43 protein-coding genes and 1 pseudogene are annotated in these 43314 nt (G+C 67.5%); 14 read left to right on the top strand and 30 right to left on the bottom strand.

Features of this window, described 5'->3' with window-relative positions; translation table 11 throughout:
- On the bottom strand, positions 1 to 485 hold a 485-nt coding region (recO, locus tag WAX14_RS18640), incomplete at its 3' end, for a DNA repair protein RecO (RefSeq protein ID WP_422629534.1).
- Positions 486 to 628: 143 nt separating this feature from the next.
- On the opposite strand from recO, the gene WAX14_RS18645 reads away from it, so the two are divergent.
- Positions 629 to 2047: an amidase gene (locus tag WAX14_RS18645; protein WP_422629535.1), complete on the top strand. Its 1419-nt coding sequence runs from the start codon at positions 629 to 631 to the stop codon at positions 2045 to 2047.
- A gap of 2 nt (positions 2048 to 2049) precedes the next feature.
- Complete coding sequence (locus WAX14_RS18650) at positions 2050 to 2628, top strand: TetR/AcrR family transcriptional regulator (RefSeq protein WP_422629536.1); 579 nt, start codon at positions 2050 to 2052, stop codon at positions 2626 to 2628.
- A gap of 44 nt (positions 2629 to 2672) precedes the next feature.
- Here the strand turns inward: WAX14_RS18650 and WAX14_RS18655 are convergent, their stop codons facing one another.
- The 9 genes from WAX14_RS18655 to WAX14_RS18695 form a co-directional block, all read right to left on the bottom strand.
- Positions 2673 to 2954: an SHOCT domain-containing protein gene (locus WAX14_RS18655; RefSeq protein ID WP_422629537.1), complete on the bottom strand. Its 282-nt coding sequence runs from the start codon at positions 2952 to 2954 to the stop codon at positions 2673 to 2675.
- A 17-nt stretch (positions 2955 to 2971) separates the two neighbouring features.
- Positions 2972 to 3409, bottom strand: coding sequence for a hypothetical protein (locus WAX14_RS18660; RefSeq protein ID WP_422629538.1), 438 nt, complete (start codon positions 3407 to 3409; stop codon positions 2972 to 2974).
- 45 nt (positions 3410 to 3454) lie between these two features.
- A complete protein-coding gene (locus tag WAX14_RS18665; protein WP_422629539.1) occupies positions 3455 to 5065 on the bottom strand; it encodes an alpha/beta hydrolase in 1611 nt (536 codons plus the stop codon).
- A gap of 80 nt (positions 5066 to 5145) precedes the next feature.
- On the bottom strand, positions 5146 to 5526 hold the full coding sequence (locus tag WAX14_RS18670) for a PLDc N-terminal domain-containing protein (protein WP_422629540.1): 381 nt from the start codon (positions 5524 to 5526) through the stop codon (positions 5146 to 5148).
- Positions 5527 to 5691: 165 nt separating this feature from the next.
- Positions 5692 to 6609, bottom strand: coding sequence for a GTPase Era (era, locus tag WAX14_RS18675; RefSeq protein ID WP_422629541.1), 918 nt, complete (start codon positions 6607 to 6609; stop codon positions 5692 to 5694).
- Positions 6610 to 6629: 20 nt separating this feature from the next.
- Positions 6630 to 7940 (bottom strand): hemolysin family protein, encoded by a 1311-nt coding sequence (locus tag WAX14_RS18680; protein ID WP_422629542.1) that lies wholly within the window; start codon positions 7938 to 7940, stop codon positions 6630 to 6632.
- Between the two features lie 24 nt (positions 7941 to 7964).
- Positions 7965 to 8507 (bottom strand): rRNA maturation RNase YbeY, encoded by a 543-nt coding sequence (ybeY, locus tag WAX14_RS18685; RefSeq protein ID WP_422629543.1) that lies wholly within the window; start codon positions 8505 to 8507, stop codon positions 7965 to 7967.
- 49 nt (positions 8508 to 8556) lie between these two features.
- Entirely contained in the window at positions 8557 to 9621 is a 1065-nt protein-coding gene (locus tag WAX14_RS18690) for a PhoH family protein (protein WP_422629544.1), read from the bottom strand.
- Positions 9622 to 9706: 85 nt separating this feature from the next.
- Positions 9707 to 10369 carry a TetR/AcrR family transcriptional regulator gene (locus WAX14_RS18695; protein ID WP_422629545.1) on the bottom strand — a complete coding sequence of 221 codons (663 nt, stop codon included), beginning with the start codon at positions 10367 to 10369 and terminating at the stop codon, positions 9707 to 9709.
- 153 nt (positions 10370 to 10522) lie between these two features.
- On the opposite strand from WAX14_RS18695, the gene WAX14_RS18700 reads away from it, so the two are divergent.
- A complete protein-coding gene (locus tag WAX14_RS18700) occupies positions 10523 to 12100 on the top strand; it encodes an MFS transporter (RefSeq protein ID WP_422629546.1) in 1578 nt (525 codons plus the stop codon).
- 38 nt (positions 12101 to 12138) lie between these two features.
- On the opposite strand, the gene WAX14_RS18705 is transcribed toward WAX14_RS18700, so the two are convergent.
- Genes WAX14_RS18705 through hrcA form a run of 4 tightly spaced genes read right to left on the bottom strand, consistent with a single transcriptional unit; the run spans position 12139 to position 15937 of the window.
- The gene (locus WAX14_RS18705) at positions 12139 to 12918 is read right to left on the bottom strand and encodes an alpha/beta hydrolase family protein (RefSeq protein WP_422629547.1); all 780 of its coding nucleotides are present in this window, start codon (positions 12916 to 12918) and stop codon (positions 12139 to 12141) included.
- A gap of 10 nt (positions 12919 to 12928) precedes the next feature.
- Positions 12929 to 13690: a 16S rRNA (uracil(1498)-N(3))-methyltransferase gene (locus WAX14_RS18710; RefSeq protein ID WP_422629548.1), complete on the bottom strand. Its 762-nt coding sequence runs from the start codon at positions 13688 to 13690 to the stop codon at positions 12929 to 12931.
- A 9-nt stretch (positions 13691 to 13699) separates the two neighbouring features.
- Entirely contained in the window at positions 13700 to 14848 is a 1149-nt protein-coding gene (gene dnaJ / locus WAX14_RS18715) for a molecular chaperone DnaJ (protein WP_422629549.1), read from the bottom strand.
- A gap of 45 nt (positions 14849 to 14893) precedes the next feature.
- On the bottom strand, positions 14894 to 15937 hold the full coding sequence (gene hrcA, locus WAX14_RS18720) for a heat-inducible transcriptional repressor HrcA (protein WP_422629550.1): 1044 nt from the start codon (positions 15935 to 15937) through the stop codon (positions 14894 to 14896).
- Positions 15938 to 16100: 163 nt separating this feature from the next.
- On the opposite strand from hrcA, the gene WAX14_RS18725 reads away from it, so the two are divergent.
- Positions 16101 to 16409: a type II toxin-antitoxin system VapB family antitoxin gene (locus tag WAX14_RS18725; protein ID WP_422629551.1), complete on the top strand. Its 309-nt coding sequence runs from the start codon at positions 16101 to 16103 to the stop codon at positions 16407 to 16409.
- Between the two features lie 111 nt (positions 16410 to 16520).
- Here the strand turns inward: WAX14_RS18725 and hemW are convergent, their stop codons facing one another.
- Positions 16521 to 17723 (bottom strand): radical SAM family heme chaperone HemW, encoded by a 1203-nt coding sequence (gene hemW, locus WAX14_RS18730; RefSeq protein WP_422629552.1) that lies wholly within the window; start codon positions 17721 to 17723, stop codon positions 16521 to 16523.
- 372 nt (positions 17724 to 18095) lie between these two features.
- Between hemW and WAX14_RS18735 the strand changes: the two genes are divergently transcribed.
- The 7 genes from WAX14_RS18735 to WAX14_RS18765 all read left to right on the top strand — a co-directional run bounded on the left by WAX14_RS18735 (position 18096) and on the right by WAX14_RS18765 (position 25531).
- Positions 18096 to 19817, top strand: a complete 1722-nt coding sequence (locus WAX14_RS18735; protein ID WP_422629553.1) for a nitrite/sulfite reductase — start codon at positions 18096 to 18098, stop codon at positions 19815 to 19817.
- Positions 19814 to 20548 carry a phosphoadenylyl-sulfate reductase gene (locus WAX14_RS18740; RefSeq protein WP_422629554.1) on the top strand — a complete coding sequence of 245 codons (735 nt, stop codon included), beginning with the start codon at positions 19814 to 19816 and terminating at the stop codon, positions 20546 to 20548. Before WAX14_RS18735 ends, WAX14_RS18740 begins: the two co-directional genes overlap by 4 nt.
- Positions 20545 to 21489 (top strand): sulfate adenylyltransferase subunit CysD, encoded by a 945-nt coding sequence (cysD, locus tag WAX14_RS18745; RefSeq protein WP_422629555.1) that lies wholly within the window; start codon positions 20545 to 20547, stop codon positions 21487 to 21489. The genes WAX14_RS18740 and cysD overlap by 4 nt, the downstream gene beginning before the upstream one ends.
- 2 nt (positions 21490 to 21491) lie before the next feature.
- Complete coding sequence (locus WAX14_RS18750; protein ID WP_422629556.1) at positions 21492 to 22793, top strand: sulfate adenylyltransferase subunit 1; 1302 nt, start codon at positions 21492 to 21494, stop codon at positions 22791 to 22793.
- Positions 22790 to 23542 carry a sirohydrochlorin chelatase gene (locus WAX14_RS18755; protein WP_422629557.1) on the top strand — a complete coding sequence of 251 codons (753 nt, stop codon included), beginning with the start codon at positions 22790 to 22792 and terminating at the stop codon, positions 23540 to 23542. The genes WAX14_RS18750 and WAX14_RS18755 overlap by 4 nt, the downstream gene beginning before the upstream one ends.
- A 116-nt stretch (positions 23543 to 23658) precedes the next feature.
- On the top strand, positions 23659 to 24549 hold the full coding sequence (gene ppk2, locus WAX14_RS18760) for a polyphosphate kinase 2 (protein ID WP_422629558.1): 891 nt from the start codon (positions 23659 to 23661) through the stop codon (positions 24547 to 24549).
- A 124-nt stretch (positions 24550 to 24673) separates the two neighbouring features.
- Positions 24674 to 25531 carry a universal stress protein gene (locus WAX14_RS18765; RefSeq protein ID WP_422629559.1) on the top strand — a complete coding sequence of 286 codons (858 nt, stop codon included), beginning with the start codon at positions 24674 to 24676 and terminating at the stop codon, positions 25529 to 25531.
- Between the two features lie 40 nt (positions 25532 to 25571).
- Here WAX14_RS18765 and WAX14_RS18770 read toward each other — a convergent pair whose 3' ends face one another.
- The 6 genes from WAX14_RS18770 to WAX14_RS18795 form a co-directional block, all read right to left on the bottom strand.
- A complete protein-coding gene (locus WAX14_RS18770) occupies positions 25572 to 26585 on the bottom strand; it encodes a sulfate/molybdate ABC transporter ATP-binding protein (RefSeq protein ID WP_422629560.1) in 1014 nt (337 codons plus the stop codon).
- Positions 26582 to 27391 (bottom strand): sulfate ABC transporter permease subunit CysW, encoded by an 810-nt coding sequence (cysW, locus tag WAX14_RS18775; RefSeq protein ID WP_422629561.1) that lies wholly within the window; start codon positions 27389 to 27391, stop codon positions 26582 to 26584. The genes WAX14_RS18770 and cysW overlap by 4 nt, the downstream gene beginning before the upstream one ends.
- The gene (cysT, locus tag WAX14_RS18780) at positions 27388 to 28263 is read right to left on the bottom strand and encodes a sulfate ABC transporter permease subunit CysT (protein ID WP_422629562.1); all 876 of its coding nucleotides are present in this window, start codon (positions 28261 to 28263) and stop codon (positions 27388 to 27390) included. Before cysT ends, cysW begins: the two co-directional genes overlap by 4 nt.
- Positions 28264 to 28273: 10 nt before the next feature.
- Positions 28274 to 29305 carry a sulfate ABC transporter substrate-binding protein gene (locus tag WAX14_RS18785; RefSeq protein ID WP_422629563.1) on the bottom strand — a complete coding sequence of 344 codons (1032 nt, stop codon included), beginning with the start codon at positions 29303 to 29305 and terminating at the stop codon, positions 28274 to 28276.
- 179 nt (positions 29306 to 29484) lie between these two features.
- Entirely contained in the window at positions 29485 to 29577 is a 93-nt protein-coding gene (locus WAX14_RS18790) for an Ms4533A family Cys-rich leader peptide (RefSeq protein ID WP_422629564.1), read from the bottom strand.
- A 124-nt stretch (positions 29578 to 29701) separates the two neighbouring features.
- Positions 29702 to 29944, bottom strand: coding sequence for a hypothetical protein (locus WAX14_RS18795; protein ID WP_422629565.1), 243 nt, complete (start codon positions 29942 to 29944; stop codon positions 29702 to 29704).
- 116 nt (positions 29945 to 30060) lie between these two features.
- Between WAX14_RS18795 and WAX14_RS18800 the strand changes: the two genes are divergently transcribed.
- Entirely contained in the window at positions 30061 to 32028 is a 1968-nt protein-coding gene (locus tag WAX14_RS18800) for a glycoside hydrolase family 15 protein (RefSeq protein WP_422629566.1), read from the top strand.
- 15 nt (positions 32029 to 32043) lie between these two features.
- On the opposite strand, the gene WAX14_RS18805 is transcribed toward WAX14_RS18800, so the two are convergent.
- Genes WAX14_RS18805 through lepA form a run of 3 tightly spaced genes read right to left on the bottom strand, consistent with a single transcriptional unit; the run spans position 32044 to position 35947 of the window.
- Positions 32044 to 33018: an ABC transporter substrate-binding protein gene (locus WAX14_RS18805; protein WP_422629567.1), complete on the bottom strand. Its 975-nt coding sequence runs from the start codon at positions 33016 to 33018 to the stop codon at positions 32044 to 32046.
- Between the two features lie 60 nt (positions 33019 to 33078).
- On the bottom strand, positions 33079 to 34011 hold the full coding sequence (locus tag WAX14_RS18810) for an NAD(P)H-dependent flavin oxidoreductase (RefSeq protein WP_422629568.1): 933 nt from the start codon (positions 34009 to 34011) through the stop codon (positions 33079 to 33081).
- Positions 34012 to 34036: 25 nt separating this feature from the next.
- Positions 34037 to 35947 (bottom strand): translation elongation factor 4, encoded by a 1911-nt coding sequence (gene lepA / locus WAX14_RS18815; RefSeq protein WP_422629569.1) that lies wholly within the window; start codon positions 35945 to 35947, stop codon positions 34037 to 34039.
- A gap of 136 nt (positions 35948 to 36083) precedes the next feature.
- Between lepA and WAX14_RS18820 the strand changes: the two genes are divergently transcribed.
- Positions 36084 to 36656 (top strand): type II toxin-antitoxin system PemK/MazF family toxin, encoded by a 573-nt coding sequence (locus WAX14_RS18820; RefSeq protein ID WP_422629570.1) that lies wholly within the window; start codon positions 36084 to 36086, stop codon positions 36654 to 36656.
- A gap of 53 nt (positions 36657 to 36709) precedes the next feature.
- Here WAX14_RS18820 and WAX14_RS18825 read toward each other — a convergent pair.
- The 4 genes and pseudogenes from WAX14_RS18825 to WAX14_RS18840 form a co-directional block, all read right to left on the bottom strand.
- Positions 36710 to 37494 (bottom strand): annotated as a pseudogene (locus WAX14_RS18825) (aquaporin).
- 72 nt (positions 37495 to 37566) lie between these two features.
- Positions 37567 to 38397, bottom strand: a complete 831-nt coding sequence (locus WAX14_RS18830) for a transglutaminase family protein (RefSeq protein ID WP_422629574.1) — start codon at positions 38395 to 38397, stop codon at positions 37567 to 37569.
- Positions 38398 to 38405: 8 nt separating this feature from the next.
- Positions 38406 to 39380, bottom strand: a complete 975-nt coding sequence (locus tag WAX14_RS18835; RefSeq protein WP_422629575.1) for an alpha-E domain-containing protein — start codon at positions 39378 to 39380, stop codon at positions 38406 to 38408.
- On the bottom strand, positions 39380 to 40903 hold the full coding sequence (locus tag WAX14_RS18840) for a circularly permuted type 2 ATP-grasp protein (RefSeq protein ID WP_422629576.1): 1524 nt from the start codon (positions 40901 to 40903) through the stop codon (positions 39380 to 39382). Before WAX14_RS18840 ends, WAX14_RS18835 begins: the two co-directional genes overlap by 1 nt.
- Positions 40904 to 41219: 316 nt before the next feature.
- Between WAX14_RS18840 and rpsT the strand changes: the two genes are divergently transcribed.
- On the top strand, positions 41220 to 41480 hold the full coding sequence (gene rpsT, locus WAX14_RS18845) for a 30S ribosomal protein S20 (protein WP_422629571.1): 261 nt from the start codon (positions 41220 to 41222) through the stop codon (positions 41478 to 41480).
- 87 nt (positions 41481 to 41567) lie between these two features.
- Here the strand turns inward: rpsT and holA are convergent, their stop codons facing one another.
- Together holA and WAX14_RS18855 are read right to left on the bottom strand one after the other, a co-directional pair.
- Entirely contained in the window at positions 41568 to 42530 is a 963-nt protein-coding gene (holA, locus tag WAX14_RS18850; protein ID WP_422629572.1) for a DNA polymerase III subunit delta, read from the bottom strand.
- On the bottom strand, positions 42527 to 43314 hold a 788-nt coding region (locus WAX14_RS18855), incomplete at its 5' end, for a ComEC/Rec2 family competence protein (RefSeq protein ID WP_422629573.1). The genes WAX14_RS18855 and holA, both read right to left, overlap by 4 nt.

Consider the following 43314-nt stretch of genomic DNA (forward strand, 5'->3'; position numbering starts at 1 on the left):
GGCCGGTCGCAGCGGGCACAGCGGGCGATCGCGGGCGCCCAGCCCGCATACGTCATGGCCCGCAGTAGATAGGCATCGAGGAGCAGGTCGGGCGGACGGACCCGGTCGCACAGGGCACGCAACGCGCCGACGGTCAGCGCGTGCAGACGAGGTACCGGGGCGCGTTCCTCACCGGCGAGCCGCTCGGCGGTTTCGAGGATCGCGCAGGCCGTCGTGTAGCGGGCGTAGTCGTCGACGATGTCGGCCGCGAACGCGTCGATCGTCTGGACCTGGGTGACGATGTCGAGTGACCGGCCGGGATGCAGTTGCACATCGATGTACGCGAACGGCTCGAGCCGGGCACCGAACTTCGATCGGGTGCGGCGCACCCCCTTCGCCACGGCCCGAACCAGCCCGTGGCGCCGGGTCAGCAGGGTGATGATGCGGTCGGCCTCGCCGAGTTTGTGCTGACGCAGCACCACCGCGTTGTCCCGGTACAACCTCACATCCACGAGTCTGGCACGCGCGCCCGACACGCGCGGGGTCGTGTGCCTTTGTGGCTGCCCCAACGGCCCAAGAGGCACACCGGCGGGCTTGCCCGCATCCACGGGAACGCGTTACTGTTCGTTCGAACGAACAGGGAGCGTCGATGACCACACCCAGGGAAGACACACGCGCGGCCGGACTCGCAGCCGAAGCCGCCGCGCTTGCCGCAGGCACCACCACATCGATCCGGTTGACCGAGGCCGCGCTCGAGCGCATCGAGTCCACGCAGGGCACCCTCAACGCATTCCGGGTCGTCCGGCGCGACGCCGCGCTCGCCGAGGCCGCCGACGCCGACCGCAGGCTCGTCACCGGAGTGCGCCTCCCCCTCCTCGGGGTGCCGGTCGCGATCAAGGACGACACCGACATCGCCGGGGAACCCACCGCCTTCGGCTGCGCCGGCGACTTCCCCGACCAGGAATACGACTCCGAGGTCGTGCGACGCCTGCGCGCGGCCGGTGCCGTCATCGTCGGCAAGACCCACTCACCGGAGCTCGGGCAGTGGCCGCTCACCGGGGGCAGCGCGTTCGGGGACACCCGGAACCCCTGGTCACGTCAGCACACTCCGGGCGGCTCGTCGGGCGGTAGTTCCGCAGCGGTCGCGGCCGGTCTCGTCTCTGCAGCACTGGGTTCCGACGGCGCCGGATCCGTGCGCATCCCCGCCGCCTGGACCAACCTGGTCGGCATCAAACCGCAGCGCGGTCGCATCTCGATGTGGCCCGACCCCGAAGCGTTCAACGGCCTCACCACCCACGGGGTGCTGGCCCGCACCGTCGCCGACGCAGCACTGCTGCTCGACGCCGTATCGGGCAACCACTCCGGTGACCGGCACCATCCGACCCCGGTCACCGTTGCCGACGCCGTCGGCCGCGACCCCGGCCGCCTGCGCATCGCACTCGCGTTGCGCCCTCCCTACACCGCCACCCCCACCCGGCTCACCCCCGAGGTCCGCGGCGGAATCGACTCGATCGTCGCGACGCTGCGCGAACTGGGGCACGACGTCACCGTCGCCGACCCCAACTACCGCATCACCTTCGGCTTGAACTTCCTGCCACGCTCGATGTCGGGCATCGACGACTGGCTGCACCGACTGCCCGATCCGTCGCTCGCCGACGTTCGTACTCGCGCCAACGCCCGCACGGGACGACTCCTCGGCGGTGCGCCCCTACGCGCGGCCCGCGCCTTCGAACCCCGCCTACGCCGCCGGGTCGGGGCGATCTTCGACCGATTCGATGTGGTTCTCGCCCCCACCACCGCGACGCCGCCACTGCCGGTGGACGCGATCGACGACATCGGTGGCTGGAAGACCGACAAGGTCATCACCGCCGCCTGCCCGTATGCCTGGCCGTGGAATGTGCTCGGCTGGCCCGGCATCAACGTCCCCGCCGGATTCACCGACGCGGGCCTACCGATCGGCGCTCAACTCCTCGGCCACGAAAATGCCGAACCGCTGCTGGTTTCCCTTGCCGCACAGCTCGAGTCGACGTTGCGCTGGGACGAGACGATTCCGGAACGCTGGTGGTGACGGTGTCGACATCCGTCCGGGACCGCATCATTGCCTCGACGCTGCATCTGATCGGGACCGACGGCATCGCCGGAATCACCAACCGGCGCATCGCCGCACACGCGAATGTCTCGCTCGGCTCGATCACCTACCATTTCCCGAGCCAGTCCGACCTGCTGCGTTCGGCGTTGACCACCTTCGTCACCGAGGAGACCACTCGGCTGCGTGAGATCGCCGAATCGCATCGCGGACAGGGCGTTACGCTCGCCGAGGCGGCCGGGTTCGCCGAACGCGTCGCCGAGGACCTGTCGTTCTCCGCCGAACGAATCGCACCATTCGAACTGTATGTCCAGGCCGGCCGCGACCCCGAATTGCGTACGGCGGCAGACCGCTGCTGGGCGGCCTACGACGAACTGACGGTCGCGATCCTCACCGAACTCGGGCTACCGAATCCCGAGTCGGTCGCACCGACACTTGTCGCGACGATCGCCGGGTTGCAGCTACGACGGCTGTCCACCGGCGGCGGCAGCGAGTTGTCGACGTCGGTGCTGATGCTGCTGCAGGGCGCGGTACTCGCCGGCCCGGCCCACCCGCGAGCGTGAGCGGCCCGTCACCCTATGGCCGCGCCGGACGTCGTTTCGGAATCTCAGCCGGCGAGGATCAGGGCCTTCTGCTGCTCGAACTCTGCCTCGGTGAGGACGCCCTTTTCCCGCAACGCGGCGAGTCGTTCGAGAGCGGAAAGCAGCGCCTCGGTGTCGAGCGCCGCCGGACCCCCCTGCGGCACAGGCGCTGCGGCAACAACAGGCGCGGGGGCGACAACAGGCGCGGCCTGGGACTGGGCGGCCCAACGATCACGCTGGCGGCGCTGAACCCGGCCGTGAACGGAACTGGCGACAGCGGCATTGGCGGCAGTGCGGAACAAGCTCATCGGAGAAACCCTTCGGATCAGTTGGTCGGTTCGGTGATGCGAAGCGCATCGTCGAGATCGGAAAGGTCGATGTGTCCCTCGGCGACGACGGTGGCACCGGCACTCTCCCATGCCCGTTCCACCGCCAGCATCGGAAGGTGCTCGTAGACGAGGACCGCGGCGATGCTGCCGGGGGCCAGTCCGTCGGTGACATTGCGCAGATCCTCGTCGTCGAGCAGTCCCGAGCCCGCGCCCTCGAACGCGGCCAACTGCTCTCCGACCGCCGTCGGCGCAACGGTGGTCGCGATTCCGTCTACGCGCGTGACGAATTCCAGATCGAGGATGCGGATGACACCGGCGTCCACGAGTGCAAGCAGTTCGGTGAAGCCCTCGACCGGGATCTGTCCCGGGAGGAACTCGACGGTGACGTGGTCTACCGGACCGAGCCGGTCCTCATGGGTGGAGTCGATGGTCACGTGATGTCCTTGTCTGAGTTCGGTCGAGGTACTGGGTAGGAAAGGTCAGTCCGCCGGCATGATTCCGGCCAGGGCGTCGTGCACCCGAACAGTCATGGTCGTGTCCCAACCCTCGGGGTCGAGAATATCGACCCACAACTCGGCCGCTTCCGGCCCGAAGGCGTGCCCGAACCCGGACGGCACATCCGCCGAAAAGATCATGTCCAACGTCACCTGCCAGAACGTGACGAGCGGGAACCACGTCATACCGGGGTCGACATCCGGGCCGAGCGGCTCACGCAACCAATCGGGTTCGTGCACAAGTAGATCGAACGACCACCAGGTGATCGGATCACTCGCGTGCTGCCAGAACACCACACGTGGAAATTCCCACGGACCCGGAAGATCCACATCGTCGGGGCGGGACGCGAAGCGCACGTGCCGGCCTTCGTCGACCACCGGTAGCCGCTCCGGCGATCCGGGATCGCGGCCGGCTGTGATCTGCCCCCACGGCTGCGCAAAATTCGGGGTGCCCACCAGCAGTGCGCCGTCGGTGCGCGCGACAATGTCCGCACCCGACGCGAACGCGGCCTGTCCACCGTACGAGCCGAGGCTTTCACCGAACACCACCAACTTCGGGCGCTGACTTTCGGGACGCGACGACCACGCCCGATGAACCGCCTCGAACAGTGCCTGCCCGGCCAGTTGCGGGGTCTCGCGGTCGGCGATGAACGACAGCGCGCTGGGCAGGAACGAGTACTGCATCGCGGCGATCGCCGTGTCCCCGCCGCCCACATACTCGAACGCGCCCGCTACGTTACCGTTCACCCAGCCACGCCCGGTGGTGGTGACCACTGCCAGGGTTTGGCGATCGAACGCATTCGTCCGCTCGAGTTCGGCGACGACCCGCTCGGCAATCCCCTCGACCGTGTCCGCGGACTCACGTCCGGCGTACACCCGAATCGGAGTGAGCGCCGGTGTGCCGGTGACGGATTCGATCTGCGCGGCAGTAGGGCCGCCCGCAACGAAACTTCGACCTTCACGACCGAGGGTGTCCCACGCCTCGTCCGAATCCGGCGATCCCGACCGCTCCGGTAACGATGGCCGGTCGACACCGTCCGCGGTACTCCGGTCTGCGGTTTCCGCGGAACGCTCGGCCACACCGAGAAGGCCGCGGTAGACGGCTCCGTCGAGCACGAGTACCGACAGAGTCACGGCGAGCACCACCGCGGAGACCCGTGCGATCGGTGCGGGCACGAATCGGCCGGCATACCGCGCCGACCGGTCGGTGCCTGCGCGCAACCCGCGACCGGTCGCGACCAACACGAGCGCGACGACCAGCGCGATCACCAAGACGAACAGGTAGAACGACCGCGGCGCCCGCGGGACACCGACCAGGTCACGAATGATTTGCTGCCACCACGATCCCAGAACGAGGAATGTCGGCACCACGATCACCGCGGCACCAGCCAAGGCCCACCACCCGATCCGACGGGTCCGCGTCGTCCATCGGGGGTCGATGCCGCAGCGCCGCACCACCCACGCGACCAGGCATCCGATTCCGTAGCCGGTGGCGATACCGATCCCGGTCGCAACGCCCTGCAGGTACCACACCCGTGGCAGCAGCGACGGACTCATCGACCACACGAAGAACACCAGTGCGACAGCGAGTCCCATCGGATGGAAACTGCGGCCGTACCCGGACAGCCGAGCCCGCACTGTGCTCGGCGGTGCGGGCTCGAGCGCTGCGGTCCCGGTCAGCTCAGTGCCTTCGCCTTGATCCGATCGAACTCGTCGCCGGTGATCGTTCCGGCATCGAGCAGTGCCTGCGCCTCGGTGATCTCCGCTGCCGGCGTGCGGCCGGCGACCTTACGGATGTAGTCGTCCGCGGCGTGCTGCGCGGCGTCGTGGGCGGCGGTGGAACGCTCGGCCATGCCGCGACCGCGGATCAGCAGGTAGGCGAACGCGGTCAGGTACGGCAGAACGATCAACAGAATGATCCAGACGACCTTCACGACTGCCGAGGTGGAGCGGTCTCGGAACAAGTCCGTCAGCACCTGGAACAGAATGAGCAAGTAGGCGACGAACGCGAAGACAACCAACGTGTACAGAAACAGATCCCACAACGAATCGAGCACCGCGACAAGCCTTTCCCCTGCGAGAAGTTCACGACAACCCGCACCGACAGAACTCCCCCGAGCCGCGCCGTTCGGGCGCCTGTTGATCTTTGTGGCGGCAGCGGCACCTGTCAAATCGGCGCGGTGCAGTCACGTGGAGGTCCGGGCCGGAAACCGACTCCCGAATCAGAAGCCGAGGCGGCCGAGCTGCTTCGGGTCGCGCTGCCAATCCTTGGCGACCTTCACGTGCAGATCGAGATAGATCTTCACGCCGAGGAGCTTTTCGATCTGGGTGCGCGCCGCGGTACCGACTTCACGCAATCGCGCACCACCCTTGCCGATGACGATGCCCTTCTGACTGGGCCGCTCCACATACAGCAACGCGTGCACGTCGAGCAGCTCGCCCTGTTTCTCGGTGCGACCCTCCCGCTCGACGATCTCCTCGATCACCACGGCCAGCGAATGCGGCAGTTCGTCGCCGAGACCCTCGAGCGCTGCTTCACGGATCAGCTCGGCCATGAGGGTTTCTTCGGGCTCATCGGTGAGTTCGCCGTCCGGGTAGAACGCCGGGCCGGGTTCCATGTGCGAGGCGAGCACGTCGACGAGCACCTCGATCTGCTCACCGGAGGTCGCGGAGACGGGTACCACGTCGGTGTCCGCGCCGAGCAGTTTCGAGACGGCGAGGAGCTGCGCGGCGACCTGCTCCTTGCCGACCTTGTCGATCTTCGTGACGATGCCGACCAGTGGGGTCTTCGGAGCGACGGTGCGCACCTGGTCGAGAATCCACCGGTCACCCGGGCCGACCTTCTCGTCCGCCGGGATGCACAGGCAGATCGCGTCGACCTCGGCGTAAGTATCGCGCACCAGGTCGTTGAGCCGCTGCCCGAGCAGCGTGCGGGGCCGGTGCAGTCCTGGGGTGTCGACAAGGATCAACTGGGCGTGGTCGCGGTGCACGATGCCGCGGATGGTGTGCCTGGTGGTCTGCGGCCGCGACGAGGTGATCGCGATTTTGCTGCCGACCAGGGCGTTGGTGAGCGTGGACTTGCCGGTGTTCGGTCGCCCCACGAAACACACGAAGCCGGAACGGAAGTCGGTGCCGGTCATGCCATGCTCCTCGGGGTGGGTCATCGTTCGGGGTCTTCGACGGGTTTCGGATCGGGCCCGTCGCCGGCCTGGGCGCGCTGGACATGCACGGTGTTGATCCGCACTCGGCCACGCACGTTCGCGCCGCCCTCGCCACGCAGGATCAATCCTGCGGTGGTGACCTCCGAACCCGGCAACGGCACACGGCCGAGTTCGAATCCGAGGAGACCACCGACCGTGTCGACCTCGTCGTCGTCGATCTCGACGTGGAACAGTTCACCGAGGTCCTCGACGGGCAGTCGCGCGGAGACACGATAGGCGCCGTCCCCGAGATCCTCGACGTCCGGGATCTCACCGGCGTCGTACTCGTCGGCGATCTCTCCGACGATCTCCTCGATAACGTCTTCGATGGTGACCAGTCCGGCGATACCGCCGTATTCGTCGACCAGCACCGCCATGTGGTTGCGGTCGCGCTGCATCTCCGCGAGCAGATCGTCGAGTCGCTTGGAATCCGGGACGAAGACCGCCGGCCGCATCACATCGGCGACTTTGACGCTGTGGCCTCCGTCGCGCGAGTAGTACGTCTGCTGGACGAGGTCCTTGAGATAGACGACGCCGCGGACATCGTCGACGTTCTCGCCGATGACCGGTATGCGGGAGTGCCCGCTGCGCACCGCGAGAGATGTTGCCTGCCCCGCGGTCTTGTCGATCTCGATCCACACCATCTCCGGGCGCGGAACCATCACGGCACGGGCGGTGGTTTCGCCGAGATCGAACACCGACTGGATCATGCGGCGTTCGTCGTCTGCGACGACGCCACGCTCCTGCGCGAGGTCGACAAGTTCACGCAGTTCGATTTCGTTGGCGAACGGTCCGTTGCGGAAACCACGACCGGGTGTGAGCGCATTGCCGATGAGGATGAGCACTCTGCTGAGCGGGCCGAGCACGACGCCGAGGAAGCGCAACGGGATCGTCGCGGACAACGCGATCGAGTAGGCGTGCTGGCGGCCCAGGGTGCGTGGCCCGACGCCGATGACGACATAGTCGACCAACACCATCACGGTGGCGCTGACGACCAGCGCCCACGTCCGGTCCAGGACCTCGAGCAGTGCCCCGGCGAGCACCACCGTCGCGGTGATCTCGCACAGGATCCGCAGCAGGACCATGAGATTGACGTATCTGGGTCGGTCTTCGAGGATCAACCGCAGCCGCTGCGCGCCGGTCCGCTCGTCCTTGGCCAGGTCGTCGACGCGAGCGGCGGAGACGGTGTTCAGTGCGGAATCGACGGCCGCGAACAACCCGCCGAGCGGCACCAGGACAATCGCGATCACCACGAGTGCGACGGCGCTCATGCGCGTACTCCCACGACTGCCCCGCTACTGATCGGGATCGTCGGAGAGACCGACCTTGCCGAGAAGTCGTTGGTCGCGGGCGGCGAGCTGGGCGTGATGCTCGGCACGGCGCAGTTCCTCGTACCACTCCTCGAGGAGCTGATTCTGCAGACCGAACATCTCCTTCTCTTCCTCGGGCTCGGCATGGTCGTATCCGAGGAGATGCAGCATCCCGTGCACCGTGAGCAGGGCCAGTTCGTGATCGAGTGGGTGCCCGGCCTTGGTCGCCTGGTCCGCGGCGAACGACGGACACAGCACGATATCGCCGAGCATCGACGGACCCGGATCGGGCGCGTCCGGGCGACCTCCCGGTTCGAGTTCGTCCATCGGGAACGACATCACGTCGGTGGGGCCCGGCAAGTCCATCCACCGCATGTGCAGATCGGCCATCGCGTCGGAGTCGACGAGCACCATCGACAGTTCGGCTGCCGGGTGCACGTCCATCCGCGCGATCACGAAGCGGGCGACGTCGAGCAGATTCTCCTCGACCACGTCCATCCCGGATTCGTTCGAGATCTCGATGCTCATCGGTGTCGTTCCTTCTGCGCTGCGGACTGGGTTCGAATGCACGGACGGCTCACCGGCGCTGCACCCGATGCCCGGTGCCGCGCCGCTGCGCCCGGTTGCCGATGCCGACATCGGACGAACGTTCGGCCTCGTAGCGGCCGTAGGCGTCGACGATGTCGGATACGAGTTTGTGCCGCACCACGTCGCTGCTGTCGAGCAGCGCGAAGTGGATTCCGTCGATGTCGTCGAGGATCTCGGTGGCGGCGCGCAGGCCCGAGCGGGCGTCGCCGGGCAGGTCGACCTGGGTGACGTCGCCGGTGACGACGATCTTCGAGCCGAAACCGAGACGCGTGAGAAACATCTTCATCTGCTCGGCGGTGGTGTTCTGCGCCTCGTCGAGGATGATGAACGCGTCGTTGAGCGTCCGGCCGCGCATGTATGCGAGTGGCGCGACCTCGATGACCCCGGCCTGCATGAGTTTCGGGATCGACTCCGGATCCATCATGTCGTGCAGCGCATCGTGCAGCGGGCGCAGGTAGGGGTCGATCTTTTCGTGCAGCGTTCCCGGTAGAAACCCGAGCCGTTCGCCTGCCTCGACGGCCGGCCGGGTCAGAATGATGCGGGTGACCTGTTTGGTTTGCAGGGCCTGCACGGCTTTTGCCATCGCGAGGTAGGTCTTGCCGGTGCCGGCGGGGCCGATGCCGAAGACGATGGTGTTGGCGTCGATCGCATCGACGTATCGCTTCTGGTTGAGCGTCTTCGGACGGATCGTCTTGCCCCGTCGTGACAAAATGTCCAGGCTCAGCACGTCCGCCGGGGAATCGGACAGGCCCTGGGTGAGCATGCCCGAGGTGCGGCGCACCGTGTCGGGTGTCACACGCTGGCCTCGTCCGACGAGGGTGACGAGTTCACCGATGACCCGTTCGGCGAGTGCGACGTCCGCGGAGGTTCCGGTCAGGGTGACGGAATTGCCGCGCACATGAATGTCCGCGTCGAGCACGCGTTCGAGGGCGACAAGGTTCTCGTCGGCCGCCCCGAGCAGCGGGGCTGCCGCATCCGGCGGCAGGTCCAGGTTGGATCGGACGGTGGTCCGTTCGGCATTTCCGGGGTCGCGGGTGTCGTCTGATTCACTCACGTGGACGGTACTGCCTGCTTTCGGTTCGGCTCGCACACGACGGGCGTCGCGTGGATGTCAGTCTAGCGCCGGACGCGACGGACATTCACCGCATTACTCTCTCGCTCGACCCCTCGACGTGCTCACACAGCCAGCGACGGGCGTGTTCGACGACGTCCGTGGCACGTGCGGGGGTGACCCCGGCGAGCACCAACGCGCCGAGGGCGATGCTCTCGCCGGAATCGCGGACGAGTCCGAGGTTGGCCTGTTCGAGCGTCGCCATCGTCAGGCCCTCCATCATTCCGACGAGGACCGGCGACGGCAGGTAGTCGGCGAAGACGCCCTGCGCGCGGCCGCGTTCGACCACATCGAGGACGCGGGTACGTGCGGGTGCGATGAGTCCGGCGATGTAGTGCTCGCCCAGTTCGTTGCGCGCGAAGGACAGCAGGATCCGGTACCGGTCGCCGACCGGCCAGGTACGCAGCGCACCGACCGCAAGTGCGAGATCCGGACTGTCGGGTTCGACAAGGTCGATGGCGGCGGCCAGGTCCGCGGCGGCGTCCGCGGCGATGCCGTCCACCAGGGCGTCCCGATTCGGGAAGTGCGCGTAGACGGTGCGCCGGACGACGCCGGCGGCGCGCGCGACATCGTCCATGCTCGCGTCGGGGTCCGCCGCGAAGCACCCCATCGCCGCGTCGAGGATGCGTCGCCGGTTGGTATTCGTCCGGGTTCGTGCCGCCGGAACGCGAGGACCTGCAACTGGTCCCATAGCCGGTTCGTGCACGTTGCACACACCTTTCTCACCGAGAACTGCAACCACCCTCAAGTCTAGTTGCACATCAATGTGCAAAAGTTTAAGTTGCACACCAGTGTGCAAACAGTGCCCGGCCCACCCGGCACCGAACAGCCCAGGAGTAGCGCTATGACGACCGTCACCGGCCACGCGGAGCCTGCACCCGCACTGCCCTATCCGCGCCGCTGGGCCGGACTGGCGGTCCTGTGCCTGAGCTTGCTGATCGTCGTGATGGCAAACACCGCGCTGATCGTCGCGGCGCCGAGCATGCTCCGCGAACTCGCACTCACCAGCGCCGACCTGCAATGGATCATCGACGGCTACACCGTCCCCTACGCGGCGCTGATGCTGCTGTGCGGTGCACTCGGCGACCGCTACGGTCGCCGAGCCGCACTCCTGACCGGCCTGGTCGTCTTCGCGGCCGGCGCGATCGTGGGCAGCCTCGCCGACACCGCAACAGAGGTCATCGTCGCCCGGATCGTCATGGGCATCGGCGCCGCCGTGATCATGCCCGCGACCCTGTCCCTGCTGGTGGCGATGTTCCCGGCCGCCGAACGAGCACGCGCGATCGCCGCGTGGGCCGCGACCTCCGGTCTCGCCATCGCCCTCGGTCCGCTGCTGGCGGGGTGGCTTCTCGAAGGCCACTCGTGGGGCTCGACCTTCCTGATCAACGTGCCCATCGCCGCAGTCGCCGCGGTCGCGTCGCTCGCCCTGGTTCCGGCGTCGAAAGCCGACGGGCGCACGCGCGTCGACTGGATCGGTGGCGCCCTGTCCGTGGTCACCGTCGGCGGCATCGTCTACGCGATCATCAACGGATTCCATTTCGGCTGGGGCTCAGCACCTCTCGGTGCTCTCTGCGCCTCGATCGTCGGCGCGGTCGCGTTCGCCGGGTGGGAACTACGGCACCCACAACCACTGCTGAACCTGCGGCGAGTCGCCGACCGCGCGATCGGCGGGGCATGCGTCGCGGTGCTGCTGCTGTTCTTCGCGGCCTTCGGGCTCATCTACTTCGTCGCCCAGCAATTCCAGTTCGTTCTCGGGTACGGACCACTCGAGACGGGCCTGCGACTACTCCCGCTCGCAGCCTCGGTCACCGTCGGCGCCGCCGTCAGTGGTCGCTGCGGACCCCGGTTCGGTGCGCGAATCCTGGTGTCGACCGGCATGGCCGTGGCGGCTGCCGGAGTCCTGCTGCTCGTCCTGCTCGAACCGGGCACCGGGTACACGATCTTCCTCGCGTCGTTGCTGCTCGTCGGCCTCGGCATCGGCCTCGCGACCCCGCCCGCGACGGACCTGATCATGGGCGGATTCCCCGACACCGAGCTGGGAGCGGCAGGCGGACTGAACGACACCGCCGTCGAATTCGGCGGGTCCCTCGGTATCGCGCTGCTCGGCTCGGTGCTCGCCACGTCGTACCGCGACGAGATCACCGGCTTCCTGTCCGGCCTGCCGCTGAACAATCTCACCGGCGACCTCGCCGACCAGGCCGCGCTCGCGCTCGCGGCCGCGGGCGACTCGGTCGGCGGCGCAACGATCGTCGCGGAGGAACTCGCCGCGAATCCGTTCGCGAAGTCCTACGCCCAACCGCTACTGGATTCGTCGGGTGCTGCGTTCGCCCACGCCGTCGTCGACGCCGCACTGGTCGGCGGTGTCGCACTGGCGGTCGGCACCGTCGCGGTCGCGCTGATCCTGCCCGCACGGACCGGCTGATCGCACCGGAAGCCGCGATCAACCGTGCCGAACTGCGGTCACGGCAGCGGCGTTCCGACCGCCGGATCCGGGACCAGCAGATCCAGCGACAGCTTCCAGCACGCCGTGTTCTTGTTCAGGAACGCGAAGTGATCCTCGCCGTCGACAATATGAAGGGCCACGTCGTCCCCGGTTTCCCGAGCGATCTCCGCGTACCGCGCGGCAACCTTCGCGGGCACCTGCTTGTCGTCCGACCCGTGGATCAGGACGATCGGTCGGCCGATGGGCAGCCGATGACGCGGCGACGCCGACCGGTACACCTGCGGATCCTGCTCGTACGACGCCCCGAACAGTGCTTCGAGATAGTCCACCCGCCTGCCGCGTTCCCCCGCCGACGCCAGGTCCAGCGCGGCGGCCTGACCGATCACGAGCGAGGGCCGCACCACGGTGTCCTCACCGGCCAGCCAGACCGCGAGTTGCCCGCCCGCCGAATGCCCGACGACCCGCACCTGCGCCGGATCCAGCTCGACACCGGCGGAGCGGGCGTGAGCGGCGACGAGTGTCCCGATCGCATCCAGCGCGGACGTGACATCGGCGGATATTTCCGGCCAACACCCCCCTGCACCGAGACGGCGGTATTCGATGTTCCATGCGGCGACGCCGCGACGGGCCAGTTCCGTGGCGAGCGGGGTACCGAGATTGAGGTGATGGTCGCCGTTCCAATACCCACCATGAATGACCATCACCACCGGAACACGGCGTTCGCCCACGCCATCCGGAAGGTAGAGATGACCGAACTGTTCGGGCTCCGGTCCGTAGGAGATGCGAGTGCGGGACATGCCCGAGACGCTAGTCGAGCGGACGTGCCCCCCAGCGACTGGACAGCACCCCGACCGCGCCGAGTGCCACCGCGGCAGCGGTCGATGTGCGTAGCACCGTCGGCCCGAGCAGCACCGGTGTGGCCCCGGCCTCGGTCAATGCCGCGACCTCACCGTCGTCCAGACCGCCTTCGGGACCGACGACCAGCACGACCTCGGGGGCATCGGCGAACGGCAGCGACCCGAACGGTACGGTCGCCGACTCGTGCAGCACGGCAACGATCCCGCCACGCGCGACCGTCTCACGCACCAGCGCGACGACCCCCGCCATGCGGGACACCGACGCGACGGCGGGAATACGCGAGCGGCGCGACTGCTTCGCGGCCGCGACCGCGACGGCCTGCCAGCGCGCCACGCCCTTGTCTGCCTTCGCGTCGTCCCAGCGTGCGACGCATCGCGCGGCCTGCCACGGCACGAACGCGTCCGCACCGGCCTCGGTGGCCAGTTCGATCGCCAGTTCCGACCGCTCCGACTTCGGCAACGCCTGCACGACGGTCACCTGCGGCGACACCGCCGCCGACTCGCGCCGATCCAGCACGGTCGCTTCGAGCCGATCCTTCGCGACCGCACTCACCTCGACGTCCGCGACACCACCGCGACCATCGGACAACACGAGGCGTTCCCCGACGGTGATGCGCCGAACGGTCGCGGCGTGCCTGCCCTCCTTGCCGTCGAGCACCGCGACCTCACCGATGCCGGGCAACGGATCCAGGTAGAACAGTGTCGCGGCCATCGACGCTGCCTAGCGGGTGCTGAACGCGTCGCGCAGGCGGGAGAACAGGCCCCCGGAATGCTGCGAACTGTTGGACACGACCTCGGCCCGGTCGCGCTCGTTGTGGCGGCGCAATTCCTCGAGCAACTTGACCTGCTTGTTGTCGAGTTTCGACGGCACGACCACCTCGAGATGGGCATGCAGGTCGCCTCGGATACCCGAGCGCAATTTCGGCATTCCGTGTCCGCGCAGCATCGCCACCGAGCCGGGCTGGGTGCCGGCGTCGACGGTGATCTCGGTGGGTCCGTCGAGGATCGTGTCGAGGACGACGGTGGTGCCGAGCGCAGCGTCGATCATCGGTACCCGGATCGTGCAGTGCAGGTCGTCGCCGTCGCGGACGAACACGTCGTGCTGCTGCTCGACGACCTCGACGTACAGGTCGCCGGCCGGGCCCCCGCCCGGCCCGACCTCGCCCTGCGCGGCCAACCGGATGCGCATCCCGTTGCCGACACCGGCGGGCACCTTGACGGTGATCTCGCGGCGCGACCGCACCCGGCCGTCGCCCCCGCACTTGCGGCACGGGTCGGGGATGGTCTCGCCGGCGCCACGGCAGGTCGGGCACGGACGTGACGTCATCACCTGACCGAGGAACGATCGCTGCACGGACTGGACCTCACCGGCACCACCACAGGTCTCGCACCGGATCGGCTTCGAATCGCCGTTGGTGCCCGAGCCCGCGCAGCCGTCGCACAGGATCGCGGTGTCGACGGTGATGGTCTTGGTGACGCCTGTCGCACATTCGTCGAGCGTCAACCGTGTCCGCAGCAGCGAATCGGCACCGGGCTGCACACGACCGCGGGGGCCGCGCCCGCCCCCGCCTCCCGCGCCGCCGAAGAACGCTTCGAAGACGTCGCCGAGGCCCCCGAAACCGGCACCGCCGAAGCCAGCCGCACCGGCACCGGACTCGAGCGGGTCGCCGCCCAGATCGACGATGCGACGCTTCTCCGGGTCCGACAGCACCTCGTAGGCGGCGGAAATTTCCTGGAAACGCTTCTGCGCCGACTCATCCGGGTTCACATCCGGGTGATGCTCACGCGCCAGCTTGCGGTACGCACGCTTGATGTCCTGGTCGGTCGCGTTCTTGGACACGCCGAGCGTCCCGTAATAGTCCCGTGCCACGTTAGGTTCTCGTCCTTTACTTCTCTACACAGATATGGACGGTGCTCAGCGTTCGCCGAGCACCTCGCCGATGTATCTCGCAACGGCTGCAACCGACGCGATGGTTCCCGGATAGTCCATCCGAGTGGGGCCGAGCACCCCGAGCCCGCCGAATACGGTACCGGCGGTGCCGTAGCCGGTGGACACCACCGACGTCCCGCGCATCTCCGCGGCCTGCGTTTCCTCACCGATCCGGACGGTGACACGACCCGCGTCCTGGCTGGACGTGAGCAACTTGAGCACCACGACCTGCTCCTCGAGCGCCTCCAAGACGGTACGCAACGAACCCGGCACACCGGCGTGCCCGTCGAAATCCGCGGCATTGCGAGTCAGGTTCGCAGTGCCGCCGAGGACCAGTCGTTCCTCTGGATGCTCGACCAGCGTCTCCACCAGCACCGTCGCGCAGCGGATCACTGCGTCGCGCAGGTCATCGGGGGCTTCCTCGGCAAGTTCGGACACAGCGATCGACGCCGCGGCCAGCCGCTTTCCTGCCAGCGCCGTCCCGAACAGGTCGCGCAGGCGAGCGAGATCGTCGTCGTCGACGATGTCGCCGAGTTCGACGATGCGCTGGTCGACGCGGCCCGAGTCGGTAATCAGCACCAGCAGCAGGCGGGCCGGGGTGAGCGCGACCACCTCGAGGTGGCGCACGGACGACGCCGACAGCGTCGGGTACTGCACGATCGCGACCTGCCGGGTGAGCTGGGCGAGCAAACGCACCCCGCGGCGCAGCACGTCGTCGAGGTCGACGCCGGATTCGAGGAACTGCAGGATCGCGCGGCGCTCGGCCCCGGAGAGCGGTTTGACGTCGGCGATCCGGTCGACGAACTGCCGGTAGCCCTTGTCGGTGGGCACCCGCCCGGAACTGGTGTGCGGCTGCGTGATGTAGCCCTCGGCCTCGAGTACGGCCATGTCGTTGCGGACGGTTGCGCTGGACACACCCAGGTTGTGGCGATCGACGAGGGTTTTCGATCCGATCGGTTCCTTGGTGGACACGTAGTCCGCGACGATCGCGCGCAACACCTGGAATCGCCGTTCGTCAGTGCTCGACATCCACGCCCACCTCCGCTTCTACCTCCGCGCTGCGCAGTTCCACTGCCCACACTCGACCCGCACGCGGCGCCGCGCGCTGTGTGCCTCGCCGATCCAGTCTAGTCGTCGCCGCACCGCGGCCCGAGGTCGCGGCGGGACCGTGTGCCCCACGTACTGTGAGTTCATGATTTTCAAGGGTGTCCGGGATGGCAAACCGTATCCCGATCACGGCCTGTCTTTGCGGGACTGGTCTCGGATCCCGCCGAGGCAGGTTCGGCTCGACGACATCGTCACCACCACGAAGGTTCTCGAACTCGACCGGTTGCTGTCGGAGGATTCGACGTTCTACGGCGATCTGTTCCCCCATGCCGTGCAGTGGCACGGGGTCCTGTACCTCGAGGACGGGTTGCATCGCGCGGTGCGTTCGGCGCTGCGCAACCGTGTCGTCCTGCACGCACGGGTGTTCGACTACGACGCGCTGACACCCGACTGACCGTGTTCCCGAGCGAGAGGTACATTCGGTCGATCTATTGAAGCGAGCGATACATTCGCTCGATCCGGGGCGGAGCCCCGCAGTCGGACACTCCCGGTCGGAGCCCCGATGTCAGACGAGAATCGAACGCACCACGGCGTCGGCGAGGAGCCTGCCGCGCTGGGTGAGGACGAGCCGATCACCGGTCAGGTCGGCGAGACCGTCCGCGACGACCGTCCGCGCGGCGTCCCGCTCCGACGGCCCGAGTGCCGCCCACGGCAGACCGGTGCGCAGCCGCGCGGTGAGCATCACCTGCTCGGTGTGGGTGTCCTCGGCGGTGAGGTGCTCACTGCCGCCGACGGGCAGTCTGCCCTCGCCGAGGGTGTCGGCGTATCGCGCGGGGTGCTTGACGTTCCACCAGCGGACGCCGCCGACGTGACTGTGCGCGCCGGGGCCGGCACCCCACCAGTCGCCACCGTCCCAGTATCCGAGGTTGTGCGCGCACCGTGCGGACGGGTCGTCGGCACGCGCCCAGTTGGACACCTCGTACCAGGTCAGTCCGGCCGCTTCGAGGCGCGAGTCGATCTGTTCGTAGCGGGCGGCGAGCACGTCGTCGTCGGGTGCGGGTAGCTCGCCGCGCCGCACCCGCCGTGCAAGGGCCGTGCCGTCCTCGACGATCAGCGCGTACGCGGAGACATGGTCGACGCCTGCGTCGAGTACGGCGTCGAGGGACCGGGCGAGGTCCTCGTCGCGTTCGCCGGGGGTTCCGTAGATGAGGTCGAGGTTGACGTGGCCGAATCCGGCGGCGCGGGCCTCGCGGGCCGCGGCGACCGGCCGTCCGGGGGTGTGTGTGCGGTCGAGCACGGCGAGCACGTGCGATGCCGCGGACTGCATGCCCAGCGACAGTCGGGTGTAGCCGGCGTCGCGGATCCGGGCGAAGAATTCTGGTCCGGTCGATTCTGGGTTGGATTCGGTGGTCACCTCCGCACCTGTGGCGAGCCCGAAACTCGACCGGACCGCGTCGAGCACATCGGCGAGGCCGTCGGCGCCGAGCAGCGACGGGGTGCCGCCGCCCACGAACACGGTGGTCGCAGCGGGTGCGCCGAGCATGCCGGCGGCGATGTCGAGTTCCCGGCGGAGCCCCTCGAGCCAGGACTGCGGTGAGGCCGACGATCCCAACTCCCCAGCGGTGTAGGTGTTGAAGTCGCAGTAGCCGCAGCGGGTCGCGCAGAACGGCACGTGCACGTACACACCGAACGGCCGGCTGCCGACGCCGGCACGCGCAGCGGCCGACAGTTCGAATCCGGCTCCGGTGCCCGTTCTCGTCTCACTCACACCATCCAGTGTTCCAGAGCCGGGTCGGGACTCGACCGGCCGTGGTGCGATGACCTCGGCATTTCCCGCGATTTTGGTGGAAATACCGTCCAGGATTCGGCTTCGCCCCCGTGACGTGGCACAATGGTCGACATGACCGGACCCGGAGTGCGACTCGTGGCTCGCCGCCACGTCGACTTCAAGCGCGTCTGCGCGTCCTGCTGTCAGCCTTGCGCCGGCTGTTCCTGCGCCGACTGTCGCTAGTCGGCAGCACCCCCGGCAATCCCAGTAGAGCCAGCCCAGTAGATCCAGCCGGGTCGAGGCGTATCTGCGCGAGGTACAGCCCATCTCGACGTTCCCGATCCGGTCCGTAGCAATCTCCAGGAGTCCTGAATGTCGTCGACCACCGACGTCTCTCCCCCCGCCGACGCGGCTGCGCCTGCCAAGCCGGTACGACGCAAGCCCACGAATCGCCGTTCCGAAGGCCAGTGGGCACTCGGGTACCGGGAGCCGCTCAACGCCAACGAGCAGGTGAAGAAGGACGACAACCCGCTCAACGTCCGCCGCCGGATCATCGACTCCTATCAGCATGTCGGCTTCGACGGCATCGACAAGGCCGATCTGCGCGGCCGGTTCCGCTGGATGGGTCTGTACACGCAGCGCGCCGAAGGCTACGACGGCACGTGGACCGGCGACGACAACGCCGACATCCTCGAAGCTCCGTACTTCATGATGCGTGTCCGCACCGACGGTGGCGCTCTGAACACCGCGCAGGTGCGCGCGATCGCGAGCATCTCGACGGACTTCGCGCGCGACACCGCCGACATCACCGACCGGCAGAACATCCAGTTCCACTGGATCGAGATCGAGAACGTGCCCGAGATCTGGCGCCGGCTCGAGGAAGTCGGCCTCGAGACCACCGAAGCTTGCGGCGACTGCCCGCGCGGCATGCTCGGTTCCCCACTGGCAGGCCTGTCCCCGAACGAGGTGATCGACGCGAGCCCCGCTCTCGCCGAGATCAAGCGCCGCTACATCGGCAACCCGGAGTACTCGAATCTGCCGCGCAAGTTCAAGACGGCTATTTCCGGTCAGCCGGACGTGGTGCACGAGATCAACGATGTGTCGTTCGTCGGCGTGAACCACCCCGAGCACGGCCCGGGCTTCGACCTGTGGGTCGGCGGTGGCCTGTCGACCAACCCGATGCTCGCGCAGCGGACCGGAGCGTGGATTCCGCTCGAGGACGTCCCCGACGTGTGGGAGGGCGTCGTCGCGATTTTCCGTGACTACGGCTACCGTCGACTACGGTCGAAGGCGCGTCTGAAGTTCCTCATCAAGGACTGGGGCATCGAGAAGTTCCGGGAAGTTCTCGAGACCGAGTACCTGAAGCGGCCGCTGATCGACGGACCGGCGCCCGAGCAGCCGCTCCACCCGATCGACCATGTCGGACTCACCAAGCAGACCAACGGGCTCAACGCGCTCGGATTCTCCGCGGTGTCCGGTCGTGTGTCGGGCACGATCCTCTACGCGATCGCCGACGCGATGGACGAAGCGGGCACCGACGCACTGCGGCTGACTCCGTACCAGAAGCTCATCGTCGTCGACGTCCCCGACGACAAGGTCGCGGGCGTGGACAGCGCTCTCGAGGCCGTCGGCCTGAGTTCGCGCCCGTCGCGGTGGCGTCGGAACCTCATCGCGTGCACCGGTCTCGAATACTGCAAGCTGTCGTTCACCGAGACCCGCAGTCGCTCGCAGAATCTGGTGCCCGAACTCGAGGCCCGGCTCGCGGAACTGAACTCCGAACTCGATGTGCCGATCACCATCAACTTCAACGGCTGCCCGAACTCGTGCGCCCGGATCCAGGTCGCGGACATCGGCTTCAAGGGCATGCTCGTCGACGACGGCGACGGCAAGCAGATCGAGGGCTTCCAGGTGCATCTGGGGGGCAGCCTCGGCTTCGATATCGGATTCGGCCGGAAGCTGCGCCAGCACCGCATCCTCGCGCACGAGGCGACCGACTACATCGAACGAATTGTGCGGAACTTCATCAAGAACCGGAACAGCGGCGAGCGCTTCGCCGAATGGACGGTTCGCGCAGACGAGGCGGACCTGCGATGACCATCACTCAGACCCCCGAAACCGCCGAGGACCTTCGTGCGCTCGCCGCGCAGGGGGCGGCAAGCCTCGAGGGCGCCTCGGCACTGGAATTGTTGCAATGGACCGAGGACACCTTCGGGTCCGCGGTGAGCGGCGACCGCAGCGGCTACATCGTCGCATCGAACATGCAGGACGGGGCGCTCGTGCATCTCGCCACGCAGGTTCGTCCGGGTGTGGATGTGTTGTTCCTCGACACCGGCTACCACTTCGCCGAGACCCTCGGCACCCGGGATGCGGTCACGCAGGTGTACGGCGGCACTCTCGTCGAGGCGAAGGCCGCCGATTCCGTGGCCGAGCAGGACGCACTGCTCGGCAAGGACCTGTTCTCGCGTGATCCCAACGAGTGCTGCCGGTTACGGAAAGTTGTGCCGCTGACCGAGTCGCTGAAGGGGTACCGCGCGTGGGTCACCGGCATCCGCCGCGTCGAGTCGCCGACTCGGGCCAACGCGCCGCTCGTCTCGTTCGACGAGGCGTTCGGATTGGTGAAGATCAACCCGATCGCCGCGTGGTCCGACGAGGAGATGCAGGACTACATCGACGAACACGGGATTCTCGTCAATCCCCTCGTCGACGAGGGTTATCCGTCCATCGGGTGCGCTCCGTGCACCGTCAAACCACTTCCCGGAGCCGATCCGCGCAGCGGACGGTGGGCCGGCCGAGCCAAGACCGAATGCGGGTTGCACTCCTCATGACACTCACCGAAACAAGCCCGACAGGCTCTCGAAACAAGTTGGACGGCAACACGTTCGACACTCTCGACGCCCTCGAATCGGAAGCCATCCACGTCTTCCGCGAGGTCGCCGGCGAGTTCGAACGTCCGGTCATCCTGTTCTCCGGCGGCAAGGACTCCACGGTTCTGCTCCACCTGGCACTCAAGGCCTTCTGGCCCGCGCCGTTGCCGTTCGCGCTCCTGCACGTCGATACCGGACACAATCTGCCCGAGGTGCTGGCGTTCCGCGACCATGTCGTCGAGAAGTACGGGCTGCGCCTGCATGTCGCGAAGGTCGAGGACTACCTCGCCGACGGTCGCCTCACCGAACGGCCGGACGGCATCCGCAACCCGTTGCAGACCGTTCCACTGCTCGACGCCATCACCGAGAACCGTTTCGACGCAGTGTTCGGCGGCGGCCGCCGCGACGAGGAACGCGCCCGGGCGAAGGAGCGGATCTTCTCGCTGCGCAACGCATTCGGCCAGTGGGATCCCAAGCGTCAGCGTCCCGAACTGTGGAACCTGTACAACGGCAAGCACGCCCCCGGCGAGCATGTCCGGGTGTTCCCGCTCAGCAACTTCACCGAACTCGACATCTGGCGGTACATCGCCCGCGACGACATCGAACTCGCGAGCATCTACTACGCGCATCAGCGTCCGGTGTATCAGCGCGACGGCATGTGGATGACCCCGGGTGTGTGGGGCGGCCCCGCCGACGGCGAGGAACTCACGACCCGTTCGGTGCGGTACCGCACCGTCGGCGACGGTTCCACGACCGGCGCGATCCTGTCCGAAGCATCCACCAACGAGGACATCCTCGACGAGGTCGCCGCGTCGCGGCTGACCGAACGCGGCGCCACCCGCGGCGACGACCGAGTTTCCGAAGCGGCCATGGAAGACCGCAAGCGAGAGGGCTACTTCTGATCATGAGTGACCTGCTGCGCCTCGCAACTGCGGGCAGCGTCGACGACGGCAAGTCCACCCTGGTGGGTCGCCTGCTGTACGACACCAAATCCGTTCTGGTCGACCAGATCGACGCCGTGACCCGCGCATCGGTCGACAAGGGTCTCGATGCTCCCGACCTGTCCCTGCTCGTCGACGGCCTGCGGGCCGAACGCGAACAGGGCATCACCATCGACGTCGCCTACCGGTACTTCGCGACCCCGAAGCGCAGCTTCGTGCTCGCCGATACCCCCGGCCACGTCCAATACACCCGCAACACCGTCTCCGGTGCATCCACCGCGCAACTCGTGGTGCTGCTCGTCGATGCCCGCAAGGGTGTCATCTCGCAGACCCGCAAGCACGCCGCGGTGCTCGCGCTGCTCGGCGTGCCGAAGCTGGTGCTCGCCGTCAACAAGATCGACCTTGTCGAGGACCCGGCCGCGGTGTTCGCGCGGATCTCCGCCGAGTTCGGCGAGTTGACGTCGTCGCTGGGCTGGGCCGCCGAGGATGTGCAGGAAATTCCGGTTTCCGCGCTGAACGGCGACAACGTCGCGACCCGCTCGGAGAACACCCCGTACTACGACGGCCCGACCCTCATCGAGCATCTCGAGTCCGTCCCGGTCGATGCCGATGTGCACGGTCGCCACGAGTCCGGTCTGCGTCTCGCGGTGCAGTACGTGATCCGCCCCCGCACGGCGGAGTTCCCGGACTACCGCGGCTATGCGGGCCAGATCGCGTCCGGTTCGGTGCGACCCGGCGACGAGGTCGTGGTCCTGCCCTCCGGTATCCGCACCACGGTCGAGCGCATCGACACCGCGGACGGCGAACTCGACGTCGCACATGCCGGTCGGTCGGTCACGCTGATCCTCGCCGACGACGTCGACGTCTCCCGCGGTGACATCATCGCCGCACCCGACGGTGCACCCGAGCCGATCGGCGAGTTCGAAGCGACCGTGTGCTGGCTCGCCGAGAAGCCGCTGCGCCCCGGTGCGCGACTGCTGCTCAAGCACGGCACCCGCACGACGCAGGCTATCGTCGGCACTCTGGAGGAGCGCTTCGACGAGCAGAACCTGACGTCGGTACCCACCCCGGAATCGGTGGAACTCAACGAGATCGCCCGGATCTCGGTCCGGGTCGCCGAGCCGATCGCCGCCGACGACTACACCGTGAACCGTCGCACCGGCAGCTTCCTGCTCATCGATCCGGCGGGCGGAAACACGCTCGCTGCCGGTCTGGTCGGCAACGGCCTGGCGCAGATCGAACTCGGTGAGCACGTCCCGGCATGATCCCGGTGATCGCCGTCGCGCACGGCAGTCGTGATCCGCGCTCCGCGCGGGCCATGTCTGCCGCGCTCGCGGCGCTGCGGGCGCGGCGCCCCGAATGGGACGTGCGTCTGGCGTTCCTCGACCTCAACGCGCCCTCGGTGGGGCAGACGCTCGACGCGGTGGCAGCCGACGGGCACCGGTCCGTGATCGTGGTTCCACTGTTGCTGGGCAGCGCATTCCATGCTCGGGTGGATCTTCCCGCGCTTCTCGCCGATGCCAGGAACAGGCATCCGCACCTGGAACCGATCTGTGCCGACGTTCTCGGTGCCGACCGGGCACTGGTCGCGGCAGCACGCGATGCCGTGACCGGAACCGGGGTCGCCCGCATCGACCCGTCCGTCGGAATCGCATTGTGCGCGGTGGGTTCCCGGCGGCCCGGTGCCGATGCGGCGACCGCCGCCGTGGCACCACTACTGCTCGACGGCACGTCGTGGACGCACGCGCGAGCGTGTTTCGCGACGTCCGCCCCGGACGTGGTCGGTGCGCTCACCGAACTTCGCGAGGCCGGTGCCCGCCGCCTCGTCGTTGCGCCGTGGCTGCTCGCCCCCGGACTGCTGTGGGACCGTGTCGTCGCAGCCGCACGATCCGCATTCCCCGACGTCCGGTTCGGTGCGCCCCTCGCCGAGAGCGACGCGGTCGGCCGCGTCGTCGAACAGCGCTGTCTCGACGCGCTCACGGCCGCCCCCTCCCGGATACTCCTCAGCGCCTGACACACGGCAGCGCCTGACCCACCGGGTGGGAGCTTCCGTTCTATTCTGGTTCACCTGCAACCGCTACAACGGATGCCGACATACTCGTTGCGCCGGACGACCAGGAGAACAATTTCGTGCAGAGCGAACTACGCCACTACATCGACCGGCTCCGCACCGAGGGGTACTCCGTGCGTGACGATCACGGCGAAGATCCCGATCTCATCGACATCGACGGGCGTGCCGTCGACACGTGGCGGGAAAACTACCCCTACGACCATCGGATGGACCGGGCGACCTACGAGGTCGAGAAGTACCTCCTACAGATCGAACTGCTGAAATTCCAGGCATGGTCCCTCGAGAACGGCACCAAGCACATCATCGTGTTCGAAGGCCGCGACGCCGCGGGCAAGGGCGGCACCATCAAACGGTTCCAGGAGTACATCAACGTCCGGCACGCCCGGGTGGTCGCATTGAGCAAGCCATCCGATCGCGAGAGCGGCCAGTGGTATGTGCAGCGGTACATCGAGCATTTCCCCACCGCCGGGGAACTCGTCATGTTCGACCGGTCCTGGTACAACCGCGCCGGCGTCGAACGGGTGATGGGCTTCTGCACCGACGCCGAGCACGAACGATTCATGACGCACGTGCCGCTGTTCGAGCAGCTCGTCGTCGATGCCGGGATCTCCCTGACCAAGTTCTGGTTCTCGGTGACGCAGAACGAGCAGCGCACCCGGTTCGCGATCCGCCAGCTCGATCCGGTGCGTCGCTGGAAGCTGTCGGACATGGACCTCGAGTCGTTGGACAAGTGGGACAGGTACACCGAGGCGAAGGAAGAGATGTTCCGCCGCACGGACACCGATCACGCGCCGTGGACGACGATCAAGTCCAACGACAAGAAGCGTGCGCGGATCAACGCGATGCGGCACTTCCTGAACCGGTTCGAGTACGACGGCAAGGACCGGCAGGTGGTCTTCGATCCCGATCCGAAGATCGTGCAGCGCGGCAGGGACGCCGTCGGCGACTGACACACACATCCGCGAGGCCCGCCCGGCACGAGTGTCCGCCTGACACGAATGCTGACAAGATCGTGCGATCTGGCTCACACTGGATGGGAGGCCGAGGAGTCACCACCGTGAGCGAGACACCACCATGAGCACAGCATCGATCCGACGCGGAGTCGTGGCGGGCATCGACGGATCGTCCAGCGCGCTCGGGGCCGCGCGCTGGGCGGCGTCCGTTGCGCAGAGATTCGGCGAACCACTCCACCTGCTCCACGTGCAGCCGGACGGACATTCCGGAGACGGCACCGCGACAACACTGCTCGACGCCGCCGAAACAGCGGTACGGGACGGCCCCGGTGGAGCCGATCGCAGCATCGAGATCGAGCGCAGCGTCGACCACGGTTCTGTGCAGAAGGTGCTGGTCGAGACGTCCGGAACGGCCCGGATGATCGTGCTCGGTCACGTGACAACCAGCGAAATGCAGTCGATGTTCCGCGGCTCCGACGTGGTGTACACGTCCAATCACGCGAAGTGCCCGGTCGTGTCGTGGCGTGGCGAACCGGGCCCCGAATCGGTCGACGCCCGGCCGGTCGTCGTCGGCGCCGACGGCAGCGAACTCAGCAGGCAGGCAATCTCGGAGGCCTTCGAATTCGCGTCGTTCGTCGGCGCGCCGCTGATCGCCGTCCACAGTTGGACCGAGCAGTCCACCCTGACCTACGGGGAGGGCTCCCGATTCATCGAGTGGGACGACTACGTGAAACAGCAGACCGCGCTGGTGTCGGAGAGTCTCGCCGGATTCCAGAGCCGCTATCCGGATGTCGCGGTCAGTCACAGTGTCGAACGCGGCAAGCCGGAGGAAGTGTTGCTCGAGCATTCCTCGCGCGCGCAACTGGTCGTCGTCGGCAGCCACGGCCGCAGCCCGATGACTGCCGCGGTGCTCGGCTCCACCAGCCAGTCGTTGCTGCACCACGCGCGGTGCCCGGTCCTGATCGCCCGGGACAGCTGAACGCCCGGAACGCGGGGAACAACCGGCCGGGCACCGCGCGTCAGACTTCGGCCACGACGATCTTCTCCTGCAGCACCGGTGCACGGGTGGCGCGGGCGTAGACGGTGTCGCCGGTGCACAGGCCCAATGCCTGTGCGTCACCTCGGGTGACCTGTGCGGTGAACGCTTCGCCGGTCGCTTCGTTGCGGAGTTCCACGCGTACCTCGAATCCGAGATGCACGACCCGCTCGACGGTGGCGCGGGTGATTCCGAGGGATTCGGCGGTGCCTTCGTTGCGGGCTTCCGCCAGTTCGGGGGTGCGACCGAGCCGAATGTCGTGCGGCCGAACGAGCTGCCCGTTGAGCTTGGACACGGTGCCGAGGAACGACATCACGAAGTCGTTGTCCGGCCGATCGTAGAGATCCTCGGGTGTTCCGATCTGTTCGATCCGGCCGCGGTTGAGCACCGCGATCCGATCCGCGACATCGAGCGCCTCCTCCTGATCGTGAGTGACGAGCACGGTGGTCACGTGCACCTCGTCGTGCAACCGGCGCAGCCAGGTGCGCAGGTCGGCGCGGACCTTCGCGTCGAGCGCACCGAACGGCTCGTCGAGCAGCAGCACCTGGGGGTCGACGGCCAGCGCGCGGGCCAATGCCATGCGTTGCCGTTGGCCGCCGGACAACTGTGCCGGATAGCGTTGCCGGAATCCCTCGAGTCCGACGATCTCGAGCAGTTCCCCGACCTTCTTGTCGATCTCCGCCTTCGGGCGTTTGCGGATCTTCAGGCCGAACGCGACGTTTTCGCGCACCGTCATGTGTTTGAACGCCGCGTAGTGCTGGAACACGAACCCGATGTCGCGCTTCTGCGGTGTCACATCGGTGACATCCTTGCCTGCGATGTGGACGGTACCCGCGTCGAGGGTTTCGAGACCGGCAATCGAGCGCAGCAGCGTCGATTTGCCGGAACCGGACGGGCCGAGGAGCGCGGTCAGCGAACCGGACGGAATGTCGATGTCGACGTTGTCGAGCGCCGCGAAATCGCCGTAGTTCTTGCGGGCTCCGGTGACGGTGATCATGTGTCGGCACTCCTCTTGCGGTCGAGCAGGGTCATCAGCAGCAGCACCAGCACCGCGATGGCCATGAGCAGGGTCGCGGCGCTGTACGCGCCGAAATAGTTGTGGTCGTCGATGTATCGGGCATGCACCAGCAGCGTCAATGTCTGGGACACGCCGGGGAACCCGGACGACACCATGATGACGGCACCGAATTCGCCGAGGGCGCGAGCCACGGTGAGCACGATGCCGTAGGTCAGGCCCCAGCGGATCGCCGGCAGCGTGATCCGCCAGAAGGTCTGCCACGCGTTCGCGCCGAGGGTCGCGGCGGCCTGTTCCTGTTCCTCACCGATCTCGTGGAGGACCGGTTCGACCTCACGCACCACGAACGGCAGCGTCACGAAGATCGTGGCGATCACCATCCCGGGCAGACCGAAGATCACCCTGAAACCGACGGACTCGAGGCCGCCGAACCAGCCTCCTGCACCCCACAACATGATCAGGGCGACACCGACGACGATCGGCGAGACCGCGAACGGCAGGTCCACCACCGACTGAAGCAGACCGCGTCCCGGGAATCGGCCGCGCACCAGCGCGAGCGCGACGACAATGCCGAACACGACGTTGACGGGTACCACGATCGCCACGATCAGCAACGACAGATTGAGCGCCGAGATCGCAGCCGGGGTACTGATCGACTCGACGAACGCCATGATGCCGTTCTCGAACGTGCGGTACAGGATCATGCCGATGGGCACGATCAGCAGAACGAACAGGTAGCCGAGCGCAACGGTGCGCAAGGAGATCCGGGTGAACGAGGAGAGTTTCACGCGTCGTCTTCCTCTCTGCGGCGACCGCGGCCCGCGACGACCCGAAGCACGAACAGCACGACGAATGCGATGAGCAGCAGCGCAACCGACACCGCCGCGGCGTTGACCGGGCGGTCCATCTCGATCTGCTGCTGGATGTACTGGGACGCTACCTGCGTCTCGTACGGGATGTTGCCGCCGATGAGCACGATCGAGCCGTATTCGCCGATCGCGCGGGCGAAGGCGAGCCCGGCACCGCTGAGCATCGCCGGTCCGAGCGTCGGCAGGACAACGGACCGGAAGATGGTGACGTTGTCGGCGCCGAGCGAGGCCGCGGCCTCCTCGACCTGCCGATCGGTTTCCATCAGCACCGGTTGCACGGCGCGCACCACGAACGGCAACGTCACGAATGCCAGGGCCACGATCAGGCCGGGCTGGGTTGCGTTCAGGTGCAGGCCGATCGGGCTCATCGGCCCGTACAGCGACAGCAGCACGATGCTCGCGACGATCGTGGGCAGTGCGAACGGCAGGTCGATCAGGGCGTTGACGACCTTCTTGCCGGGAAAGTCGTCGCGGACGAGCACCCACGCGATGAGTGTCCCCATCACCGCGTTGATCAGCGCGACGATCACCGACACGACGACGGTGACGCGGAGGGTGGCGAGCGCGGCCGGCGCGGTCACGGCGTCGACGAAGCCGGACAGTCCGTCGGCGAACGCGTGGGTGGTCAGCGCCGCGAGCGGCAGCAGCACGATGACGCTCAGCCACAGGGTTGCCACGCCGATACCCAGTGGGCCGACCGCTCCGGTGAAGGCGAACAGCGGCTTGCGGCGACGCGCCCCCGGGGCGGGAGCCGACGCTCCCGCCCCTCGGCGTGTTTCGGTGGTTGTCACGAGCGGGTGCCTACTTCGTGGCGTTGTCGTAGATCGCGGCGATCGAGCCGGTGCCCTGTGCGAACAGGTCGGCGTCGACGGTGGTCCAGCCGCCGAGATCGGCGATGGTCCACAGCTTCTGAGGCTGTGGGAAGTCGGCGGCGAATTCCTCGGCGACGGCCGGGTCCACCGGACGGAAGCCCGCTTGTGCCCACAGTCGTTGTGCTTCGGCGGTGTAGAGGAAGTCGTTGAATGCCTGAGCCTTCGCCGCGTTCGGTGAGTTGGTCAGCACCGCGGCCGGGTTTTCGATCTTGAATGTGACGGGCGGGGTGACGTGTTCGACGGGGTCACCGTTGCGTTCGACGAACAGGGCTTCGTTCTCGTAGCTGAGCAGCACGTCGCCCGAGCCCTGCAGGAACGCCTCGGTCGCGTCACGGCCGGATTTCGGCTGGATCGTGACGTGTTCGGTCACCAGTGTGTTCACGAAATCCAGTCCGGCCTGCGGGTTGGCACCTCCCTCGCTCTTCGCGGCGTACGGCGCGAGCAGGTTCCACTTGGCCGATCCGGAGCTGAACGGGTTGGGTGTGACCACCTCTAGACCGGGCTGAAGCAGATCGTCCCAGTCCTCGATGCCCTTCGGGTTGCCCTCGCGGACCACGATGGTCACGACCGAACCGAACGGGATGCCGTTGTAGGCACCGGTGTTCCAGTCCGGATCGACGAGGCCGGCATCGACGAGCCTGGTGATGTCGGGTTCGACGGAAAAGTTGACGAAGTCCGCCGACGCTCCGTCCTTGACCTTGCGGGACTGGTCGCCGGAAGCGCCGTAGGACGGCTGGAACTTGACGTCCTCGCCCGCCTCGGTGGCGTTGAAGGCCGGGATGAGCAGATCGAAGCCGGGCTTCGGGACCGCGTAGGCGAACAGGTTGACGGTGCCGCCGGACCCGTCGGCCACGTCGTCGTCACCGCCGACGGTGTCGCTCGCGCCGCCGGCGCACGCGGACAGCGCGGTCGCGGTGACTACTGCGAGGGCCGTGAACACAAGGGCAGAACGCTTCTTCATGAGACGGGTGCCTTCCTACAGAAACGGAAAAACCGGAGGAGAGGACCCGTGACGTCGGTCTCGGGATGTTCCGCGCGCACACCGTCGTCACGATCCGGCCAGGATCGTCGGGGCACACGGAGAATCGATCGAGTTGCCCGGAAGCCGATGCGGCGACGCCACGGGTCGGGAGAAAACGATCAGCGACAACAGTCGACGTCGGCAACCGTCAAGCTGCCGATCGCGAACAACGCCAACTCATGGCGCACGCGGGGCAGTGAGGTTACGGACACGCCGCAGACTTTAGCAGAGTCCGCGGCACGCTCCCGACCGTGCGTTCAGCGGGTGAACAGCCATGCCACGACGACGAGTACGAGCAGCGCGATCAGCGCCAGGGTCACGCGCGAGCGCGGCATGTCAGGGTTCCTCCGTCGTCGGTTCGGATGGGGCGGGTTCACCGTGGCCGACTGCTTCACCGTGGCCGACTGCTTCACCGCGACCGACTGCTGCGAACGCCGCTGCGAGCACTCGGTCGAGCAGCCAGGCCACGCCTGCGCACAGCGGCACCATCACGAGCAGTACCAGTGCAGCCTGCGGCACGAACGGCAGGCCGGCGAGCCACAGCTCGAAACCGTCCCACCACGATGCCACCCGATCCACGCACTCACCTTAGACGGCGCACTCCTCGGCGCCGAATCCCGCCGACCGAATCCCAACCGGCCGAATTCTCGGCCGTTCCCCGTGCGCCCGGATCGGGCCGGGCCGATCATGGGACGATGGGACCCACGATCGACTTCGATGCCCCCGATCCCGCCGGACCGGCCGCTGCGGTTCTGCACCGCAGCCCGTACCCACCCATCGACGACTATGCGTTCCTGTCGGATTGCGAAACGACCTGCCTGATCGCCCGCAACGGCGCGGTCGAGTGGATGTGCGTGCCCCGACCGGATTCGCCGAGCGTCTTCGGGTCGATCCTCGATCGGAGCGCCGGGCACTTCCGGATCGGCCCGCACGGGCACACCGTTCCAGCGGCACGCCGCTACCTGCCCGGCGGGCTTATCCTCGAGACGACGTGGCAGACCGAGACCGGCTGGATCGTGGTACGCGATGCGCTGGTGATGGGTCCGTGGCACGCGGTCGACGAGCGGTCGCGCACACATCGGCGGACGCCGCCGGACTGGGATGCGGAGCACGTGCTGTTGCGCACGATCCGCTGTGTGAGCGGCACGGTGGAATTCGAGATGAGCTGCGAACCGGCCTTCGACTACAACCGGGAACCCGCGGTGTGGGAGTACACCGGCAACGTATACGAGGAGGCGACGGCGCGGTGCCGCGCGGAAGCCGCCGGCGCACATCCGGAACTGCGGTTGACAACCGATCTGCGTCTCGGGCTCGAGGGCCGCGAGGCGCGTGCCCGCACCCGGATGTACAAGGGCGACAGTGTGTTCGTGGCCTTGTCGTGGTCCGACAATCCGGCTCCGACGACGTTCGCGGAGGCCGCCGCGAAAATGGCCGGGACAGCAGACTTCTGGCGCGAATGGATCACGACGGGACGATTCCCGGATCATCCGTGGCGCGGTTACCTGCAGCGCAGCGCACTGACCTTGAAGGGGCTGACCTACGCGCCGACCGGAGCGCTACTGGCAGCATCGACGACGTCGCTGCCGGAAACTCCGGGCGGTGAACGCAATTGGGACTACCGTTACGCGTGGGTTCGCGATTCGACGTTCGCACTGTGGGGCCTGTACACACTCGGGCTCGAACGGGAAGCCGACGACTTCTTCTCGTTCATCTCCGACGCCAGCCGGGACGAACACGGCGTGCCCCGGCCGTTGCAGGTGATGTACGGGGTCGGCGGCGAACGCACCCTGGAGGAATCCGAACTCCACCACCTGTGCGGCTACGACGAGGCCCGGCCGGTACGGATCGGCAACGGCGCCTACCACCAGTCCCAGCACGACATCTGGGGGACCATGCTCGATTCGGTGTATCTCCACGTCAAATCCCGTGAGCATGTACCCGATTCGCTGTGGCCGCTCCTCAAACGCCAGGTGGAAGAGGCGTTGAAACATTGGCGGGAGCCGGACCGCGGGATCTGGGAAGTTCGCGGCGAACCCCAGCACTTCGTCTCGTCCAAGGTGATGTGCTGGGTCGCACTCGATCGTGGCGCGAAACTCGCCTCGATGCAGGGTGAGAAGAGTTACGCGACGCAGTGGCAGAACGCGGCCGACGAGATCAAGGCGGATGTTCTCGCTCACGGTGTCGACGAACGTGGAGTGTTCACCCAGCGGTACGGGCATGCGTCACTGGACGCGTCGGCTCTACTGATTCCGCTGCTCCGATTCCTGCCTGCCGACGATCCGCGGGTTCGTGCGACCGTGCTGGCCATCGCCGACGAACTCACCGAGGACGGTCTGGTGTTGCGGTATCGCGTCGACACCACCGACGACGGCCTGTCCGGAGAGGAGGGCACCTTCACGATCTGTTCGTTCTGGCTGGCATCGGCGCTGGTCGAGATCGGTGAGGTGATTCGCGCCCGCGCCTTGTGCGACCGGTTGCTCGGCTTCGCCAGCCCCCTCAAGCTCTACGCCGAGGAAATCGATCCGCACACCGGCCGGCACCTGGGGAACTTCCCGCAGGCATTCACCCATCTCGCGCAGATCAATGCGCTGGTGCACGTCATCCGGGCGGAAGAGCAGATCGACACCGGCGCGTTCCAGCCGGCGCATCACCACTCGGCGTGACCGCGGGGCGCTCGGTCAGGCGCCCGCGATCGCCTCGAGTTGCGGCCGGATCGTGTCGAGGGCATAGCCGATGGACAGCGACGACGGCGTGTTGAACGCGGCGACCGTCGCGTAGTCCACGAGGGCGAACCCACCACCGGTGACTGCCGGCAACTCGGCGAAACCGGGCAGCGCCATCAGGTCGGCTTCGGTGCCGCCCTGAGGCAGCATGATCAGCAGGTCACCGGCGAGCACGTCGATTCGTTCGGGACTGAGCATCAGCCTGCCCTGGTTGACGCCGGGTTCCTCGAGCAGCGACGGCGGCAACGACATCCCGAGTTGGTCGAACAACACCGCCGAGCCGTCGTTCGGATCGGCGACGACGACGAACTGCTCCTGGCCGAACATGTACATCGCCAGCACACCGGTACGGCCCTCGAGGCCGGGCAACGCAGCGGCGGCGATCTCGGCTTCACGGTCGGCGATGATCTTCTCTGCGTCCTCTTCGCGGTCGAGGATCTCGCCGAGCGTGCGCACCTGCTCGTCCCACCGGTCGACGGCGGCGTCACTCAGCAACGGGAGGGTCGGTGCGACGGCGGACAGCGTGTCGTATCCGGTCTGCGTCGTCACGGTCCACGCACCGAGCACCAGGTCCGGCGCGAGTGCGGCGATCTCCTCGACCGGCAGATCCCCGCCGGTCATCATGGCGGTGGAATCGAGCGCGACCGCGTCGGCGGCGATGTCCTGCTGCCACGGGAAGAGACCGCGTTCGTCGCCCATGCTCCCGGCACTGAGGTACGCGACGGGCTGGACCCCGAATTCGAGCAGTGCGTCGACCCATTGGCTCGAGGCCGCGACGATGCGCTCCGGTGAGCCTTCGATCGTCGTGCTGCCGTAGACGTGCTCGACGGTGACGGCATCGGTAGCCGTCTCGGTGGTGCTGTTGTCGCTCGCACACCCGGCGACCAGAGCGGTCGCCGCGGCGGCGACCAGTGCACATCGGATCCTCATGACACCCCTCAACCAATAAGTTGAGGGAAGGCTACCTTAACTCGACGGCGAATTGGTGGCCTAGCGGAACCGCGCGAGCTGGGCCTCCGCTTGTGCCGCGATATCTCGGATCACGTCACCGGCCGGCCGCTGCTCCCGCACCAGACCCGCGGCCTCCCCCGCATACACGACCCCGACGTCGGGATCGTCGCCGGTATAGGCGTCCGCGATGGTCTGCTCGTCCGCGTCGCGCCCGTGCCAGGTCGCGGTGAAGTCGTTCGTCAGAGCGCGCCCGCCCCAGCGTTGCGGCCACGGCTGGTGCCGCGCCTTGTCGAAGACGTCGGTGTAGACGGTGTCGGCACTGCCCGCCGCAATCAGCTTGTCCCTGGCATAGGCCGGCCCGACCGTCTCGGGACTGGCCAACAGAGCCGTGCCCACGACAGCGCCCTCGGCTCCGGCCGCGAGCACCGCAGCCAGCCCACGGCCCGTCGCGATACCCCCGGCCGCCAGCACCGGCAGCGACGTCGACTCGAGAATCTCCTGCAGCAGCGGCAACGTCCCGACACGGCCGGTGTGCCCGCCCGCCTCATGGCCCTGCGCGACCACCGCGTCGACCCCCGCCGCCTCCACGACCCGCAGATCGTCGATCGTGTTGATCTGCGACATCACCAGTGCGCCGGCCTGATGCACCCGCTGCACGTACGGCGCGGGATCCCCGAACGACAGCGACACCACCCGCGGCCGGTGCGCCAGCACCGCGCCGAGGAGTGCGTCGTCGTCGTCCAGCGACCACGTCATCAGCCCGAACCCGAGCAGGCCCCCGCCGATGTCGCGTGCGGTGCGGGCCTCGTCGGCGAGCCATTCCGCGGTGTTGTACCGGGCCGCCCCGATCAGCCCGAGACCACCGGCGCGAGTGACCTCGCCGGCGAGGACCCCACCCGCCCGCCCACCCATCGGCGCCCCGATCAACGGGACGGTGATGCCGAGTTCACGGGTGAGCCAGGTGTCGAGCACGGTGGGTTTCCTCCTGCGGATGGTCCTACTTCTTGGGCTTGTCCGCGTCCGACGACAGCGCAGCCACGAATGCCTCCTGCGGCACCTCGACGCGACCGATCGTCTTCATGCGCTTCTTGCCTTCCTTCTGCTTCTCGAGCAGCTTGCGCTTACGGCTGATGTCACCGCCATAGCACTTGGCGAGCACGTCCTTGCGGATGGCGCGGATGTTCTCACGGGCAATGATCTTCGATCCGATCGCGGCCTGGATCGGCACCTCGAACTGCTGACGCGGGATCAACTCCCGCAACTTGGTGGTCATCTTGTTGCCGTACGCGGCAGCGGCGTCCTTGTGCACGATCGCACTGAACGCGTCGACGGCCTCGCCCTGCAACAGGATGTCGACCTTGACCAGCGCCGATTCCTGCTCGCCCGCCTCCTCGTAGTCGAGACTGGCGTAACCGCGGGTACGAGACTTCAGCGAATCGAAGAAGTCGAAGATGATCTCCGCCATCGGCAGCGTGTACCGCAACTCCACACGGGTCTCGGACAGGTAGTCCATGCCACCGAGTTCGCCGCGGCGACTCTGGCACAGTTCCATGATCGAGCCGATGAACTCGCTCGGCGAGATGATCGTGCACTTGACGATCGGCTCGTAGATCTCGCGGGCCTTGCCTTCGGGCCAGTACGACGGGTTGGTGACGATGTGCTCCTGCCCGCCTTCGAGCACCACCCGGTACACGACGTTCGGTGCCGTGGAGATCAGATCGAGGCCGAATTCACGTTCGAGACGTTCCCGGGTGATCTCCATGTGCAACAGCCCGAGGAAGCCGCAGCGGAACCCGAACCCCAGCGCCACCGAGGTTTCCGGCTCGTAGGTCAGCGCGGCATCGTTGAGCTGCAGCTTGTCGAGAGCGTCGCGCAGGTCCGGGTAATCGGAGCCGTCCACCGGGTACAGACCCGAGTAGACCATCGGCCGCGGCTCACGGTAGCCGGTGAGCGGTTCGGTTGCACCGCCGCGCGCCGCGGTCACGGTGTCGCCGACCTTCGACTGACGCACATCCTTCACACCCGTGATGAGGTAGCCCACCTCACCGACACCGAGCCCGGTTGTCGCCTTCGGTTCCGGCGAGACGATGCCGACCTCGAGCAACTCGTGGGTCGCGCCGGTCGACATCATCTTGATCTTCTCGCGCGGCATGATCTTGCCGTCGACGACACGGACGTAGGTGACCACACCCCGGTACGTGTCGTACACCGAGTCGAAGATCATCGCGCGGGCCGGGGCATCCGGGTCGCCGACCGGAGGCGGAATCAGACGGATCACTTCGTCGAGCAGTTCGGTCACCCCCACACCGGTCTTGCCGGACACCCGGAGCACATCGTCCGGTTCGCAGCCGATGATGTTGGCGATCTCCGCGGCATAACGATCGGGGTCCGCGGCGGGCAAGTCGATCTTGTTGAGGACCGGAATGATCGTCAGGTCCTTGTCGAGCGCCAGATACAGGTTCGCGAGGGTCTGCGCCTCGATGCCCTGTGCCGCGTCGACGAGCAGCACCGCACCCTCGCATGCCTCGAGCGCGCGGGACACCTCGTAGGTGAAGTCGACGTGACCGGGTGTGTCGATCAGGTGCATGACGAATTCTTCGTCACCGACCTTCCACGGCAGCCGCACGTTCTGCGCCTTGATGGTGATGCCGCGCTCCCGCTCGATGTCCATCCGGTCGAGGTACTGCGCGCGCATCGCGCGTTCCTCGACGACACCGGTGAGCTGCAACATCCGGTCGGCGAGAGTGGACTTGCCGTGGTCGATGTGCGCGATGATGCAGAAGTTCCGAATCTTCGTCGGATCCGTGAACGTCTTTTCCGCAAAGTTGCTGCTCAAGCCCTGTTCCCTCGTCTCACTCACACACCGGCATCGACCGGGTCCGCGCGATCGGTCCCGTCGTTGTCCCATCTCGGGATCGCATCGCCGCGACCCGCTCTCCCCCATCATCCCCCGGATACCGGCCCGAAAGCACATCCAGGGTCACCGGGCAGCCGGAACAGGCACGCGGTTCGTCGCGCGCTCGGCGCCGCTAAGCTCGGCGACCGTGGCTGGCACGTGGAAGAAATTCGGAAGACAACTGGGCAAGCTGGCGGTCGAGCAGGGTCCGCGCCTGTTCGAGCAACTGCAACGATCCGGCGTCGTGGACAAGGCCCTCACCGCGCTCGGCGGCGCCACCTCCACCGACCGGCCCACACCGTCCCCTGTACCCGGCCGTCCGGTGTCCTCACACAGCGCACCGACCGCGCACCGGGCCCGGCGCATCGACTACGCGCCCGACCTCGACGGCCGCGCCGATCCCGGCGAGATCGTCTGGACGTGGGTCGCCTACGAGGAAGACGCGAGGCAGGGCAAGGATCGGCCGGTGCTGGTCGTCGGACGCACCGGCGCGACCCTGCTCGGGCTGATGCTGTCGTCGAACAGCGACCGCGACGGTCGCCGCGACTGGCTGGGGTTGGGCCGCGGCTCGTGGGACGCCGAGAACCGGCCGAGCTGGGTTCGACTCGACCGGGTCCTCGACGTTCCGGAAGACGGCATCCGACGCGAAGGCGCGATCCTCGACAAGGCCCGGTTCGACCGGGTCGCGGAGCGCCTGCGCGCCGACTTCGGCTGGCAGTGACTTCAGGCTGGCAGTGACTTCGGCCGGCAGTGACTGTCGAGCGCAACCGGACCTTACGAGCGCAACCGATCGTCGCGGCCGAACAGGAGCCGGTAGGCCACCGCACCCAACGCACCGCCGACCAGCGGGAACACGATGAACACCCACAGCTGGCCGAGCGCCCCGACCTGATAGGGCGCGACCGCGATGCTGCGGGCCGGATTGACGGAGGTGTTGTCGATCGGGATCGCGATCAGGTGGATCACCGCGAGGGTGAACCCGATCGCGACACCGGCCATGAGCACGTCCGACGTCTGATCGGTCGCCGAGAGCACCACGAACACCAGCAGCGCGGTGAGCAGCACCTCGATGAGGATCGTGGCGCCGAGCCCGTATCCGTTCTCGAGGACGCCGCCGAGTGGCCCCTCGATGGCCGACGCGCTGTGTGCACCCCAGCCGTTGGCGCCGAGACCGTCGATCGTCCGGTCGTAGGAGGGCAGGGACTGGGCGACCGTGTAGATCACCGCACCGGCGAGCACACCGCCGAGCACCTGCGCGATCCAGTAACCGACGGCGCGGCCGGCGGTGACGTGGCCGACGATCAACTGGCCGACGGTCACCGCGGGATTGACGTGGCACCCGGAGATCGGGCCGATTGTGTAGACGAGGAACAGCAAGGTGAGACCGAATGCGAGCGCGACACCGAGGTTGCCGACCTTCGCGCCGGCGAAGACCGCGGTGCCGACGGCGGAGAACACCAGCGCGAACGTGCCGATCGCTTCCGCCGCGCGTACTTCTTGATGTCCGAGAACTCTTCCTTCTCGGTGTATTCCTGTGCAGTTTCGTGTTCGTATGTCATACGACCGCCTCGAGATTCACGGCCCCACAGGGCCGGTCCGGTGATTACGGCGTTGCACCTGCGCCCGGAACACTACGCAAGCCGCGTGACCTCGACAACAACTTCGTGTGCGGTTGCGCCGCCACCGGTGTAGATGCCTTTGAGGGGCGGGACGTCCGTGTAGTCGCGGCCCACCCCGACCGTCACATGCTGATTCCCCACGAACGTCAGGTTCGTCGGGTCGTAACCCCACCACGCTCCGGTCCACACCTCGACCCACGCGTGGGACTCCCCCAATGCGGTCACGCCGATCTCGGCATCGGCCTTCGGATGCAGATATCCCGACACGTAGCGCGCGGGAATTCCCATGGACCGCAACAACAACAAGGCGAGATGCGCGTAGTCCTGACACACGCCCCGGCGGTCCGTGTACGCGTCCACCGCCGACGTGTGCACCCCTGTCGACCCCGGCACATAGTTCATCTCCGCGTGCACCCACCGCGCGGCGGCAAGCACGGCGGAGACCGGGTCGAGTCCGCGCGCCAGCGACGCGGCAACGTGTGCGAGGTCCTGGTCCGACGGCACGTACATCGTCGGCACCAGCAGTTCGTCGAAACGGTCGCGGATGGGTTCGGAGCGCAGTTCGTCCCATCCGGCGACCACATCGGGCGGACCCGACGTCTCCGTTTCCACAACGGACAGGCCGGTGACGTCGAGAGCCGTGTGCGGGGCATGCAGGTCGAACGCGGTGACGACACTGCCCCAGTAGTCGGTGTACCGGTAGGCCCGCGTCGCGGGGATCGTGTCGACGCGCGACAGGACGACCGTCTGCCTGCCGTCCGACCTGGGTGTGAGACGAGCCTCGTTGAACGACGACGTGACCGGCCCGTCGTAGCCGTATCCCGTGGTGTGCACCACCCGCATCCGCCAGCTCACAGTTCTCCTTCCACCGGCACACGATCGAGTTCGACAGCTCTCGCGTCGATCCACGCCACCCAGGGAGTGGAGTAGAAGAACTGACGTGCGATCGCGTCACCGACTCGACGGCACATGTCCTGCAGGGTCAGCAACCGTTCGGCGAGTTCCTCCACGAGCACTCCCGGTTCCAGGAACTCCAGTTCACTGCGGGCGCGGCCGAGCAGTCGCTGTGCTTCGTTGCCGGATCCGAGCCGGTTTTCCGGCGAGTCGTCGAGTTCGGTGAGACACCGTTCGGACTCGCGGATCGCGCTGAACACCGACCGAGGGAACAGGCGGTCGAGCAGCATGAACTCGACGACGCGACCGGCGTCGAGCGCACCCCGATAGGTGCGCAGATAGGTATCGTGGCCGCCCGCCGACCGCAGCACCGTCGCCCAGGTCGGCGAGGTGGGCCTGTCCCCGGCCCGCGACAACAGCAGTCGTACCGTCATGTCGACGCGTTCGATGGACCTGCCCAGCAGCAGAAACCGGTAGCCGTCGTCGCGGCACAGCGTGCTGTCGGCGAGGCCCGCGAACATCGCGGCGCGTTCCTCGATGTACCGGAAGAACTCGTGCGGACCGAGGCGTTTGGACGCGCGTTCGCGTTCGGCCAGGCCGTGGTAGGTCGTGTTGAGGCACTGCCACATTTCCGTCGAGGTGACCTCGCGGGCGCCGCGCGCGTTCTCCCGCGCGCCTGCGATCGTCGCCGCGATCGACGTGGTGCCGTCGCGGCCGAACGCGACGAGGTCGACGACCGTCGGCACGTCCAGCGCCCCGGCAGGTTCGGCGAATCCGAGTACCCGGAGCAGGCGGCGGCAGGTCTCGTCGGGATCGACCGTCGAATCCTCGAGCAGTTGATGGACCGCGACGTCCATGATCCGAGCCGTGTCGTCGGCGCGTTCCACGTAGCGTCCGATCCAGAACAACGATTCCGCGTTGCGGGCAAGCATCATCGTTCGCTCCCGTTCTGCTGCTGTTGCTGTTGCTGTTGCTGGATGTCAGTCAGTTCCGGTCCCCGATCGACGGATCCGACGTGCCGCGGTTCCGCGACGACCCGGTCACCGCCGAGCTCGCGCTCTTCCCGGGAACTGCGTGCGGCGAGCACCCACGTGTCCTTGCTGCCGCCGCCCTGACTGGAGTTGACGACCAGCGACCCTTCCGGCAGCGCGACCCTGGTCAGTCCGCCCGGCAGCACCCACACGCCATCGCCGTCGTTGACCGCGAACGGCCGCAGGTCGACGTGGCGGGGTGCGAGGACGTCACCGGCGCGGGTCGGAACCGTCGACAGTTGCACGACGGGCTGCGCGATCCAGCTACGCGGGTCGGCGCGGATCTTGCGGGCCGTGTTCTTCAGTTCGGCGGCGGTCGCGTCGGGTCCGAAGACGATCCCGTATCCGCCCGAACCTTCGACCGGTTTGATCACCAGTTCGTCGATGCGGTCGAGGACTTCCTCGCATTCCTCGGCCAGCCAGCACCGCAGGGTGTCGACATTGGGAAGCAGCGGCTTCTCACCGAGGTAGTAGCCGATGATGTCCGGCACATAGGTGTAGACCAGTTTGTCGTCGCCGATGCCGTTGCCGACGGCACTGGAGATGACGACGTTGCCTGCGCGGGCCGCGTTGACGATGCCGGCGACACCGAGCACGGAGTCGGGCCGGAACTGCATCGGGTCGAGGAAGTCGTCGTCGATCCGGCGGTAGACGACGTCGACCTGTCGCTCCCCTTCGGTGGTGCGCATGTAGACGATGTTGTCGCGGCAGAACAGGTCCCGGCCCTCGACGAGTTCGACACCCATCTGCCTGGCCAGCAGGGAATGCTCGAAATACGCGGAGTTCGCGACGCCCGGGGTGAGCACCACCACCGTCGGGTCGGCGGCGTTCGGAGCCGCGGCGGCCCGCAGTGCGTGCAGCAGGCGCAGCGCGTACTCGCCGACCGGCCGCACCCGGTGTTCGTGGAACAGGTCGGGGGCGACCCGCGCCATCGCGCGCCGGTTCTCCATCACGTACGACACGCCCGACGGCGATCGCAGGTTGTCCTCCAGCACGCGGAAGGTGCCGGTCTCGTCGCGGATCAGGTCGATTCCCGCGACGTGGATGCGCACCCCGTTCGGCGGGACGATTCCTGCCGCTTCCCGGTGGAAATGGTCACTCGAGGTCACCAGCCGCTTGGGCAGGACCCGGTCACGGAGGATGTGCTGCTCGCCGTACACGTCGTGCAGGAACAACTCGAGCGCCCGGACCCGCTGCGCGACGCCGCGCTCGAGCCGCGACCACTCGGCGGCGGCGATCACCCGCGGGACGAGGTCGAGCGGAAACGGACGCTCCTCCCCGGACAGGGAGAATGTGACGCCCTGATCGGTGAACGCCCGGCCGAGCGCCTCGGTGCGGGTCGCGAGGTCGTCCGGCCCCTTCGATTCGAAGATCGCCGCCAGTCGGCGGTACGGCGCGCGGACACGGCCGTCCACATCGAACATCTCGTCGTAGGCCGTCGCCGTCGCGGTCGCGTCCGGGTATCCGTCGAAGACGTCTGCGGTCGTCGACGAGCACCGTGGTCGGGGTCGACCGGCAGCGTCGAGGGAGTGGTTTCGGCGGCTCATGACCGGAATCGTCGTACACCGGAAGTGCCGGTGCAGTATCGGAAACGAACTTGTCACCGGCACGAAATGCGGCGGATCCGCCGTGACCGCTTTTGGCTTTGCGACGGCCCGCTGGTATCGTCATACGTCGGTGCGCATTGGCGCACCCAGAGCTTTCCGACCAGCTACCCAGCAAAACGACAGGATTTTACGCGTGGCCAACATCAAGTCCCAGGTGAAGCGGATCCGCACCAACGAGCGCAACCGACTCCGCAACCAGTCGGTCAAGTCCTCGCTGCGCACGGCCGTCCGCTCGTTCCGCGAGGCCGCGGCCGCCGGCGACAAGGACAAGGCCACCGAGCTCCTCGTCGCCACCAGCCGCAAGCTCGACAAGGCTGCCAGCGCCGGTGTCATCCACCGCAACCAGGCAGCCAACAAGAAGTCGGCGCTGGCAAAGGTTGCCAACCAGATCTGAGGTAGAACGCAAGCTCTGGCTCCGACAAGACCGCCCTCCGTGTGAGGGCGGTCTTTCGTCGTTGTTTCCGGCCGGGAGGGCGATTGATCAGTGCCCGGCCAGCGCGGCAATCCGCCGGACCGCCCGCTCCACGGCATAGTCGGCGTCGGCGGCGACACCCTTGACCTCACCGTTGAGTGCGGCCACGATCGCCAGCCCGGTCGCGACCGAATCCGGATTCCAGCCGCGGGCCTGCGCTTGCGCCTTCTTCACCTTCCACGGCGGCATCCCCAGATCCGACGCCATCGTGAACGGGTCGCCACGCCCGGCGGACCCGACGCGCGCGATGGTGTGCACCGCGTCGGCCAGCGCATCGGCGAGCAGCACATGCGCGATCCCCCGGTGCATCGCCCAGCGCAACGCCTCCAGTGCCCCCGCGGCATCTCCCGCGACCGCCTTCTCCGCCACTTCGAACCCGGTGACCTCGGCTTTGCCCGAGTAGTAGCGGTTCACCGCGCGCACGTCGACCTTGCCGCCGGTGTCCGCGCACAACTGACTGCATGCGGCGGCAAGTTCCCGCAGATCCGATCCCACCGCGTCGAGCATCATCTGGACAACGTCCGGCGCCACTCGGACGCCTGCGGCACGAAACTCGGCGCGCACGAAGTCGACGCGTTCGCTCGCCTTGGTGACCCTCGCGCATTCGTGGGTCTGGGCGCCGCACTTCTGCAACGCCACGACCATCGCCTTCGCACGACCGCCACCGGTGTGCAGGATCACCAGAGTGACCCCGTCGGGGGGCGCGGCCGCAGTGTCGAGGATCAACGAGACCGCGTCCTTGCCTGCCTCGGCGGCGGCTTCGAGCACCACCACACGCTCTTCGGCGAACAGAGACGGACTCAGCAGCTCCGCGAGTTCGGGGGCACTGGCATCTCCTGCCCTCAGCCGGGACACCGGCAATTGGGCGCCGGAGCCACTGCCGTCACGCACCTCGGCGACGATGCCTGCGACTGCGCGTTCGACGAGCAGTTCTTCCTCGCCGAGGACCAGATGCAGTTGCGTCGCGCTCACGAACCGATCGTGCCACGCTGGTCGGACACGACGGCAAGCGCCCCGGACCCTGCCCGCACCACCGCGATGTCACCCAGTTCGTCGGTACTCAGCACCAGCGAGCCCGATTCGCGCAGCGTCGACACGATCTCCGGATGCGGGTGCCCGAACGGATTGTCGCGCCCGGCCCCCACCAACGCGACTCGTGGCCGCACCGCCGCGAGGAACCGCGACGACGATGTCCGTGAACCGTGATGCGGAACCTTGAGCACATCGGCGCGCACATCGACCCCCGATCGCAGCAGCGCCTCCTGCGACTCCGCTTCGGCATCACCGGTCAACAGCACCGACCCGATCGGGGTTTCCGCCCGCGCCACGAGTGACCGATCGTTCTCCTCACCACCGCCCGGTCCCACACCGAGCACCCGGACGGTGAGCGTCCCGACGGTGAACACCTCCCCCGGGTTCGTTTCCCGCGTCGGCACTTCGAACCGTCGCGCGGTCTCGATGAGGTCGGCGCCGCCGGGACGGGTAGTCGCGCCCGGGCCGGTCACCACGACTCCCACCGACCGGTCCGCGAGCACACCGTCGAGGCCGCCGACGTGATCGGCATGGAGGTGGGTGATCATCAGCAACGGAATGCGGGTGACCCGCAGTCGCCGCAGGCACCGGTCGACCGCGACGGGGTCCGGCCCGGTGTCCACGACGACCGCGTCCCCGCCACCGGCCGACAGCACGAAACTGTCGCCCTGCCCCACATCGCATGCGACGATCATCCACCCGGCCCCCGGCCAGCCCGGCCGCC

Source organism: Rhodococcus sp. (in: high G+C Gram-positive bacteria) (assembly GCF_049299235.1).
In the GTDB taxonomy this organism is placed as follows: Bacteria; Actinomycetota; Actinomycetes; order Mycobacteriales; family Mycobacteriaceae; genus Rhodococcus.

What these genes read in the sequence shown, in the direction of transcription:
- WAX14_RS18735 (WP_422629553.1), top strand. Translation starts at nt 18,096, where the DNA reads ATGTCGTCGACCACCGACGTCTCTCCCCCCGCCGACGCGGCTGCGCCT.
- WAX14_RS18725 (WP_422629551.1), top strand. Translation starts at nt 16,101, where the DNA reads ATGATTTTCAAGGGTGTCCGGGATGGCAAACCGTATCCCGATCACGGC.
- cysD (WP_422629555.1), top strand. Translation starts at nt 20,545, where the DNA reads ATGACACTCACCGAAACAAGCCCGACAGGCTCTCGAAACAAGTTGGAC.
- WAX14_RS18740 (WP_422629554.1), top strand. Translation starts at nt 19,814, where the DNA reads ATGACCATCACTCAGACCCCCGAAACCGCCGAGGACCTTCGTGCGCTC.
- WAX14_RS18645 (WP_422629535.1), top strand. Translation starts at nt 629, where the DNA reads ATGACCACACCCAGGGAAGACACACGCGCGGCCGGACTCGCAGCCGAA.
- WAX14_RS18700 (WP_422629546.1), top strand. Translation starts at nt 10,523, where the DNA reads ATGACGACCGTCACCGGCCACGCGGAGCCTGCACCCGCACTGCCCTAT.
- WAX14_RS18755 (WP_422629557.1), top strand. Translation starts at nt 22,790, where the DNA reads ATGATCCCGGTGATCGCCGTCGCGCACGGCAGTCGTGATCCGCGCTCC.
- WAX14_RS18785 (WP_422629563.1), bottom strand. Translation starts at nt 29,305, where the DNA reads ATGAAGAAGCGTTCTGCCCTTGTGTTCACGGCCCTCGCAGTAGTCACC.
- WAX14_RS18750 (WP_422629556.1), top strand. Translation starts at nt 21,492, where the DNA reads ATGAGTGACCTGCTGCGCCTCGCAACTGCGGGCAGCGTCGACGACGGC.
- WAX14_RS18680 (WP_422629542.1), bottom strand. Translation starts at nt 7,940, where the DNA reads ATGAGCGCCGTCGCACTCGTGGTGATCGCGATTGTCCTGGTGCCGCTC.
- era (WP_422629541.1), bottom strand. Translation starts at nt 6,609, where the DNA reads ATGACCGGCACCGACTTCCGTTCCGGCTTCGTGTGTTTCGTGGGGCGA.
- lepA (WP_422629569.1), bottom strand. Translation starts at nt 35,947, where the DNA reads ATGGGACAACGACGGGACCGATCGCGCGGACCCGGTCGATGCCGGTGT.
- hrcA (WP_422629550.1), bottom strand. Translation starts at nt 15,937, where the DNA reads ATGTCGAGCACTGACGAACGGCGATTCCAGGTGTTGCGCGCGATCGTC.
- WAX14_RS18840 (WP_422629576.1), bottom strand. Translation starts at nt 40,903, where the DNA reads ATGTTCGATGTGGACGGCCGTGTCCGCGCGCCGTACCGCCGACTGGCG.
- WAX14_RS18805 (WP_422629567.1), bottom strand. Translation starts at nt 33,018, where the DNA reads ATGAGGATCCGATGTGCACTGGTCGCCGCCGCGGCGACCGCTCTGGTC.
- WAX14_RS18770 (WP_422629560.1), bottom strand. Translation starts at nt 26,585, where the DNA reads ATGATCACCGTCACCGGAGCCCGCAAGAACTACGGCGATTTCGCGGCG.
- WAX14_RS18800 (WP_422629566.1), top strand. Translation starts at nt 30,061, where the DNA reads ATGGGACCCACGATCGACTTCGATGCCCCCGATCCCGCCGGACCGGCC.
- WAX14_RS18705 (WP_422629547.1), bottom strand. Translation starts at nt 12,918, where the DNA reads ATGTCCCGCACTCGCATCTCCTACGGACCGGAGCCCGAACAGTTCGGT.
- WAX14_RS18765 (WP_422629559.1), top strand. Translation starts at nt 24,674, where the DNA reads ATGAGCACAGCATCGATCCGACGCGGAGTCGTGGCGGGCATCGACGGA.
- WAX14_RS18835 (WP_422629575.1), bottom strand. Translation starts at nt 39,380, where the DNA reads ATGCTTGCCCGCAACGCGGAATCGTTGTTCTGGATCGGACGCTACGTG.
- WAX14_RS18695 (WP_422629545.1), bottom strand. Translation starts at nt 10,369, where the DNA reads ATGGGACCAGTTGCAGGTCCTCGCGTTCCGGCGGCACGAACCCGGACG.
- WAX14_RS18655 (WP_422629537.1), bottom strand. Translation starts at nt 2,954, where the DNA reads ATGAGCTTGTTCCGCACTGCCGCCAATGCCGCTGTCGCCAGTTCCGTT.
- WAX14_RS18665 (WP_422629539.1), bottom strand. Translation starts at nt 5,065, where the DNA reads ATGGGACTCGCTGTCGCACTGGTGTTCTTCGTGTGGTCGATGAGTCCG.
- WAX14_RS18710 (WP_422629548.1), bottom strand. Translation starts at nt 13,690, where the DNA reads ATGGCCGCGACACTGTTCTACCTGGATCCGTTGCCCGGCATCGGTGAG.
- ybeY (WP_422629543.1), bottom strand. Translation starts at nt 8,507, where the DNA reads ATGAGCATCGAGATCTCGAACGAATCCGGGATGGACGTGGTCGAGGAG.
- WAX14_RS18830 (WP_422629574.1), bottom strand. Translation starts at nt 38,397, where the DNA reads ATGCGGGTGGTGCACACCACGGGATACGGCTACGACGGGCCGGTCACG.